Source organism: Eggerthella sp. BIOML-A4 (assembly GCF_009875575.1).
Taxonomy (GTDB): Bacteria; Actinomycetota; Coriobacteriia; order Coriobacteriales; family Eggerthellaceae; genus Eggerthella; species Eggerthella lenta.
Genome location: NZ_WWRX01000004.1, coordinates 264,244 through 308,793 on the forward strand (window position 1 = coordinate 264,244; position 44,550 = coordinate 308,793).

Consider the following 44,550-nt stretch of genomic DNA (forward strand, 5'->3'; position numbering starts at 1 on the left):
AGGTACCTGAACAGCGCGACGGCCTTGGCGTTGGCGCCGGCGCCCATGGGGCCTGAGTACCACTTCATGCACGCCAGCTCGAACTTGGCGGCATCCACCAGGCACCCGCCCTGGGACCAGGTTAAGAGCCGGCCGTCCAGGGAAACGCTCTCGATGCCCGGCACCTCGCTGGAGTCGATGAGCTTGAGCCTGGGCCCGCGGATTCGCTCGGCATTCGCCGACGCCTCGTCGTCGCTCGGTGCCGATTCCTCCATATGGTGCTCGTAGACGACCAGGTGTTGCCCGCCTTCGCCCTCCTCCCAAACGACGTCGAACTCCGTGAGGATGTTCGCCCTGCCGAACACGGCGCCGCCGGTGAGGCTGTTACTGTCGAAGCACTCGTGGTGGCCATCCGAGTACGTCATCTCTAGAATCATCTCGCTCTCCTGTTCCTGTCGCTTCGCTGCTGCTCCTGCTGGATCTGCCGCTGGCGAGCCGCCTGCTCGCCTGCGCGCGCGGAGGCGTCGGCGCGCTGTCTTTGCCGGGCGTACTGGTCCATGGCGGTTCGGGGCCTTGCCCTGGCCGCATCGGGCAGCAGCCTCAGCTCCTTGGCGGTCTCCTCTGCGTGGCGCAGCTCGCTCGTCGCCCCGTCGTCGCCCCTGCGCCCCATAGCTGCGATGCGGCTGCCGAAGTCGGCCATGCAGCGGATGCCGTACCTCGAGCAGAGCTCGAGCGCCGTCGCCATGCTCTCCAGCTGCGCATAGTCCTTTACCTCGACCGCCTTCGCTGCGATGGCCGCGATTTGGCCGGGGTCGATCGCCGCGTTGCCCTTCAGGGCGCCTTCGACGGCCTTGCGCCCGTAGGCGAGGCCGAGGTTCTCCCCGCGGATCCTTTTCGATGGGGTTTCAGCCATCGAGTAGAGCCAATCCGAGCGGCCGCCCTTCCTCGAGGCTTCGCTGACGTCGATGCCCATCAAGCCGAGGATCTGCAGGTACTCGCCCGGCGTCTCCGCCGCCCTCTTCGCGATCGTCACGCGATTGCGGATGTCGGCCACCCACGAGTAGCCGCCCTTCCCGGCTATCTCGCGCTCGGCCCTCCTGACGTAGACGGCCTGCCTGGTCTTCGGAGCGGCCCCGCCCTTCGTGGCCGACCGCCGCTTCTCTTCGTCTGAGACGTCGACGAAGAAGCTCAGCCCGCGCTCTTCGGCGAGCCGTTGGATCGAGGCCTGCATCTTCCGCGGGTCGGGATTCTGGAATCGGTTGCCCGTGGCGAGGTTGGTGTTGTTGACTACGACGTGGGCGTGCATGACCTCGTTGGCGTTGTCGTCGTGGAACACGGCGGCGCACTCGTAGTCGTCCCAGTTCTCGCGGACCCAGGCCCTCGTCAGCTCTCGCAGCTGCGAGAGCGTCACCTTGTCCTTCGGGTCGGGGGAGACGATGAAGTGCATGTAGGTCCGCGCGCGCTTGCCGCGCCATGGGGTGTCGTTGCCGTTGGCGATGCGGGTGAGGTCCATCTCGGCCGCCCAGTCGACGTCCTGCTTCAAATCGGGGTCGAGCTCCGCGTCTCGGTCCTCGTCCCACGAGAGGTTGTACAGGTCGACGGCCAGGGCGCGGCCATCCTTCTGGAGGTAGTCGGAGACGCCGCGAACGCTGGTGTGCCCGGCTATGGGTTTTATAACGGGCATGCTAGTCACCGCTTACGCTCGTGGAGCCGGCTATGTCCGCCAGCACGTACTCGATCACCTGGCGGCCCTGCTCGACTTCTTCGAGCTTCTCCTCGGCTTCTGACAGCATCTGGCCGAACGTGCCGTACTCAGGCGGGCTCCCCCTCCGGATAAACAGCGCGATGGTGTTCAGGGCGCGCACTGCCTGGTTGTAGTGGCGGCCCCAACGGATGAGCTCTGAGAGCATCTTGGCCATGGTCCGGCTGTCGATGACGTAGACGGCGCCCTTGCCGGAGGCGCTTGCCGGGATCCTGATGAGGGTCCGCAGGTATTCGGAGCGGGCCATGCCGGCGCGCTGCGCCGATGCGGTGAGCCGGTCGAGGTCGCCGGAGGTCATGCGGCAGCTGACCATCTCGGGGTAGTCCATGGACTTGCCTCCCTTCGTCGGTTTCGTGTCTCCAGGGGCGCGGGGGATCCCCCGCACGAGGACGGCCGGCCGCGGTCTCGGCGCGCCATGCCGTCCGTTGCGGCTGCGGCCCCGGCGGAATGCCGCGGGCGGGGAGGAGGTCGGAGACACCGCCGCGGCGCTCCGCCGGGGCCGCAGCCGCAAGCGCTATCCCGTATCCGTGATACGGGATAGGTAGCTTGCTAGCCCAAGGGGCCGGAACTCAGATTCCGGCCATTTGCCAGCGGGCTCAGAATGAGCCCGTGGCTCCGGTCCGTCTGCGGGCTCATTTTGAGCCCGCGATCGTGCGCAGGTCGCGCACGCAGCGCTCGATCTCGTCGAGCTGGGAGGCGTCGACGGCGGCACTCCCGTCGGCTGCACCCGCCGCTTTTCGCAGGGTCTTGAGGGCCTTGGCGACGAGCTTGCCGACCGCCTCTGCCCCGGGCCCGCCGGCTTCGCGGATCAGCTTGGAGGTGTCCGCCTTGCCGGCGTTCGCGGAGGATTTCTCCTTGTAGAGCCTCGCCTGGGCATCGGGGTCCATGGCGGCGAGCGTGGCGATGTCGGTGTCCGAGAGGTTTCCCTCTATCGCCTCGGACCTCCAGTCCTCGGTGAGGCCCTGTTCGACCCTTCGCGCGGTCTGCTCCTGGCGCTTGATGGTAGCGGGGCTGACGTTGCGGCCCGTCTGGTTGCGGATGATCGCCGCCTTCAGCTCCGCGGTGCGCACTCCCTTCAGCTCTGGGTTCTCGGCGCGCATCCGCTCTACCTGGATGCCGAGCGCCTGCGTGGCCTTGGCACGCTCGATGACGTTGAGCTCTCGGGTGAAGTAGTTCGCGGTGTGCAGGAGGGTGACCGCCTGGTCGTCGCTGACGCCCTCGACGATGCGGCAGGGCATGCGCCCGAACGCGGGGTCGTCCTTGGCAAGCAGCGCGTAGGCCGCCTTGCGCCTGTGTCCCGACAGCATCTGGAAGCCGCCGTCTGGCTTTCGGCGGACCATGGGGATGTCGGTGAGGCCGTCCTTCCTGATGGACTCCGCGAGGCTTTTTATGCCGTCCTCGTCCATGGAGTAGGCGACGTTTGCCGGATGGTCCTCGATGGCCGCCACCTCGATCTCCTCGACGGGGAACCTCTGCTTCGCCTGCCTGTCCTCGTCGAGCACGCCCGCCAGGCTGAAGCGCTTGGCGATGTCGTCTACTCGTCCCATAGCCCAAGCTCCCTCCCCAGGTTCCCGTAGTCGACGGCGGCGCGGTTGCCGGGCATGAACTCCACGATGGGCTTCCATTCCCAGCTGCCCTCCTTCACCTTGGCGGACTCGTGGATCACGGTGCGGAACTGCTGGTCGGGGAAGAAGCGGTCGAGGATCGCCTCGCCCACGGCCTCGGCGTTGGTCATCCTTCCGGGCACGCAGGTCCGCAGGATCCTCCAGCTGGGCACGGGTAGGCGCAGCTTGGTGGCCACGAGCCGCAGCGAGTCCACCACCGAGGCCGTGCCGCGCATGACGGTGGAGTCAAGCTTCACGGGGATGATGACGTCGCCGCGCCCGCTGGTGGCCACGTAGGCGCAGAGCACCAGCTGCTTTGCGCTGGGGGCGGTGTCGATGATCGCGACGTCGTATTCGCCCGCCACGTCGTCCAGCGCGAAGCGCAGCGACTGCTCGGCAAGCAGCAGCTCGTTCTGGTTGATGAGCGCCAGCGTGGCCGGGATGACGCGCAGGTTGTCGGTTCCGCTGTCGTAGGCCATCTCGTCGGCGGTCATGCCCTCGTAGAGCAGCCCGATGACGTTGGCGCCGTCCTCCGCCTGCTCGTAGAGGCCGAAGTAGTCCGTCGCCGACGCCTGGGGGTCCAGGTCGATCAGCAGCGTCCTCTTGTCGTGCCTCGCGCAGAGCGTGGCCAGGTTGACGGCGGTCGTGGTCTTGCCCACGCCGCCCTTGAAGTTGCTTACGGTGATTACCCTCACGGTCTTCCTCCTTAGTCGGTTTCGCGCCCGCTGTGATACGGGTCGGATGCTAGCAGCGGGGCGCGCGCCGCTGCCCGTCGGGTCGGCGGGCAGCGAAAGTGTCCAACGCGCCCCGGTTTCCCGGGTCCGTCACGCGCCGGCCTCGGCCAGGGCCGGGATCGCCCTCGAGTTCGCCCTGGCGGCCAGGTACTGGCTCACCGCCTCCTCGAGGCTGCACTCGCCCGCGTAGCTGACCCTGGTCTTGATGCCCTTCGCGCGCGGGGCGCCGCCTCGCGCCGCGACGGCGGTCGTTGCGGCCCTTGCGCCCGACGGCTGCGCGATCATCCCGACCCTGTTTCCTGTGGCTGCTGCCCTCATGCTGCGTCGTTCCCTTCTTTTCGCCCGATCCGGCCCTGCCCGGATGCAAGCCCGGCTTGCATCCGCTTGGATGCCGATCCGCGCGCGGCGGCCCCGGCGGAGCCGGCTTCACGAAGGCGAAAGCCGCCATCTCCGCCAAACCCGGTTTCCGCAGGGCCCTTCCCCGGGTTTTGCGGGGATGTCGTGTGGGCGGCGCAGCCGGGGTCCTCGCGCGCGACAGCCCCGCGGCGCCTGAGCGCTGCGAGCCCGTCCGGCTCGGAGGACGCGCATGGGATTCCCAAGGGGGCGTGCCCCTTGGGCGGGGGGCATGGGGCACGCAGCCCCATGCGCGATGCGGCACCTTTCGGCGGGCTTTCCCGGCGGAAGGGCCAGGCGGCATTGCGGAGCCGGCACAAGCGCGCCGGAAACCCGTGGCGGGAGGGGGGCAGGGGTCCGGGCTGCCCGGGAGCGCGAGGGCGGGTCCCTCGCAGCCGAGGTGCCGCGGCGAGTTGGGAGCACGGAGGGGGAGGAGCCGCCGGCTGCGGCCCCCCCGTGCGCCGGGGGCCGGCCGCTACGCGATGGACTCCGCGAACGAGCCCAGCTTGTTGATGTGGTGCCTGAGCGGGGCCCTGCCGGCGTTGACGACGATCATGTCGATGCCGTCGAAGCGGACCGGGACGTCGCCCTCGGGGGTGTAGCCCTCCAGCCAAGTGGCTGCCAGCAGCTCGAACTGCTCGCGGGTGAGGTTTCCCTCGCTGAAGCCGCCCTCTTCGCGGTTGGCCGCGGTGACGTCGATGAAGACGATGGCGTCCTCGTCCATGGCCACCAGGTCCAGGCGGCCCGCCACGCTCTCGCAGCTCCAGTTCCGGTCCAAGACCTCGTAGCCCTTGCGCTCCACGAATCGGATGGCTGCTTCGACCGCGCGCTCGTGCAAGTTCTTCATAAGTGACCTCCTGAGTCGTTTCCGGCCCGCCCCTTTGGCGTGCCTCGCGGCGCGTGGGCCGCATGGGCCCGCTGCCGTGCAAGGGGGAAAGGAGAAGCCGACGGCAGGAGGCGCCGTTGTCCGAAGCCCGCAGGGCGGTTTGTTTTCCCCGGCGTCCCAGGGGCGCTGGGGAAAAGAAATCGGAGAACGTCGACGGCCCTTGCGCGGTATGAGCGGGGGCGTGCGAGCGTGCGTGTTCGAGAGCACGGTGGCGGGTCGACGGCGACGGCGCGGGGTCGCGGGGCTTGCGTGCGCGGTTTCGGGGCGCGTTCGCGGTGCGCGGGGGCGTGGGGCTTAGAATGTACGCGAGCGGAAGGAGCGCGAATGAGGGTCGGTTACTGCAGGCCGCCAGCTGGCCATGGTCCGAATAAGCAACGGGAGGCGCTGGAGGCGGCTGGCTGCGAGCTCGTGGTGGACAGCGGCATCGCATCGCTGCTGGGGTCGGTCGATGCCGGCGACGTTGTTGTGGTCGCGTCGCTCGGGGCTCTGGGCTCCACCTCCGCGTCCGCGGTGAGGGCGGCGCTCGAGATCGGGGCGAAGGCCGCCGAGCTGGTCGTCCTCGACCAGGGTATCGACACGTCAAAGGAGGAGCACGGGGCGTTCTTCCGGCATGCCGCCGCCATCATGGGGGTCGACGAGGGCCGGAAGGGTCCTCGGGCGAAGCCCGGGCATTCGGGCGGCAAGTCGAAGGTCGATCCCAGCGCCCTGGCCAACGCCATCGGCATGTACCAGAGCGGCGATTACAAGCTGTCCGAGATCACCTCGGCCACCGGCATCAGCCGCAGCACGCTGTACCGCAACCTGCCGAAGGGCGGCGACGGCGACGGTTAGCTGCTCGGGGGCGTGAAGGCGAAGGCTCCCGCAAGCCTCCAACCGAATAGCGGCAAGATCGTGAGCGCCCAGGGATGCCGGCGCTTCTGCGCCCTGCCAAACTACGATTACTTCGCCAAGCGCATGGGCGACCAGCGCGGATGGCGGCTGCAGTACGCATACTCCGAGTACGTGTCCGCATGCCGCGAAGCCGGCGAGAGGCCGTACGCGTACTCGAGCTTCTGCACGGGCTTGCGAGGGTGGCGGCGTGAGATGGGGGCCGCCGGGATTCCCGAGTGGTACCCGGGCGAGTACATGAGAACCTACTGGTCAAAGGGGTCGGCGCTGATCGCCGGCGAGCAGGCGGCGTTCCCGGTGTTCGTGGCCGCGATGGCCTACAGCGACGCCACGTTCCTATGCAGGGCGGACGATATGGGAACCAAGAGCTGGATGGCCTGTTGCCAGCGGGCCTTCAGGTCGCTCGGCGGCGTGCCGTACGTGACCGACTGCGCGCAGTGCAAGGTCTCGGTCACGGCTCGCAGCACGATCGAGGCGTTCGCCCGGCACTACCGGACGGTGCTCTACGGCGCCAGGCCGAAGACCGCGAAGGGGGCGGAGGGCGCCGGGAAGCCGCTGGACGCGAGGACCGTCTCGTACGTCGCAAGGAAGGTGATCGCGGATGTAGCGGGCATGGACTTCGCGAGCTTGGAGGACCTCGATGCCTACGTCGAGGGGAAGCTGGAGGCGTACAACGCCATAGGGTCGGAGGACGGGCCGGCCCGCTGGACGCTGTTCAAGGAGCGGGAGCTTCCGCAGATGCTGGAGCTTCCGGCGGAGGACGCCGATTTCGCTACGTGGTCGACGCGACTCGTTCGGGACGACTACCACTTCGTTGTCGACGGCGTGCGCTATTCGGTGCCATGGCGCTGCTCGAACGAGGAAGTGCGCGTCAGCTGGACCGACGGCGAGGTTCGCTCATACCTCAACGGAGAGCTGGTCGCCCGGCACGAGCGCATGACCGAGATGCGGGGGCGGTGCACGGTGACCGACCCCGCGCACAGGCCGCCCGGGCACCGTTGGTTCGCAAAAAGGATGGACGACAGGTTCCTGGCGCTCGCTAGTGAGGAGGGCCCCAATGTGGTGCGCGTCATGAAGCGCGTGCTCTCCGCCTGCAAGAAGGAAGGCAAGGGGTTCCGCGCCTGCAAGGAGTTGATCGACTTGAGGAAGACGCCGTCGGCTGCCGGGGTCACTTTGGACGAGGCGTGCCGCGCGGTCTTGGACGGCGGCGGGGAAATCGGCGTTGCCGAGGTCATGGAGAAGCTGGCCGGTGATGCCGAATGAGCGCGCTGCCCTACAGGGAGATCATCGAGCTGCGCTCGGTGGGGCTCAGCTTCGAGAAAGTCGCCTTCCTCTGCGGCTGCAGCGCCACGAAGGCGTCCGCCGTCTCGAGGCGAGCCGCCGAGCTGGGCCTGGGCTGGCCCGTGCCGGTGGAGCTCAGCGACGACGAGCTGGCCAGGCTGGTGGATCCCCGCGACGCGGCGCGCTGCAACCCCGTCGACCTGGAGGATATCCAAGGCCGTGCCGGGCGCAGGCTGGATGCGGACGACGTCGAGGAGGCGTATGCGGCGTACGTCGCCCTTTCCGTGGACAGGCCGCCTTATGTCTTCGCGACGTTTCGCGAGAGGTTCGTGCAGCTGGTCAAAGCCCGGGCGAGGGGCGCGAAGATGCTCGTCAATTGGCATCCCGGCGAGGAGGTGCAGGTGGATTGGGCCGGCAGGAAGCTCAGCCTGTACGGCGCCGGCGAGGAGGTGACGCCGGTGTCGCTGTTCGTGGCCACGCTGCCTTACAGCGACAAGACCTTCGTGCGCGCGAGCCTGGAGATGGGCATGCAGTCGTGGCTTGAGCACCATAAGGCGATGTTCTCGTACTTCGGCGGCGCGCCGCTCTTCGTCGCGCCGGACAACCTCGCAACGGGAGTGGTGTTCGACGAGAATCGCGAGCGCTCGATCCACCCGCGTTACCAGGAGCTGGCGGATCACTACGGCGCCATGGTCCTGCCCGCACGGGTCCGTACGCCCACCGACAAGGCGGCTGTGGAGAGCCATGTGCGCATCATGGCCAACAGCATCGCCGGCGTGCTTGAGCAGATGCGGTTCACGAGCCTCGGCCAGCTCAATCTGGCCATCGCCGAGCTGCTGGAGGTCTACAACGACCGGCCAGTCGTGGCATTCAAGGGGCGCAGCAGGAACGAGATTTTCGAGTCAGAGGAGCGCGAATGCCTGCAGCCGCTGCCGGAGGCCGAGTTCGCGCCTGTCACCTGGAGAAAGGTCGGCGTCTCCTTCGACGGCGTGGTGAGGGTGCGCGGCAACTTCTACGGCGTGCCGCCGCGCTATGCCGACCGCAAGGTCGCCGTGCGCATCGCCGAGGACGCCATCGAGGTCTACACCGCCGACAGGCGGCAGTGCATCGCGAGGCATCCGCGCAGGGAGGACGGCGCCGAGACGTTCGAGGGGCTGCCGGGCGTGCACCCCGACCGGTTCAAGCCGCTTGACGTCTGGTGCGAGGAGCATCGCCGCACGCGGATTCTGGAGCAATGGGACTACGATGCCAACGGCGGCCAGGGCCCGCACGACTGCGTTTGCCGCTCTGGCAGGCCGGTCCATTGGAGATGCCCCGACTGCGGGTTCGAGTGGGTGGAGGCGCCCGCCAGGAGAACGGGCCGCTCCTTCGACGACTGCCTGGCCTGCGCGGACGTCGCGTTGGTCCCGGGCAAGAACGATCTGGCCGCGGTGAGGCCGGACATCGCCGAGGAGTGGCATCCGACGAGGAACCCGCTGCCCGCGAGCGCGGTCTTCCCCGATTTCAAGCAGCAGGTGTGGTGGCTCGGCAGGTGCGGTCACGAGTGGCGGGCGCCGATTGCCAAAAGGGTCAACAGCCGAGACGGCGCCCTCTGCCCGTACTGCTCCGGCAGGAAGGCCCTCAAGGGATTCAACGACGTCGCGACGCTGTGCCCCGAGCTCGCCGCGCTCTGGCATCCCGTGAAGAACCGGAACCTGACGCCCGACGCGGTGAGCATCGCGAGCCACCGCGAGGTTTACCTGTGGGACGGCGTGATGACGCGCATCTGGAGGCAGAATCCCCGAAAGTGGCTGGAAGAGCACGGCCGGGCCGAACTGCTGGCCCCCTTTGATTCGTTGGTGGAGGAGGCCCGGGCGCTGGACGCCGCCGATGGGCGCGCGGGCTACGCCCTCGGGCACGGCAAGTCCAGCGTCAAGTGGTCGCGCTTTCTGAAGGAGGCGGAGCTCAACGTCAGCTTCGAGGAGTGGTGCCTGCGGTTCGGGCATGCGGATTTGCTGGCGCAATGGGACGGGGAGCGGAACGGGTCCCTCAAGCCGTCCGACGTCTCGCGCTGCGATCCTGCCCGAGTGTGGTGGCGCGGCGAGTGCGGCCACAGTTGGCGGCTGTCCGTGAGGACGAGGGCGTTCAGCGATGCCGGATGCCCGTACTGCGGCAGGAGGCTGACGCTGGAGGGCTTCAATAGCGCCGAGTGCCTGGACGCGGGCATCTTGCACCTTTGGCACCCCACCAAGAACGGCGACCTGAAGCCTTCGCAGGTCTCCGACCGTACGGCCAAGAGGATCTGGCTGCAATGCCCGACGTGCGGGTACGAATGGCGCGAGAGCCTGCGGGGGACTCGCAAAGGGAGCCGCAAGTGCCCGTCGTGCCATGGGGGAAGGGGACACTATCTCGCCAAGGGCAGCAACGACCTCGGGTCAAAGAGGCCGGACGTCGCCAGACAGCTCGACCCCGAGCTGAACGGCGGCCTGCGCGCCGAGGACCTCCACGCCCACGCAGGCGCCATGGTGTGGTGGCGCGGATCGTGCGGCCACGTCTGGCGCGAGAAGGTGAGCATGCGCTCCATGCGCATCGACGACAGCTGCCCGTACTGCAAGAACCGCAAGCTGCTGCGCGGCTTCAACGACCTGGTCACCGTGCATCCCGAGCTCGCGGCTGAATGGGATTTCGGGCGCAACGGCGACCTGAGGCCCGACGGCGTGAGGTTCAATTCGATCAAGCAGGTCTGGTGGAGGGGAGGCTGCGGCCATGAATGGCAGATGTCCCCGCGCCAGCGGGCCGCCGAGGGGCTGGGCTGCCCGTACTGCTCGGGCCATCGCGTGCTCGCCGGCTTCAACGACCTCGCGAGCCAGCACCCCGAGCTTCTGGCCGAGTGGGATTGGGGGCTGAACGGCGACCTGAGGCCCGACGGCATCGTCTCCGGCAGCGCGAGGAGGGTCTGGTGGAGATGCGGGCATGGGCACGCATGGCAGATATCCGCCTACAACAGAACCGGCGGCGCCGACCGAGGTTGCCCCTACTGCGGCGACCGCAAGGTGCTGAAAGGCTACAACGACCTGAGGACGACGCATCCCAAGATCGCGAGGGAGTGGAACAAGGAGCGCAACGGCGACCTGAAGCCGACCGACGCGATCGCCAACTCCAACAAGCGCGTCTGGTGGAAGTGCGAGGAGGGCCACGAGTGGTCCGGCCTCATAGCGAACCGGGCGCGCAAGGGCAAGGCGGACCCGGGCTGCCCGTACTGCTCGGGTCGCAAGGTGCTCGCCGGCTACAACGACCTGGCCACCACGCACCCCGGCATAGCGGCGATGTGGCACCCGCGCATGAACAAGCGCTTGAAGCCCACCGGCGTGCAGGCCGTAAGCCGCAAGCTCGCATGGTGGCGCGGCGAGTGCGGCCACGTCTACCAGATGTCCGTCCGCGACAGGGTGGGGGCCAAGCCGGGCTACTGCCCGTACTGCTCGGGGAGGAAGAGGCCCGAGAGGCCGATAAGGCTCGACTAGCCCTCGGCCCCTCGGCGAGGAAGGAACGGGGGAGGCGTCGACGCCTCCTGCCTATAGGCGTGATTTTGCGAATATTGGACTGGGCGGCTATGCGTGGCTTTTGCGTTCCCGTGTCGTCTTCTGTTCGCTGGCGAATGCGAAGTGCTGCACTATAGGATTAGATGCGACGAATTGCCTGAAGCCATTGAGGGCGAGCTGCGATCGTTCGATAGCGAAAGAGAAAAGTGAGAGATGCCCGGTTGAGACGGCCTTAGTATTAAAGTCCACCTTGAGGTGCTCGCAGGGCGACAGGCGCTACCATTCTGGCTCAATATGCTTCGCCCTGACGTTATTACGCGAGAGGGAACTAAATGACGAATGATGAAAAGGGGAATGTTCTCGTGTCAAAATCGAGCACACAATTGCGCGGGTGCGATGAATCGGATTCTGCTGATCGGAATATGCAGGCAATAGAGTGGTCGGTCAATTCTGACGGTGGGGAAATATCGCATAAAGCGCTTGAGTCCGCAAAGGAATTCTATCGAGACGTCAAGGACTGCATTGGGGATTCGCCTAATCTTTCGTCGTTGGCCTCTGCTTCTGGCTGGCTTGATTGCTGCCAGTCAGTGCCCGATTCCGTCAAGGCGAGCATTGCAGCAATAGAAGAGACCAGCGAGGCGCTCAAGACGGCATATCAAGACCTCCAGCCAAAGCTGTTCGATGCTGCGAGGGCTTTTACGAAAACATGGTCGGAGAGCTTCGATTTTATGCCGAAGGTCGACTTGAGCGGAATCAAGGCCGCGCTTTTGCCGTTTCATCGTCGGACGAAGTTATTGAATGTGCTTGAGAGGTCGAACTGGCCGCTTTACCTCGCTGACAATAACGATCTATTTTGTGAATTGGAAGGCTTGGATATTGAGCGGACTGATTTGGATTCAGCGGTTTACGAAATAGCTCGCATCCATTTAGACGAACGATGGCTGGCGTCGGTCGCTGACCGCTGGTCGGAGCACGACGAACTCCCCGATGGTAAGCGAGCGATGCTGAAAAGGGCCATTGATTTCCATATTGGCCGCCAATACGATGCATGCGTGTCTATTTTGATGTGCATGGTTGAAGGAATAATTGTCGAGTATTTTGGGCCATCTTTCGAATATTCGTCCGAAGAGGAGGCTGCTCTTTTTGACGATTTCGCAGTTGAGCATAATCTCAATCCTCTAGGGGAGAGGAAAAGCACCAAGCTGAAGGCCCCGAAGGACCTTGTGTTGGCGATGTCTCTCCAAACCGATAAAGGCTGGCATATATGGCAGTTGATAAGCGGCTACGTGATTGATGTCCTGCTCACTAATAATTACGACGAAGCCATCGCCGCCCACAATCCTCTAAGAAATAAGATCTGCCACGGCGTTCAAACAAACTACGGCACCGAAGAGCATTCGCTCAAAGCGATTCTTGTGATCGATTTGATTACTCGCCTTGGCTGCGCCGCCCAGCAAGGCATGAGGTTGAAGGCGGAGGCAAGCGAGTCTGGCGGGCGAAAGGCCGAAGCATCGGAGGCATATCATGGGTAGGGCGGAACGTCGCAAAGAAGAGCGTAACATAAATCATGCAAAGTCGACGGGCGCCGATGCCTGCTCCATTCTGACTTTCGTCGAAGACGGAAGGATGTTCTACAAACTGCTCGATCATAGGGACAGATATCCCGAATCAACGCCTGATTTAATGCTGACGATTCTCCCGTTTTGCGCTCTTGCTGCGCATGACTCCGTTAGATTTGTAAAGAAGTATTTTGATCATGACTTCGAGCTTGATTCGGCTGTGGTCAATCGTTTGCGCAATGCATCAAAATCGCTTTCTGCCAAGGGATCGACGGTTGAAGACTATACGTTTATGACGAATTCGGTGACGCGGGGACTATCGTCGTCCACGAAAAAGGCGACGGGGCTATTTGGGCCGCTCATTAACTCCCTTACGCCCGATATGGGAATCTGTACGCATGGAGACCGTCCGGTATGCACGACGTTTATAACCGCCCGTTATATCTCTCAGGCGTACGGCGGGGCGCTTGATCCTGTTTGGAGTGAAGAATGCGAAAAACAGCTCGGCTTTGATTTGGGTGTTGCTGCATCAGCGGCATTCTATACAGTAAAGCTGTTGACCCCTGAATTGCATACGCTTACAGCGAAAGAATTCGAGACCTGCCATGTGGATTGCCATTATTCGGATATGTTTCTACCTCTAAAGAAGCAGGGCATTGACAACGCCGCATGTTTCTTCATGCTTGCGGAGTTTCTGGTGCAGCTTAACGCTGTTTTCGCTTTGAGCGAGAACGAAATGTTTGACGACGTTCTCAGAATGAAATATGGCACTGCTGTTTTGCTGGCCCTTGACGGAAGCATTTCGCGTTTCGCGAATTGCGTGATGCCCAAACCGTCTGAGTATGGATTTACCGCAGACGGGGCGCTCGTGCTGTCGACCCTTGTGCCAAAGGAGGTCAGGAAACGCGTCAGGGCCTCGAAGGATTTGAGGAATGCATTTGTCCACTATGATTTTTCTGGACTTCTAGGTATGCAGGCTTGCAAGGGAAAGAGTGCAGACGAGCTGCTTATTGAGGCCACTCGCAAAACGGTGAAGATGGATCCGGGAGATTATTTGTGTTGGCTCGACGAATCTATGACAATGATGGCGAAGCGGATTGATGATCTCATTTCGCTTCCAGTTGCGAACAAAGGATAAGCTGTGGCTAAACGTAGCGAAGACGATTACGAGCTGTATCTCTACACTATTGATGTCTACATAAGGCTGGTTGGAGCGCTCCCGTTGGACAAATCCCTGGCGCAATTTGGGGTTCAGAATTTCTCCGAAATCGGAAACCTCGATATCGATGATAGGGATTTTGCCGCAGTTGCCATGCGGCTCATGCTGCAACGGAAATATTTCGTGCGCGGCAAGGATTTGTTTTTCAAGGGGCTGCTCAAATCCGCTGAGCAGGATTTCGATTCCGGCAAAGAGGTAATCGGCCTCCTATTGGCCGACCTGGAATCGTTCAACGCCCAAGATATCGAGTTCGCTTTCGGGAATGGGGACGTTGTAAGTGGGCTCTTCTCTAATTCCGAGGACGCCATGTACGGAGCGTTGCTCCACGCCGACCGGCGCCGCATAGAGAAACTCATCGATGTTCCCGAATATATGAGGATTTTGGCCCTTGCCCCGTATGTGGCCGAAAGGGAACGCCTTTTGCTGCGATTTTCTGACTTCCTTCGCGCTGCCGGCGTAAAGCCTTTGTCGAGGTGCGGAGAGGAGGCGGCTGTTGTCTCGTACGGATCAAAGGGATTCGAGCGGTCGATAAAGGGGTCGCCCTCTTGGCGCAACCTTCAAGGCAGGGATTTAGGTCCCGCCGATATCGAGCAAATCGCCCAAGCCACTTCCATCGGGGACGCCTGCATACTCGACGTAGTGTGCCGTTTCGCGGAAGCGCTGTCCTCTAAGCCATTCGACCATGCTGCGCTGAAATCGCTTGTCGCGCCTGAAATATTTGCACAGTGGGGTGATTTCACTCAAGCGGCCATGATTTTCGAAGACGATTGCGGCGTGAGCAGCCGGGTTCGGCATCTGAAAGACGGGGCGGTGCTGGTGAAACTTCTGCCCAATGTGCGAGAGGCGTTCACGATCGAGGGGCCGCAGATTATCGAGGGCGGACACGAGGTTGTCCTCGTAAAGAGAAATGGCACCTGGAAGATATGGGCCGCGAGGTGAAACGAATGCGGAGCGAGATGTTTGAGGGATGCATAATGATGGTTTTCGGTTGACGTGGCGGTCGCTCCTGTTCGGCGTCGCGCGCTCTAACGAAATTAATGGCGCACAAAAGGAAAGTCCCGGCCGGGGAGGACAGTCGGGACTGAAAAGGGCAGCGCTTAAAATCTATCGCGTGCTACGCTTTCGGCAGGTCGTCGAGCGTCTTGCCGAGCGCAGAGGCGGCCGCCAGCGGCCCGCCGACCAATGCGTGGCTCACGCCCGCGGCCGAGAATCCGGAAACGGGGCAGTAGTAGCCGAAGAACGACCCGCCCGCGTTGCCGGCCGCGTACAGGCCCTCGATGGGGTTGTCGTCACCGTCTAGCACCTGGTTGCTATCGTCGCAGACCAGGCTCGCGCAGATCGTGTACACGTTGGGCCAATACGCCACGGCGTTCCAGGCGAAGAGCTTCGGGTCGACGCCGTAATGTTAGCGTCAATGCAGTTTTCACCATTTGGGACTGCGGCGGAAATCCTGGACCGTTTGGGATCAGGCGATTTGGAGTGGGAAGGATAAACTGGACTTTCTTTTAAGGACCCTCAAGCGTATTGCCGCTCGTATTCCACCGGAGACATGTAGCCCAAGGTGGAATGCATGCGCACCCTATTGCTGCAATAGAGCTCTATGTGCTTGAAGATGTCCTGCTCGGCCTCGTCCCTCGTCCCATAGCCCCTCCCTTCTGCCGATTCCCTTTTCAGCGTCTTGAAGAACGACTCGGCCACCGCGTTGCCCAGCGGCGTGCCGGGCCTTGATACCGACCGGACCATGCCATGCGAGCCCAGGCATCGCCGGAAGGAGCGGGAGGCGTGCCGCGCGCCTTGGTCGTCATGGAAGACGAGGCCGCCGTCGTCTGGCGGACCCTCCCTGCCAACCGCCTGCCCTATCGCGTCGATCGCGACCTTCCCGGTGATGCGCTCGGACATCGACCAGCTCACGACCTTGCGGGAGAAGGCGCCTGTCACGGCCGCGAGATAGAGCCACCCTTCGCTTGCGGGCATGTAGGCGATGCCGCCCACCCAAGGCCTGTTGCGCTCGCCCACGGCGAAAGCGCGCTCTACCAGGTTCAACCGAGGGTCTCCCGGCTCGGCCTTCTTCTGAATGCGGTGCTTTCGGGTCGCGCCCTTTCCGGCAAGCCCGAGCTTCCGCATGATGCGGAGCGCGCGCTTCTCGCCCACGGCGATGCCGCTTTTTCGCAGCTCGCGGTCGATGCGCCGGTAGCCGTAACGGCCCTTGTGCCGCTCGAAGGCCTCGACGACGAACCCTTCGAGCGCCTCTCGCTCTATCTGGGCGTTGGACTTCTTCCGGCCGAGATACTCGTAGAAACCGGATTTCGAGACCTTCATCAGCCCGCATGCCTTCTTGATGGGGCCGATTTCGCCCCTATGCTCTTCGAGGAACCCGCGCCTCGCGCATGGTCTTGACTCAAGAAGGCCCGGAGATTTTTTAGTATCCCGTTCTCGCGCCCGGGCTCCTCGACCTTCTTCCTGAGCTTCACGATCTCGTAGTCCTTGTTGATCTTCGGAGAGCCGTTTCCGGGGAACGCGTCGTCTCCCATCTCCTCGTATTCGCGGGCCCATCTTCTCAGCGTCCAGTCCTTTATACCGAGCTCCTCCGATAGGTCTTTGACCGTCATTTCCCCGGACAGGACCACCTTTGCCGCTGAGACCTTGAACTGCCTGTCGTATCGCTTTCTTCTTTGGGTCATCTTGAACACCTTTCGCTCTTGACCTGGTGTCTAATTCATCATGCCCACTCCAGGGCTGGCCGCATAGCCGGTCCAAAGAAACGTCCGCATCCCCAACTGTCTAACAAAGTGTAGCAAATCCAACTGCTATCACCCGTGCAAGGGAGAGCCTGCGCATCTATTGGTCGCCCGAGTCGCAGGAAAAGGTTCTCTCGAGTTTCGAGCTGACGAGCATCCGAACAGATTCGCAGCTCTTGAGCAACGGGTGCGGGCTGAAGCTGCATCCGTAATCGTTGCAAATTGTCGTCAGCGTTCCTCCAATCGGATGCCTGCAGGTTTTCGAATACTACCAATGGTCCCGAGCGGCAAGCAACGTCGTTCGGGGCTTTCCGTATCGATAGGGCCTATCCGAATATGCCCCCTTCATCAAAGCCGCCCATTGCAGTCCGAAATAGGCCATCGAAATTTATCGATGGCCTATTTCGGACTGCAATGGGCCATCGTGGCTTGCTTTCGTTATGCCTGCCTGGACGGAAGGCATAGTGGGCAATTGCCCCAGAGGCGCAACGCTATACCAATTCGTATCGCAAGGCGCGGCCTGTGCCGAGCGTTGCGATTTGCCCCTTGTCCACCATCTCTTTCAATATGCGGCCGGCCGTGGATTGGCTGACCTCCAGCAGCGCCTGCGCCTCTTTTCGGGTGATTGAGGGGTGCTCTGCCAAGAACCGCAGAATCTCATCCTCTCGGGAATGGGAAGCAGAGGGCGCCTCTGTGCTATTTGCCGCAGGCTCTTTTGCTTTCGTTGCCGTGAAGTTCACGTTGGGCAGGACGATTTTGAATGCGTTATTCGTGGCTATGATTTGCGGCTGAGTGGCCGCGCCCGCGTAAGCTCCCATGATTTTCCTCATTCCCGTGCCGTATGCCTCGATGAGCTGCAGGCGGTAGAAGACGTTGGCGAGATGCGGGTTCCGGCAGGCGGAGACGCCCATCATCAGGTCTTCCAGCTCCAAGCCGGGCAAAAGGCCGCCGACGGACACGAACTCGATCCTGTCGTCGTAGATGCTGATCAGCGTGCTGGCGTGGAAGGAGTAGTCCCTGTGTACGAGCGAATTCAGCAAGGCCTCGCGCACGGCGACCTCCGGGTAGTCCCGGGTGTCGACGCGCAGCAGCTTTTGGAAAGTGGCATGGGTCTGGTTGTGGAGGTCGATGTAGTCGTAGGCCTCGCCGAGCTGCCGCATAAGGGACCCGGAGAACTCCCGGCGGTCCTTGAACACGCTCTGGTCCGTCCCCTCGAAAACGGCCGCCTTGATGGTGTGCGGGCACTGGTCGGACAGGAGCAGGCCGAGGTTCGTGTAGAGGCCGTCCGATGAGGTTATCTTCAGGGTCTGCATCTGCGGCGAGCCGAAGGGGATATTTCGGGCTTCGAATTCCCCTTTCGTCGACTCAAAGGTGAGCCCTTGGTCGAGGGAGCGCATGTCCTCGAAGCTGTCGCCGTCGGTCTCCTTGATCATCTGCCGGATGGCCGCATCGGTCGCCGGGACGGAGGAGTACCCCTGCCGAACGTAGACGCCCTCGGGGCGCAGGCCCTTCTTCGCCATGTAGTAGGGGCGGTTCGTGCCGCGCTGGACCTTGACGGCCACGACCGCCTTCCCGTCGCAGTTGAGCGTTTCGTAGCTGACGAACATGGTGACATCCGGTCTCACGGCGTCTCGCACCATGTTGGAGACCTGCAGGGCGCACCCGTCGGCGTCTTCGACGCCCAGTACGGTGCCGTCGTCGCCGACGCCCACGTAGACCGTTCCGCCGTTGCTGTTCGCAAAGGCGACAATCTCCTTCTTGATGCCGTCCTGCGCAACGGCCTTCAGCTCGACTGTCTCTGTTTCCTGGAATTTCATGCTGCCCGCCTTCCGATTCTATTCTACCCATATTCTAACCATTTTATTAACCATGGTGGTTAGAATGGTTAGAATCGAACTGAATCGAGGGGGTGGCCGGGGCTCGCTTGCGTGATTGAGGGGCGCTTCGTAGGGACTTCTCGTGGTCATGCGCTCCGTCATTTCGGTTTTTGTGCTGTCGACAACTTCCGTTTTGCCTCCTGAATCTACAGCGATTTCGTTGGCGTCGACTTTTGGGCCGCGTGGATTGGGTAATCAAAAGGCAGGGATTCCCATCATCGACTTTACGCTGTCTTTTGGTCGGCCTGCTTGAGGAGCTAACGTATGTGCAGTATAATATATCTGCACATACGTCGATAGGAGTATCATGTCTAGCTCTACTTTGACCATACGCATTGACGATGACTTGAAGCGCGGCGCTTCCGAGGTGGCGGATTACTACGGCCTTGACCTCTCATCGGTTACGCGCGCGTTTTACAAGCAGATGGTGAACACGCGCCGCATCCCCCTGACCTTCGCCCCCGACGAGCCCAGCATCGAGAGCCTCGAGGCTATCCGCGAGGGCGACGCCTTCCTGTCCTCTGGCGAGAAAGGCCGCTTTGACAACGCAGCCGATCTCATCGCGGCAGCGATGGCCTAATGAGCAGGCTCACGGCGGATTTCTCCGCTGCATTCTCTCGCGACCTCAAAAAGAAGGCGAAGCGGCGCAATTGGGATTTAGCTGAGCTGCAGAAGCTCATCGACCTGGTGCTGGAGAATACCCCCGAGTCGCTGGAGACTCTCAAGCGCCGCCACAACATGCACCGCCTGAGCGGTAGTTGGGCCGGGAGGAACGAGTGCCACGTGGCGAACTCCGGCGATTGGCTGGTGATATGGTCGGCCAACGACGAGGTCGCCTTCTTCGAGCGCACTGGCGGTCACGACGAGCTGTTCAGGTAGGAGGGATTGGCAAGTTGCGATAATGACGGACTTTCTCGTTAGAGGGATTGGCCCAACGGTTGGGGGCGTCTCGGTTCCCGGGAGCGCCGCTCATCCGGCAGCCGCCTATCCCCGGCAGGATTCCGTGGACGGCTAATCGCACAGCCTGGCGACCTCAGCTCCGCATTTCGCGCAGCAACCCTCGATGAGCACGCAGCCGTGGCGCATGCGCAGCGTGTATCCGGGCGCGAACTCCGTCGTGCCGCAGTTATGGCAAAACGCGTTGACGAGCAGCAGCTTGCGGATGCGCTCGGGGATCTTCCTCCACTCCCGCAACGCCTCGATCTCGGTGACGCCCTTGCCGCGGCTGAACCCGTCTTCCTCCATCTCCTCGGCGACGAACCTGGCGATCATCTCCTCGCTTACGCCGTCGGCCCTCATCTGCCGGGCCATCTCCTCGTATTTGTCGGCCATAGCGGCCTCCTGTCCGATTAGTGGTGCATCTGCTTGATCAGGAAAAGCCTCTTTGCATGGGCTTGGCTCGCTTCAGCGGCCTTGTGTCTTGGTGCTATGGGAAATGTTGTCGTCTGGCTCCAAGGCGTCGTTTCCTTCTGCTGCAGCCCAGACGAGCGACGAAGGGCTCCATGTTGAAGCTCCATGCTTCCAGTGCGTGCCCAGCGCCGGCTCATAGAGCTTCGCCGCCAGCTCTTCCGCACTTACCATGTCGGGCGCCACGTCGTCGACCTTCGCCTGCCTTGCCATCTTCGCGTAGGGTTTCCCGTACACTGCGGGCCAGGCATCGGGAATTTGGAAGCGCTCGGGCAGATTTCGGGCAAGCACGCTCTGACCGCCCTTCAGGACAAAGGGCGAATCCGGGTCGCTGAAGACGCGGCACAGCAGCCGGTGGAGGTAGAAGCCGGCGATGGCGCGGTTGGCGTCTAGCGGCGATTTCTTGGCCGCCTCTTTGACGGCCATCCCGTGCGCCGCGGGCGTCTTGTATCTCATGATCGGCCTTTCTGATCGGATGCGGAGAGGGCTCTTGCGAGGGGCTCGAGCAGGGCCGCTCGCCGTTTGTTTTCGCCGAGCTCGTCGAGCAGGCTGCCAAGCTTCGCAGAGTCGATGAGACCTTGGGCCGCGGCGTCGCGGAAGGCGCCTTCGACAAGCGACGGGTCCTCGCAGTCGAGGCACAGGTCGGCAAGCGTTCTCTCGGCGCGGGTGACAGGCAGGCCGCCCATCCAGGCCATGTCGCCTTCGTCGACGTTTCTCACCCCAAAACGCGCCGACTCGATTTTTGAGTTGATGCGCTCGGGCGCGTAGATGCGGTAGGGGGAGAGGTGGAAGTCCCCGATTCCCAGGAGCCATGCAGCCGTAGAGCCGCCGACGGCCACGCCGTCCCACTTAGCTTGCCGCTCCCATGAGAACGCTGTCGATGCCGTGAGCTTCCAGATCGCGGCCAGCTCGTCGGTCTCCGAGCTCGGCGCACCGGAGAGGCGATACGCGCCGTGGGCGACGCGCTCGAGGCGCCCGACCTTGCAGGCGTGGGAGAGGGCGTTCCTGCTGATGCCGAGGCGCTGTGCCTGGGCAGTGGTGAAGACGCCCTCCGATGCCGAGAGCTCGTCGATGGCTGCTATGTTGTTCGCATACTTCATGTTGCGATTGTACGAAAATTTCAGACATTTGCAACATCGAAGTGTCACACGCCGACTATGCGATTGAAGCAGGCCAATCGAAGGGGGCAACGCCGCGTTGATTCCGGCCTTATTGAAAATTTCGCCGCGCGATTCACTCAGATTTGCCGTTTCGCCAAATCGCTGGGTTTGTGTATGTGTCGACGTCGACGCGAAGAATCGTCTCATTGGGAATCTGTCCCAATGAGACGATTTGCTATCCGATTTGAAGGCAGCTTTTCGAAGCTGGTTCATCGCCGATGACGGTTGGAATGAGTTGCAAAAGTCTGGAGGTTCAAACTCTAGAAAACAGATAGTTCAGCTATCTAGTCGGAGCATTTCTGCAGGTAATCTTGTTTTTTCGTCTTGACAAAAGGGATGAGCGTGATCGGCCCGCGCCCTGTCGTCGAGGAGGAGCTCGCGGCCTACGGCGACGATGCGGGCGAGCTCCTCTCCGCGAAGCCCGGCATCACCGGCTGGTGGCAGGTGCAGGCCCGAAACGACGCGACCTACGGGGACGGCAGCCGCCAGGAGCTGGAGCTGTCGCGAGGAGGGGTTTCCGGCGCTCCGCGACGTTTCGCCCAACCGCTCCGCGGGGAGGGGCTACCAGCACCTCGCCTAGCGGGAGCCTCCGGCACCTCGCGGCGCCTCGCAGCTCCTCCGGCGCCCCGAACCCCCGTCTCCTCAATCCCCACCGCCTCCATGTGGATTTACCGCGCAATCGCTTCGATCGTCAAAGTTTTACTTGCGACGTCGTGAAGCTGGAGTATACTTACCCGCAACAAGTTCATAGACGAAATGCGTTGACGAGGACAGTAGGGACGAACCCATCTTCAGAGAGCCGGCGGATGCTGCGAGCCGGCGGTGGGCGGCCTGAACGCCACCTCCGAGCAGTTCGGCTCGAACGCGACGGCACGCAGCGGACGACCTCCGCGTGCAGCCGGGGCAAGTAGGCTGAACCGGCGACTCCGTTATCAGTCCGATCGAGAGCGACCGCGGCGCGCAGGGATGCGTGCAGCCGGGCGCATCTCCCTTCCTTCTGAGGTCCTGGTGCAGCTTGCTTGCAACGGGATTTTTTTATGCCACGAAACCGGCAACGCCAGGAAGGAAGGGATCGGACATGCAGCTACGCAGCGATGCCGTGCGGTGCGGCACGGCGCGCGCCCCGCACCGCAGCCTGCTCAAGGCCGACGGCATCACCGACGAGGAGATGGAGCGGCCGCTCGTCGCCGTCTTCAACTCCCGCAACGACATCATCCCCGGCCACAACAACCTCGACAAGATCGCCGAAGCCGTGAAGGCGGGCATCTACATGGCCGGCGGCGTGCCGTTCGAGATATCCGCCATCGGCGTGTGCGACGGCATCGCCATGAACCACGACGGCATGCACTACTCGCTCGTGTCGCGCGAAGCCATCGCCGACTCGCTGGAATGCGCGGTGCAGGGCCATGCCTTCGACGCGCTCGTGTGCATCCCGAACTGCGACAAGATCGTGCCGGGCATGCTGCTGGGCGCGCTGCGCGTGAACATCCCCACGGTGTTCGTGTCGGGCGGCCCCATGCTTCCCGGCAAGCAGCCGGGCGGGTGCGGGCCCACCACCGACCTCAACACGCTGTTCGACGGCGCGGCGCAGGTGATGAACGGCGACATGTCCGAGGCCGAGCTCAAGTACTACGAGGACACCGCGTGCCCCACCTGCGGCAGCTGTTCGGGCATGTTCACGGCGAACTCCATGAACTGCCTGTGCGAGGCCCTGGGCATCGCGCTTCCCGGCAACGGCACCGTGCCCGCGGTGTACTCCGAGCGCATCCGCTTGGCGAAGCATGCGGGCATGAAGGTGATGGAGCTGCTGGAGAAGGGCATCTGCGCGCGCGACATCGTGAGTGCTGCCGCCTTGCACAACGCCATGGAATGCGACATGGCCTTCGGCGGCTCCACGAACACGGTGCTGCACCTCACGGCCATCGCGCGCGAGGCGGGACACCCCATCACGATGGACGACTGGGACGCCGCGAGCGCGCGCACGCCGCACCTCGTGAAGCTGCAGCCCTCCGGCCCGCGCCCGCTGTCCGACCTGTACGAGGTCGGGGGCGTGCCCGTGGTCATGCACGAGCTGGCAGAGCTCGACCTGCTCGACCGCAGCGCCGTCACGTGCATGGGCACGCTCGACGAGTACCTGCAGGCCTGCACGAAACCGGCTGACGGCGAGGTGTGCCGCGCGCACGACAACCCCTTCTCCCCGTCAGGCGCGCTCAAGGTGCTGCACGGCAACATCGCGCCCGACGGCGCCATCGTGAAGAAGTCGGCCGTCGATCCGTCCATGCTCGTCCACACCGGCCCCGCGCGCTGCTTCGACAGCGAGGAGGAGGCCTGTGCGGCCATCAACGCCGGCAAGATCGCGGCGGGCGACGTGGTAGTCATCCGCTACGAGGGCCCCAAGGGCGGCCCGGGCATGCGCGAGATGCTGACGCCCACGTCCTCCATCGTGGGGATGGGTCTGTCCACCAGCGTGGCCCTGATCACCGACGGGCGCTTCTCGGGCGCCACGAAGGGCCCGGCTGTGGGGCACGTGAGCCCCGAGGCGGCGGCCGGCGGCCCCATCGCGCTCATCGAGGAAGGCGACCCGGTGACGGTCGATATCGAAGGCGGCGCGCTCACGCTGGGCGTGGACGACGCCGAACTGGAACGCCGTCGCGCGGCCTGGCGGCCGCCGGCGCCGAAGCACGACCACGGCGTGCTCGCGAAGTACGCGAAGCTCGTCTCGTCGGCAGACAAGGGGGCGTACGTATCATGACGAACGCACGGAGCACCGCAACCGACGGCCGCGCGCCGCGCCCGAACCAGGCGAACGCCACCGAGGCCGGCGCCCCGCGCGGCCTGGGCAGCAAGACGCCGAAGCAGGGCAAGACGATGAAGGGCGCCGAGGCCGTGGTGGCCTCGCTCGAAGCCGAGGGCGTCGACCTCGTGTTCGGCTATCCCGGCGGCCAAGCCATCAAAATATACGACGCGTTGTACGACTCGGACCAGATCAAGCACGTGCTGGCGCGCCACGAACAGGGCGCCGTGCACGAGGCCGACGGCTACGCGCGCGCCACGGGCAACGTGGGCGTGGCCATCGTCACCAGCGGCCCGGGCGCCACGAACACGGTGACGGGCATCGCGACGGCCTACATGGACAGCGTGCCGCTCGTGGTGATCACGGGCCAGGTGCCGCGCGGCGTCATCGGCACGGACTCGTTCCAGGAATCCGATATCGTGGGCATCACCATGCCGGTGGTGAAGCACAGCTACCTTTTGCAGTCCACCGACGAGCTGACGACTACGTTCCGCGAGGCGTTCCACATCGCCAAGACCGGCCGTCCCGGCCCCGTGCTCATCGACGTCCCGTCGGACCTGGCCAGCGAGCTCATGACGTTCGAGTACCCCGACGACGTGAACCTGCCGTCGTACAAGCCCACCTACCGCGGCAACGCCAAGCAGATCAAACAGGCCGTGTCCCGTATCAAGCAAGCAGAACGTCCCGTGCTGTACGTGGGCGGCGGCACCGTGTCCTCTGGCGCGTCCGAAGAGCTGAAGGCGCTGGCCGAGCTCATGCAGATTCCCGTGGTCACCACGCTCATGGGCAAGGGCGCGTTCCCCGCGTCCCACGAGCTGAACCTGGGGCCCGTCGGGATGCACGGCTCGAAGTACGCGAACCTCGCCATGACGGAAAGCGACCTTATCATCGCGGCGGGAGCGCGCTTCTCCGACCGCGTCACCGGCAAGCTGGACGAGTTCGCGCCGCACGCCGACGTCATCCACATCGACATCGACCCGGCCGAGATCGGCAAGGTGCGCGAGGTGCAGGTGCCCATCGTAGGCGACCTCAAGGGCGTGCTGGCCGGCATCGTGTCGACGTTGGAGAAGGAAGGCGCGCGCCCCGGCACGGGCACATGGGTGGAGCAGATCTCCGCCTGGCGCACGCGCTACCCGTTCTACCATCCCGGCGTGGGGGACGACCCCGACGAGATCGTCCCCGAGGTGGTGCTGAAGAAGCTGTCGGAGTCGCTCGATCCTCAGAACAGCGTCGTCGTGACCGAGGTGGGGCAGCACCAGATGTGGGCGGCCCAGAGCGTGGACCGTGAGGCGCCGCGCAGCTTCCTGTCGTCGGGCGGCCTGGGCACGATGGGCTTCGGCTTCCCGGCCGCCATCGGCGCGGCCATCGGCTGTCCGGAGAAGCAGGTGGTGTGCGTGGCGGGCGACGGGTCGTTCCAGATGAACAGCCAGGAGATGGCCACGGCCAGCATCCACCGCGTGCCGGTGAAGGTGCTCATCCTGGACAACCGCTGCCTCGGCATGGTGCACCAGTGGCAGAAGCTGTTCTACGACGAGCGCTACTCCTCGACGCTGCTGGACGCCAGCCCCGACTTCGTGAAGCTGGCCGAAGCGTACGGCTGGCAGGGCGAGCGGGTGGAGAAGCCCGCTGACGTGGACGCGGCGCTGGCGCGCATGCTGGCGAGCGACGGGCCGTACCTGCTGGACGTGGCCATCTCGCGCGATCAGAACGTGTATCCCATGGTGGCGCCGGGCCGCGCGCTCGACGAGGTGATCGGCGCCATCGACGTGGCCGTGGGCGCCGTGCGCACCGACGTGCCCGAAGGCGACGAAGCCGATGGAAGCGACGAGGAGGGGAGCGACCGATGAAGCACATCCTGTCCGTTCTGGTGGAGAACAAGCCCGGCGTGCTGTCGCGCGTCACCGGCCTCATCTCGCGGCGCGGCTTCAACATCGAGTCGCTGTCGGTGGGCCCCACCGAAGATCCCACCATGTCGCGCGTCACGGCCATCGTGAAGGCCGACGACGTGGCCTACGAGCAGATCACGAAGCAGCTGCACAAGCTGATCAGCGTGCACAAGATCACCGACCTCACCAACGACGCGGCCATCGAGCGCGAGCTGGTGCTGTTCAAGGTGAACGCCCAGCCCGACCGTCGCAACGAGATCATCGAGATCGCCAACGTGTTCCGTGCGAAGATCGTGGACGTGGGCCGCAGCTCGCTGACCATCGAGGCCACGGGCGACGAGAGCAAGCTCAAGGGCATGGAGGACCTCTTCCGCGCCTACGGCATCAAGGAGATCACCCGCACCGGCAAAATCGCCATGTCCCGCAATTCGAAGGACGTGTGAGGCTCGCGCGGCGCATCCCGAACACCAGGTAACCTCAGCCAATAGAAAGGAAAAACGAACATGGCTGTTACGATCTATCACGAGAAAGACGCGAACCCCCAGCTCATCCAGGACAAGAAGGTGGCCATCATCGGCTACGGCAGCCAGGGCCACGCCCATGCGCTCAACCTGCTGGACTCGGGCGTGGACGTGCGCGTGGGCCTGCGCGAGGACTCGCGCTCGCGGGCCAAGGCCGAGGAGGCGGGCCTCAAGGTGATGAGCGTCGCCGACGCTGCCGAGGAAGCCGACTTCATCATGATCCTCACGCCCGACGAGACCCAGGCCGCCACGTACGAAGCGGACATCGCCCCGCATCTCAAGGCCGGCGACACGCTGGCGTTCGCGCACGGCTTCAACATCCACTTCGGCTACATCGAGCCGCCCGCGGACGTCGATGTGGTCATGATCGCGCCGAAGGGCCCGGGCCACATGGTGCGCCGCGTGTTCACCGAAGGCGCGGGCGTGCCGTGCCTCATCTGCGTGAACCAGGACGCGTCGGGTGCGGCCAAGGATGTGGCGCTGTCGTACGCGTGGGGCATCGGCGGCGCACGCGCCGGCGTCATCGAGACCACGTTCAAGAACGAGACCGAAACCGACCTGTTCGGCGAGCAGGCCGTGCTGTGCGGCGGCGTGACGGCGCTCATCAACGCCGGCTTCGAGACGCTGGTGGAGGCGGGCTATCCGCCCGAGATGGCCTACTTCGAGTGCTTCCACGAGATGAAGCTCATCGTGGACCTCATGTACGAGGGCGGCATGTCGAACATGCGCTACTCCATCTCGAACACGGCCGAGTACGGCGACTACTACGCCGGCCCGCAGGTGATCACCGACGAGACGAAGGCCGCGATGAAGACCGTGCTGGCGCGCATCCAGGACGGCAGCTTCGCCCACGAGTTCATGGAGGACTCGAAGAACGGCCAGAAGTGGCTCAAAGAGCAGCGCATGGAGCACGGCAACGCCCAGATCGAGGAAGTGGGCGCCAACATCCGCTCGATGTTCAGCTTCGTGAGGAGGTAGGACTGCGGTCCGTCGCCCGCGCAGACGGAGAAGCGCGGGCAGACGGGTTCGATTCGCCGGAGACGGCTTCGCACAAAGAAGGGGCCCGACGTCGGGCCCCTTCTTTCACGTGCGGGAACGAAGCTGCGGGCCGCTACAGGTGGTTCTCCTTCTTGATGTTGTAGGCCAAAAGCACGCAGGCGAGGGGCAGGACGAGGCCGAAGAGGGCGCTGGCGATGTCGCCGCCGTCCGCGCTGCCGCCGAAGAAGGTGCCGAGCGCGCTCAGCACGGCGAACGCGAGCCCGATGATGGCCAGCACGTAGAACGCGCCGATCTTGCGCGGGTCGTTGGCGCCGCGCAGGCCGAAGATGCCGATGGCCAGGTTGATGGCGCCTCCGAGGAGGATGACGAAGCCGGCGACGGCAGCCACGCCTCCGACGAGGGCGGCGCTTCCGGCGTCGCCGCTGCCCGCGCCCAGGATGCCGAGGGCTCCGCCGGTGACGATGCCGCCGATGCCGAGGAGCAGCGTGAGCGCCGCGAACACGATCATGATGATGGAGATGACCTTGAGGGCTTTCTGCGAGGTGGTCTTCTGCATGGCGTTCCCTTCTCTTTTCGGTACGTCGGAATAGGATACCCGACGGGAGGTGCGAGAACGTCTACAATACCGCACCAAAGCAGCCGCGCGGTCGCTTTTCGCCGTGCTTGCCGAGTCGGACGCGCGTTTTCGCAATTCATCGGGAATTTCGCAGCCCGTGCATCTATCCATGGGGTTTTTCCGTATCATAAGGACGTTTGCTCGATCGGCGTGAACGCGTGCGGCCGGCGCCGGGCGGGACTGTTTCCCTGACATCCATAAGGCAAGAGGTGGTTTTCGTTATGACGAAGAAGGTGCTGGTTACCGAGAGGCTGGCCGAGGCGGGTCTCGCAGTGCTCCGCGACAAGGGGTGCGAGGTCGACGTCAAGCTGAAGATGACGCCCGAGGAGCTGATCGAGACCGTTCCCGGCTACGATGCGCTCATCGTGCGCTCGGCCACGAAGGTCACGGCCGAGGTCGTCGAAGCTGCCGATCGCCTGCGCATCATCGGGCGCGCCGGCGTGGGCGTGGACAACGTGGACGTCGAAGCGGCCACCGAGCACGGCATCATCGTGTGCAACGCGCCCACGTCCAACATCGTGTCCGCCGCCGAGCACGCCATCGGCCTCATGCTTGCCTGCGCGCGCAAGGTTCCGCAGGCGAACGCGTCCATGCACGAGGGCGTCTGGGAGCGCGGGAAGTACACCGGCGTGGAGCTGTACGAGAAGACGCTCGCCATCTTCGGCCTCGGCCGCATCGGCGGCCTCGTGGCCGAGCGGGCACGCGCCTTCGGCATGAAACTGATCGGCTACGACCCGTACTGCAGCCCCGAGCGCGCCGAGCAGCTGGGCGTGACGCTGTACGACGACGTGGACGCCCTTGTGCCGTTGGCCGACTTCATCACCGTCCACCTTCCCAAGACGAAGGAGACCATCGGGATGTTCGGGCCCGACCAGTACGCGCGAATGAAGGACGGCGTGATCCTGGTGAACGCCGCGCGCGGCGGCATCTTCGACGAGAAGTCGCTCGCCGACTTCCTGGCCGCCGGCAAGATCGGCGCGGTCGGCATCGACGTGCACGAAAGCGAGCCCTGCACGGACAGCCCCCTGCGCGAGTTCGACAACGCCATCCTCACGCCGCATATCGCGGCGTCCACGCAGGAGGCGCAGCTGCGAGCCGGCGTGCAGACGGCCGAGTACGTGGCGGCGGGTCTCGAGGGATCCATCGTGCCCACGGCCTTGAACATGGCGCCCGTGCCGCCCGAGGTGATGGACGCGGTGGGACCGTACGTGCCCGCTTGCCAGATGATGGGCAGCATGCTCGCGCAGATCGACGGCGAGATCCCCCAGTTTCTGAAGCTGACGACGGCCGGTGCGCTGGCGCACGCCGACGCGTCCATCCTCGTTGCCGGCACGCTCAAGGGCATCCTGTCCTACCAGAGCACGGCCACGGTGACGCCGGTGAACGCCGACGCGGTGGCGAAGCGCCACGGCATCAAGGTGGAGACGCTTTCGTCGCCCGACGCCGGGGGCTACGCTTCCACCGTGTCGGTGGTGGCCGACGGCACCGAAGTGGCCTGCACGCTGGCGGGCGAAGCGCAGGCTGCGCGTCTCGTGTCGCTGTTCGGCTACCAGCTGGACATCGCTCCGGCCGGTCAGTCGCTCGTGTTCGAGTACGTGGACGCGCCGGGGCGCGTGGGCACCATCGGCACCATCCTGGGGGAGGCGGGCATCAACATCACCACGATGCAGATCGCCACGTTGCCCGGCGAGCAATGCGCGCTCGTGTACATGAACGTGGAGGGCGACGTCGACGACGACGTGCTGTCCAAGCTGCGCGCGGGGCTGGGCGACCTCAAAAACCTCTGGTACGTGAAGCTGTAGCGGCGGCGCGATGTTCGGCCCGCTCATCGTCATCTACCTGTTCTTGGCGGGCGCGGGCTGCGGCACGTTCGTCGCGGCCGTGTACCTGTCGCAGCGGGCGCGCTCGTCCGCTGCGCTGAGGCGCTCGCTCGGGCGGGTGGCCTTGCCGTCGCTCGTCGTCTCGTGCGGCATGGTCGCAGTGGGCGCCGCGTGCCTCATGCTGGACCTGGGGCGGCCCGAGCTCGCGCTCGACGTGTTGGCGAACCCGGCTGGCAGCGTGCTGTCGGTCGGGGCGTGGGCGCTCGTAGCGTTCATGGCCGCCGTGGCGGCGCTCCTCGCGTGCAACCTGCGCGTGCTCGGGCTCGGCCGCGGTGCCGTGCTGGCCGTGAAGGCCCTCGGCTGCGCGAGCGCGCTCGTGGTGATGGTGTACTCGGGGCTGTTCCTCTCCACCATCTGGACGCTGCCGCTTCTGGCGTCGCCGCTCGTGCCGGTGCTGTTCACCTGCTCGTCGCTGTCGTGCGGCGCGGCGGTGATGCTCGTGCTGCCGCTTCCGTGCGACGCCGATCCGCAGCCGTTGTTCGCGCGGCTCTCCCGCATCGACGGCGCGCTGCTGGCGCTCGAGGCCGTCGTGCTGACGGCCTTCATGGTTGCGGCGGCCGGCGACGTGCTGTCGAGCGCGGCCGCGCAGCGCCTGCTGACGGGCGATATGGCGCCCGTGTTCTGGGGCGCGCTCGCGGCGGCGGGCATCGCGGCCCCCTTCGCGCTGGAGGCGGTGCTGCGGCGTCCCGACGCGCGCGCCTGCGCCTGCATCGGCGTGCTGGTGCTGATAGGCGGCTTCTTCCTGCGGTACTGCCTGTGCACGGCCCCCTTCATGGACATCGCGTCGTACCTGTGAGACGAAGGGACGGGGTCGGTGTCCCGCTTCGATCGCAGAATGAGGCAACAACCTCGTCCCCTCGTCTCGCTCCCTCGTCTCGTCGTCTCGCCCTGTCGTCGTTTCGTGCTTGCGAATGCGCGATTCTCGCCGGCGATGCCGACGAAGCGCGCTAGAATATACACGGTTGTATTTGGCTAGAGATGTAGGAAAATCCGCGCCAGCCGACGACGGCGCGAGGAAGCTCGGGGCATGGAGAATTTCAGCATAGACGAACGCAGCGGCGTGCCCATCTGGGTGCAGCTTCGCAACCGCCTCGTCTACCTTATCCAGACCGGGCGCTACCAGCCCGGCGACCAGCTTCCCACCGTGCACGAGATGGCCGTCAACCTCAACATCAACTACAACACCGTGAACAAGGTGTACCGCAGCATGGAGACGTCGGGTCTCATCATGTCGAAGCGCGGGCGCGGAACCTTCGTCGCCGAGAATCCCGCGTTCGACGACGAGGACTCCCTGGAGTCAACCATCGATGCGATGATGGGCGATTTCATCCGCCAGTGCGAGGAGCTGGGCATGACGCGCGAAGAGATAGCGGGTCGCCTTCAGGACAAGATCTCCCGGATGGGATAGGAGCGAGCTATGGTCAAGTTCGGCAAACGCGGCAACGAGCGTGCGAACGACGTGCTGTCAGGCGGGGAGGAGAGCGTCTCCGGCAGGCGCAAGGCATCGCGCCGCGGTGCGGTGGTGCTGGCCGTGACGCTGTTCCTCGTTGCGTTCGCCCTCGTCCTGGCTGCGACGTTCCCCTTCCGCTCGGCGTTCACCGTGGCGCTCGCCGTGGTCGCCGGCCTGGCGCTGGCAGGCAGCGTGCACATCGCCTACGAATGGGAGCGTGCCGTGGTGCTGCGCTTCGGCCGGTTCCACCGCCTCGCCGGGCCGGGTCTGTACGTCACCGTCCCCGTGGTGGATTCGGTGACCATCGTCATCGACCAGCGCATCTCGTCCATCTCGTGTTCGGCCGAGCAGGTGCTCACGGCCGATCTCGTGCCGGTGGATCTCGACGCCGTCGTGTTCTGGATGGTGTGGGATCCGAAGAAGGCGTGCCTGGCCGTGGAAGACTACGAGCACTCGGCGTCGCTCGTGGCGCAGACGGCGCTGCGCGACGCCATCGGCCAGGTGGAGATCGCCGAACTGTCCATGCAGCGCGCGCATATCGATCGCCAGCTGAAGAAAAACATCGAGGAGAAAACCGAGCAGTGGGGCGTCACGATCATCGACGTGGAGATCCGCGACATCCGCATGCCCCAGGAGCTGCAGAACGCCATGAGCGCCGAAGCCCAGGCACAGCAGGAGCGCAACGCCCGCGTCGTGCTGGCCGAGGTTGAGAAGGACATCTCCGACATGTTCATCGAGGCCGCGCACGCCTATCGCGAGGACGACCTGGCGCTGCAGCTGCGCATGATGAGCCTCGTGAACGAGAGCGTGAAGGAGGGCGGCAACATGGTGGTGGTGCCGAGCCCCTACGCCCAGGGCTTCACAGGCGACATAGCCTCCGCCCTCAAGGGGAAGAAGTAGCCCCTCCTGCGGCAAGCAAGGGCGCCATCCTCTCGGCAGTGCCCGTAAACGTACAAATGTTTCACGTGAAACAATCGTTCGCGCAAACAAATGTTTCACGTGAAACATCAGGGCCGTCGGATGCGGGTCGCCGGCTTGCTGACAGCCCGCCTCTGCCCGCCGCAGGCGCCGCCGTTCTCCTGAATCCGTATCTCGCCGATAGCCCGATCGGGCGCCTCCGCTTGTCCGACACCGTCGGCCGCTCGTTCGCGAACGATTGGTTGCGGGATCGGAAAGGCCAGCTACGCGGCGGCGGATTCTGCTATGGTGCGATAGGGGAGCGGACGCTTCCGATGACGGTGCGGCTGCGCTCGGTAAAACATTTGCCAAAACGTAATATATGATAACTGACATGGGCATACGATGTCGACAAGGCGTCGTTTTCGCAAGGCGAAGGTCGCAAGGGCATCCCGCTCTCGCGACCTTCGCCGCGTTTTCCGCACCGTTCGCAGACGTCTAAATTATTCTTGAAATGAACATATTCAATTTCCTATTTAACTATATTACTATGAAAACAGTTAATTAGAGGTCGAGGAAACGGTCATGAGTCACTGAGAAAGGGGATGCAATGACCACAGACGAGATGAGCGTGACGCGTCGGGGTTTCGTCAAGGGAACCGCCGTCGCGGGCGCCGGCCTGGCGATGTTGGGCGCGGCGGGGGCGATGACCTCCGCTGACGGATGGCTGGTTCCGGCGCATGCCGAGACCGCCGAGGAGTACACGGCGTTCACCTACCACCAGTCCCACTGCGGCGGCATGTGCCCGCTGGCGTGCACGGTGCGCGACGGGCGCATGGTGTCGGTTCAGCCGAACCACTGCTGCGACGACCGGTACGAAACCATCTGCGTGAAGGGCATTTCCGAGGTCCAGCACATCTACGGCGACCATCGCGTGCAGACCCCGCTTCGACGCACCGGAGAGCGCGGCGCGGGCGAGTTCGAGCCTATCTCGTGGGACGAAGCGCTCGACGAGGTGTGCGACAAGCTCAAGGAGCTCCAGGGCAAGTACGGAAACGACTGCGTGGTCATCTCGACGGGCGCCGAAGCGAACTTCCCGTGGCTGGCCGCCGTGCTGGGCGCGCAGGTGGATGCCAGCTCCGGCATCGACGTGGGCATCGGCAACGGTTTGGATCCTGCCATCGGTTTCGGCGGCGGCTACGCGATGGCCACCTGCGAGGCTCGCGACTGGGTGAATTCCAAGCTCGTGCTCAACGTGGGCAGCAACTTCCTGGAGTCCAGCCTGCCCAACGTGCGCCTGTTCTTCGAGGCGAAGGAAGCTGGCACCCGCATGGTGACGGTGGATCCCCACTTCTCCACGACGGCCGGCAAATCGGATCAGTGGGTGCCCATCACGCCGGGCACCGATGCCGCATTCTTCCTCGGCATGGCCAGCGTCATCCTCGACGAGCAGCTCTACGACGAGGACTTCGTGCTGAACCACACCTCGCTTCCGTTCCTCGTGGACGTCGCGACGGGCAAGCTCGTGCGCGACCACGCGGAGGATCCTGACGCCGAAGAGCCCGAGACCGGCGAGCAGAACCCCTTCTTCGTGTGGGACACGGCGACGAACGCGAAGGCGGCCTACGACGTCGCGGCCGTGAAGCCCGCTCTCGAGGGCACCTTCGACGTGGACGGCGCATCCTGCACCACGGTGTTCTCGCTCCTCAAGCAGAAGCAGGTCGAGTACACTCCCGAGTGGGCTGAAAGCGTAAGCGGCGTGCCCGCCGCCACCATCTGCCAACTTGCCCGCGAGTACGCCGAGGGTCCTGCCTGCCTGGCGCTGGGCTGGGGCGGCAACGACAAGATGGGCAACGCCGACATCGCCGGCCACGCTGCCGCAACGCTCGTGGCCCTCACGGGCAACGTGGGCAAGGTGGGCGCCGGCGTGGGCGTGTTCGTGGGCGGCAGCTACAACGGCCATGCGGGCACGCTGGGCGCCTGGGAGCTTCCCGAGGACATGACGGCCGGCACGCTGGAGATGCCGCTGTACGATGCCCGCGAGGGTAACGCCAAGGTGCGCGCCTGCATCTTCTGCGGCGATGTGCTCCAGCAGCACATCGGCAACATGAACAAGACCACCGAGTTCGCGCGCGGCCTCGACTTCATCGTCACCATCGACCCGTACTTCACCGAGGGCGCGAAGTGGGCCGACGTCATCCTGCCCGCCACCACGCGCTTCGAGAACGACGCGGAGGTGGGGAGCGTGAAGATCGGCTACAGCAACATCGTGCTGCAGAACAAGATCATCGAGCCGTTGTTCGAGGCTCGCACCGACTTCTGGATCGGCAAGGAAATCGCCAAGCGTTTCGGCAAAGACCAGTACCTGCCCGCCACGTCCGAGGAATGGGTGGCGAAGGTGCTGTCCTCCTCCGAGGACCCGTACGTCTCCGCGCTCACCATCGACAAGATCAACGCTGCGAACGGCGTGTATCCCCTCGAGGGCATCGAGGAGCCGCGCCGAGAGTTCATGGACCGCGTGTTCGCCACCCCCTCCACGCGCATGGACGTCTACTACGACGCTCTTGTGGAATACGGTCAGGCGCTTCCCGCCTACGAGCCGCCGCTTGAGGCGCACGCCGGCAACAAGCTGGCCGAAACCTACCCGCTGCAGCTGGCGAACGTGCGCACGCGCTACCGCATCCACAACCAGTTCAACGATGCCAAGTGGATCCAGCAGTTCGCCGAGCCGCGCATCGAGCTGAACCCCTCTGAAATGGAGAAGCGCGGCCTGGCCACGGGAGATGCGGTGGAAGTGTTCAACGACCGCGGCTCCTTCAAGTGCCGCGTGAAGGCCAACGAGTCCATCCGCCCCGGCAGCGCGCGCATGTTCGAGGGGCAGACGGCCGACTTCCTCATCGAAGGCAACGTCCAGAACGTCACGAACGACGGCTACGTCGAGCGAGGCGCCGAGCTCATGTGCGGCCCGGTCATCCCGTTCTCCGATACCCTCGTCGAAATCAAGAAAGCGTAGGTGAGCGATCATGACCAAGCTTGGCATCGCCATCAACCTTGAGCGTTGCGTCGGGTGCAACACCTGCGCGAACGCCTGCAAGATGCAGAACAACATACCCATGAACATGCTGTACATCCGCGTGGAGACCGACGGCGTGGATACCGCCGACGGCGCGCAGGGGACGTACCCCGACCTCAGCCGCACCTACATCCCCGTGGCGTGCCAGCACTGCGAAAACCCCGCCTGTCTGAAGGTGTGCCCCGTGGGCGCCACGTACAAAGACGATATGGGTCGCGTGGAAATCCACTACGACAAGTGCATCGGCTGCCGCATCTGCATGGCCGCTTGCCCCTACAACGCCCGCGTGTTCAACTGGAGCGAGCCCGAGCGCGATCCCAACTGGAACTACGGCGACAAGGACGTGCCGGTGCGCCCGAAGGGCGTGGCGGAGAAGTGCACGCTGTGCAAGGAGCGCACCGACCGCGGCGACATCCCCATGTGCGTGCGCGTGTGCCCGGGCCGCGCCCGCGTGTACGGCGACTTGGACGATCCCGAGTCCGAGATCTCGAAGGTCGTGCGCGAGAACCATGCCTATCAGCTGCTCGAGGAGTTCGGCACCCGCCCGCAGCTCCGTTACTACAACGCGTAAGGGGGCCCAGATGGAAACGAAGCGAATCTCCCGTCCGGTCATGGTGGTTCTGGCCGTGATCGCCGCCGCGGGGGCGGCCGCCTGGATCTACCAGACCATGTTCGGTTTGGGCGTGACCGGCATGAACAACGGCACCTCCTGGGGCCTGTACATCGCCGCGTTCATGTTCTTCGTCGGCTTGTCCGCCGGCGGTTTGATCGTGGCCTCATCGGCATCGATCTTCCACGTCACCGAGTTCAAGAAGGTGGCGCTGCCGGCCGTGTGCGTGTCCACGGTGTGCATCTGCTGCGCGGGCCTGCTGGTCATCCTCGACCTCGGCGGCGTGGCGCGCATCTTCAACCTGATCATTTCCCCGAACTTCATCTCGCCTCTGTTCTGGGACATCTGCGTCATCTCGTGCTACCTGGTCATCAACCTGGTCTACCTGTACTTCATGACCTCGAAGAGGGCCGACAAGTCCAAGATCGCCATCGTGTCGCGCTTCGCCCTGCCCATCGCCATCCTCGTGCACACGGTGACGGCGTGGATATTCGGCCTGCAGATCGCTCGCGAGGGCTGGCATTCGGCCATCATGGGCCCCTTGTTCGTGGCCTCGGCCATGGACTCCGGCCTGGCGCTTTTGCTCATCGCGCTGGCGTGGATGAACCGCCGCGGCATTTGGGAGACGTCGAAGAAGCTCATGGGCATGCTGGCGGGCCTTCTGGCCACCTGCATCGCGGTCGACGGCTACATGGTGGGCTGCGAGCTGCTGACCACGGGCTATCCCGGTTCCGAGGGCGGCTGGCACGTGCTGTCGCAGATGTTCTTCGGTGCCACGGCCCCGTACTTCTGGATCGAGATCATCGTGGGCGTGCTCATCCCGTTCACCATCCTCGTGTTCGCGAAGAACCGCCAGAAGACCGGCCTCATCGTGTTCTCCTCGGCGTGCGTGGTGGTGGGCGTGTTCTGCAAGCGCGTGTGGCTGCTGTTCAGCTCGTTCATCACGCCGAACACCTTCGGCGGCCCGGGTCTCATCGACGGCACGTCGGCCGCTACCTCCGGCATGGACGTGTGGGCGGCGACCAGCTGGTACGCGCCCTCCTGGGTGGAGTATGCGGTGCTTCTCGGCGTCATCGCGCTGGGCGCGCTGGCCTTCCTCATCCTCGTCGAGCGCTTCATCATGAAGGCGAAGCCGACCGACCTCATCGACGCCGACGCGGCTGCCCACGGCGCGGCCGACGCGAAAGCGAGCTCACCCTCCTGCTAGCGTGCGCGACCTCCTCTCCGAGCACGCTGCGGCATCACGGCCCGGCAAGCGATCCCCGCGCTTGCCGGGCCTTTTTCGCGTTCTCGACGCTCGTATTCGTTCGGGGTGGCGCGAATGGGGGCGTTTTGGCACGTAGGGTAAGGCGTTGCTTCCTCGTCGCGACGTAGAATAGTTGGAAACCGGTTGTTCGCGTGCGCTGCATCGCAAGACGATGCGCCGCATAGGAGCAACCAGGCGGTTCGGCGTGAACGGAGTGGTCGCATGAAAGCTATGGGGAAGCGCGCGTTCTCGATGACGATGGCGCTGGTTCTGGCGCTGGGGCTTGTGCCGCAAGCCGCTTTCGCCGAGGAGCCCGAGGCGATGGTTCCCGTCGGCGAGGCGCCGACCGGCGAGACCCCGTCAGGGGAGACGGAAGAGCCCGCAGCCGACGTCTCCGATCGACCCACGCCTGAAAACGCTGCGCTCGGCGAGTCTCCGTCGGAGTCCGAAGATACCGAAGGAGCCGCAGACGCTCCCGCGACCACAGCCGACGATGCCGAGAATGAGGCTGCCCGCGCCTCTTTCGCAAGCGCCCCTACGAAGAGCCTGCATGATTTCGGCGATGGAAGCGGCCCGCAGGAGGCTATCTTCATCGAAAACGACGCCGAGCTGGCGAAGGTCGGGAAAGACCCCGCGTATCCGGCCGACGGGAACTACTACCTCGCATCCACGATGTATCGGCCGAAGTCCGATTTCGCTCCCATTGACGCGACGTTCACCGGGCGCTTCGACGGCTGCAACGCGCAAATCGAGCTCGCGATGGACGTTCGCTTCGTGTACGGCTCGGCCGACGGCGGCGTCTCCTTCCTGTCGATGTTTCGAGAGAACGCCGGCCTGATCGAGAATCTGCGCATAACCGGAACGGTCGCCACGTCCAATTCCCTCGAACCCGCAGCGGTCATGTACGCGTCGGCGCTGGCGTACAGGAACAGCGGCACCGTTCGCAACGTGAAGCTCGACTGCTCCATCGGGCCGGTGGGTCTGGTGGGCGGCATCGCGTGCTTTAACGAGAGCGGCGGCGTCATTGAAAACTGCAGCGCGGACGGCGACTTGCAAGGGGCCGCCATCGGCGGCATCGCGCTGGTGTCATCGGGCCGTATCGCGTCCTGCGAGAGCCATCTCGACCTCGTGGGACAGGGTGCGGGCATCGCCAGCACGGCGGAGGACGATGCGGTTTTCGAGAACTGCGTCAATTACGGGAACGTCACGGGCACAACTGCCGATGCGGCCGGCTGCTTCCTCTACTTCAATGACAACGCGCGCGCGAGCGGCTGCGAGAACTACGGCGCCGTGGCGAACGTCAGCACCGGCGGCAACTCGCTGACAGGCGGCGTTCTGGCGCACCTGGACGGCAAGGGCGTTTTGGAGAACTGCGAGAACCACGGCACCGTGTCGGGCGACGGATCGGTCGGCGGCATCGTGGGCAGCATCAGTCCCGAGATCGATTACGACTGCTACATCACGGGGTGCGAGAACAACGGAGCCGTGTCGGGGACGGGCGACGGCGTGGGCGGCATCGTGGGCGCCAACAACGCCGGCGTCTTGCTGTGCGTGAACCGCGGCTCCGTGCAGGGTCGCTCGGAGGTCGGCGGCGTGATCGGCGACAACAAGACGTTCGGCATGGCCCAGTCGCTTTTGAATTACGGCGACGTGAGCGGGGTGGACAGCGTGGGCGGCATCGCGGGAGCCACGTCGGCCACGCGGGTGATCTTCAAGGTGCCCATCGGGTTGGACCACGCGCTCGGCTTAGGCGCCAACTACGGTACCGTGACGGGAACCGGAACGGGCTGCGGCGGCGTGGTGGGCTACTTGAGCGGCCACTATCTGGAGGATTGCTTCAGCGAGGGTTCCGTGCGCGGCAACCTGCGGGTGGGCGGCGTCGTGGGCGACGCGAGCGCGGATATCGCGTACTGCTATTCCACGGGTGACGTGGAAGGCGAAAGCGCGGTGGGCGGCATCGCGGGCGACATGACGGACACGCCCATGCCGCGCAGCTTGAGCTACTGCTACGTTGCGGGCGGCGTCTCAGGCTCGGACGATGTGGGAACGTTCGTCGGCGCGCGCAACAAGAGCACGGGAAGCTCCCGCTTGAGCCATCTGTACTACAACGCCGACCGCGTGGATCTCCCCCCGGTGGGCGACAGCTCGACAAATGGCAACGACGTCTACGTCGAGGGGCGCACGACCGACCAGATGCTGGAAGAGGGTTTGCGCGACGAGCTGGGCGACAGCCGCTGGTCGTACACGAGCGAGTGCTCGACATCGCAGGATGGCGCGTTCGAGTTGCGCTGCTACCCGATGCTGGCTCCCTTCGCGCCGGGCGGGGCGGCGGCTGCGCTCGGCATCGGCTACTCCGGCATCGCATCGCGGCACGATTTCGAAAGCCAGGAGCTGGACGGCGCGGCAGAGCCGGTGTTCGAGGAGTTCGCCTTCCTCTATACCGCAGACGATCTTCTTGAGGCTGCGAATCATCCCGATCGGAACTACGTGCTGGCAAACGACATCTCCGTGGGCACGGAGTTCGTCGGGTTGGGCGGCGCGCAGGGGTATCGCGGCAAATTCGACGGCAGGGGGCATACCGTCACGATGACGTACGCCGCGGCTGGATTGGCGGCCGTGCTCGACGGCGGCAGGATCATGAACGTGAAGGTGGGCGGCATTCTGCGTGCCGGCAGCGAACTGTGCGGCTCCCTTGCGGGCGAGGTTCGCAGCAACGCGATGCTGTACAACTGCATAGGCGCCGTGACGCTCGAAGACGGCACGGCCGGCGGCGTGGCGGGGCTCGTGTCGGGCGACGACGTGCTCATCCGCGCGTGCGCGTGCGAGGAAGACATCATGGTGCCGGATGCCGACGGCGCAGGCGGCCTGGTGGGCACGGTGACGGGCGATCGGCTGCACGTTCGGGATTGCCGTGTCGAAACGGACTTCCTGTGGGGCGGTGATCGCACGGGCGGCCTGGTGGGAAGGCTTGCGGGCGACGACGCGCGGATTTCCGATTGCACCGTGCGCGGCGAGGTTCAAGGCGAGGATATGACGGGCGGCCTGGTGGGCGAGCTGTCCGGTGCGAACGCGCAGATAACGAACTGCACGCACGCAGGCAAGACTTACGGCGCTTCGACAAGCGGAGGGCTCGTAGGCAGCTTGTCGGGCGCGAACGTGCGGGTGACAGGGGCTTCCCATGACGGACTCGTCTCTTGCTGGGGCGGCAAGATCGGCGGCGTCGTCGGGCGGCTGTCGGGCGCGGGCGCGCATCTGGAAAGCGTCTCATGCAGCGGAAGCGTTGTCGGACATGACGCGACCGGGGGTTTCGTCGGCGAGCTGGCGGCGGACGATTTCGCGCTTGCGTCGTACACGAACACGGTTCCCGTGCGCGGCGACAGCGGCGTGGGCGGCATCTACGGGCTCATGACGGGTGCGCGCGCGACTCTGTCCGGATGCGCCAACGACGCCGCCGTGAGTGTCAACGAGGACGCGAAGAAGCCTCAGGGGGTCGGCGGTCTGGTGGGCCGGGTCGAGGGCGAGGGCGCCGTGCTGGACGGGTGCTCGAACATCGGCGCAGTCAGCGGCGACAGATACACGGGCGGCATCGTGGGCAGCATGGCGGCTGCGAACGCCGTCGTGCGCTCTGCCGAAAACGACGGCAAGGTGACGGGCGGCTACTCGACCGGCGGCCTGGTCGGTCGCGCGGAGGGTGACGGCGTGCGGATCGAAGCCGGCTCGAACATGGCCAGCGTGACGGGCAGCGACTCCACCGGCGGCCTCGTTGGCTCCGTCTACCGTATCGATGGCGTGTCCGCTTCGTACACCATCGGCAAGGTGACGGGCGGCGAAGGAGTGGGAGGCGTCGCGGGATCCTTGGAAGGTTCGACTTCGGGTTCGACGAGGATCGAAGGATGCGCCAATCACGCTTCGGTGCTCGGAAGGAACGAGGCGGGCGGCGTCGTGGGCGAGATGAGCGATTCGTATTCCGCGAACGGCTCTGTTCGGGAATGCCTCAACATCGGCGAGGTTTCCGCCGAGGAGCAGAAGCACGCCTACGTGGGCGGCATCGTGGGCCGCTACTACGCTTACGGCACGATCAAGGATTGCTATAACGGCGGGCGGGTGACCGCGCCCGACATCGAATCGAGCTACGTGGGTGGCATCGCGTCCTACTCGTCGGGGCTGCCCGGCAAGGTGGAGAGCTGCTGGTACGCAACGGAGGCGAACGCGCAGATCAAAGGAGCGCTTCTGTCCAACAGCGGCTCTGTGAAAGACGACGAGTTCGACAACGTGGGCGGACTTTCCATCGTTGACATGACCGGCGACGGCGCGCTGTCCGCGCTCAAGTTCTCGGAGCCGGAGAAGTGGCGGACGCGGGCGAACGAGGGAACTGCCGCGCAAGAGGGCGCGACCGCGCAAGTCATGAACTACCCCGCGCCCGCCGTGCTGGCCGAGCGCGACGGCTATCCGTGGCCACGCATCGAGAGCCGTATCGTGGACATCACGCCCGACATGCTCGAGCAAACGAAGACGTACGAGGGCAAGCCGACGGCGTTCGATCTGGAGCTTCCCGGCAACCCTCACTACACGGTGAAATACTGGTACGGTTTCGGAGGGAGCTGGGATTGGACGGACGTGCCGCCGACGGTGCCGAGCGCCGAGCCTTATCTGGTCAGCATCAAGATAGACGAACCGTACTACACGGCAAACGGCGAAACCGACGACAACGGATGCTTCGAGGGCCATCTCACCATCGAAAAGGCCCCCTGCATCATCAAAGCCGACGACAAGACCATATTGAAGGGCGAGGAGGCCGTCTATACCTACACGGCTGAGGGGCTTGTGAACGGGGAGACGGCTGACGTGATCGAAGGTGTGGGCGATCCGATCGTGGACAGCCCATGGGAGCTCGGCACGCATACGATATCCTTCTACCTCTCTCAAGACGATTGCTACGATCTCACCTTGGTTCCCGGCACGCTGACGGTGACCCAGGACAGCGCGGAGGGGCGCTTCGTCGTCAGCGGCGAGAAGGGCGGAAACGGTCACGATGACTGGTACGTGGGTCCCGTCACCATCGCGCCGGACGGGCGTGACGGCTACGATCTCATACGCGATCAGAGAAGCGCGGCGTGGAAGAGCTCGCTCACCATCACGAGCGACACGCCGCAAGCCGTGCTCGAGACCATCGAGGTGAAGAAGTCGTCGACAGGGGCGTACACATCGAAGTTCGACGTGCCGCTCAACGTGTGCACCGCCCCGCTTGCGCTGACGCGACTCTCGGTCGTGCGCGGATCGGCTTCCTGCGACCCGGCGAGCTCGATGCTGGAGATGACCTTCAATCAGCTTGTGGAGAAGGGGACGGGGCTCGTCATATTGCGAAGCGAGCTGGGCGGCGAGCTCGCCCGCGTCGAGGCGCTCGGCGATCGCGTTCGGGTTTCCGATGACGGAATGACGATCAGGCTTCTTCTGCCCCGGGTGCTCGAAGCGGGACGGTCCTACCTCGTCACTCTCGACGAAAGCGTCTTGTACAGTCGGTGGGGCGCGCGGCTCGGCATAGGTGGAGGAACGTGGCGGTTCAGCGTGGCGGCCGATGGGTCGATCGACGAGTGGGCGCTCTTCGTGTCTCACGGTGGTCTGCCGGGCGATGCCGGCTCAGCGTCCGTAGCGCGCCCGCTTGCGCGCACGGGCGATCCGCTGGCTCCGTTCGGCGCGGGGGCGGCGGTCGCGGCGTTTGCAGCGGCGTCCGCGGTGCTGGCGTGCGTGATCGGACGGAGGCGCGCGATTCGGCGTCGTTGACGTACGCGAAAGCGAGCTCACCCTCCTGCTAGCGTGCGCGACCTCCTCTCCGAGCACGCTGCGGCATCACGGCCCGGCAAGCGATCCCCGCGCTTGCCGGGCCTTTTTCGCGCCAGGCATCTTCCCGTCGTTTTCCCGCTTTTGTTGGTGCGTTCGGGGCGAATTCCGAGAAGAGCGCTTGGGATATTTGCTATGATAGTCAAACTATATCGAGCCGAGAAGGAAGGAACACGCATATGACGCGCAAGATCAACATCTTCGATACGACGCTTCGCGACGGCGAGCAGTCGCCGGGCGCCTCCATGAACACCGAGGAGAAGCTGGTCGTGGCGCGTCAACTTCTCCGGCTCAACGTGGACGTCATCGAGGCGGGCTTCCCCATCTCGAGCCCCGGCGACTTCGAGTCCGTCCGCCGCATCGCGGAGCTCGCAGGCGACCAGGCAACGGTGTGCGGCCTCACGCGCGCGGTGGAGAAGGACATCGACGCCGCGGCCGACGCGCTCAAGTACGCCAAGCGTCCGCGCATCCATACCGGCATCGGCGTGAGCCCGAGCCACCTGCGCGACAAGCTGCGCATTACCGAGGACGAGTGCGTCGAGCGTGCGGTCAAGTGCGTGAAGTACGCCCGCAACTTCGTCGAGGACGTACAGTTCTACGCCGAGGACGCGGGCCGCTCCGACTACGACTTCCTCGTGCGCGTCATCGAAGCCGTCATCAAGGCCGGCGCCACGGTGGTGAACATCCCCGACACCACGGGCTACTCGCTGCCCGAGGAGTTCGGCGCGCGCATCAAGTACCTCATGGACCATGTGGACGGCATCGAGAAGGCCACGGTGTCGGTGCACTGCCACAACGACCTCGGCATGGCCACCGCGCTGTCGCTGGCGGGCGTGAAGAACGGTGCAACCCAGGTGGAATGCACCATCAACGGCTTGGGCGAGCGCGCGGGCAACACGGCCATGGAGGAAGTGGTCATGGGCATCAAGATGCACGGCGACGAGCTGGACGCCTGCACCGAGATCAACACGCGCGAGTTCATCAAGGCGAGCCGCCTCGTGTCGTCCATCACCGGCATGAACGTGCAGGCCAACAAGGCCATCGTGGGCGCGAACGCCTTCGCGCACTCCTCCGGCATCCACCAGGACGGCGTGCTGAAGAAGCGCGACACCTACGAGATCATCGACCCGGCCGACGTGGGCGCGGGCACGAGCCAGATCGTGCTCACGGCGCGCTCGGGGCATGCGGCCTTGAAGCACCGTCTGGAGGAGCTGGGCTACGAGCTGGAGGGCGAGGCGCTCGACCAGGTGTACGAGGCGTTCCTCAACCTGGCCGACAAGAAGAAGGAAGTGTACGACGAGGACCTCGAGAGCCTCGTGAACGAGCGCGACCGCAACGAGAGCGCCCTCTACGCGCTTGAGGGCGTGCAGGTGAGCACGGGCTTCCCGCTGACCCCGACGGCCACGGTCACGCTGCGCAACGCGGCCGACCAGGTGGTCACGGCCTGCGAGTACGGCACGGGCCCGATCGACGCGGTGTACAAGGCCGTGAACAAGATCGTGCAGGTGGACAACGAGCTGACCGAGTTCTCGGTGCAGTCCGTCACGCGCGGCATCGACGCGCTGGGCGAGGTGACCATCCGCGTGACCGCGCCCGACGGCGGCGTGTACACGGGCCGCGGCGCGGACAACGACATCATCGTCTCGTCCACGAAGGCCTACCTCAACGCGCTGAACCGCCTGCTCAACGACAAGCAGGAGCATCGTCGCTAGCGCGCGAAGCGAACCGGCAGCGG

Annotated in this window: 36 protein-coding genes and 1 pseudogene (1 of these 37 only partly in view); 22 read left to right on the forward strand and 15 right to left on the reverse strand. The window is 64.6% G+C overall.

The genetic code is table 11. The annotated features are described in order from the left end of the window. From GT613_RS05180 to GT613_RS05210, 7 genes are all read right to left on the reverse strand, one after another. Positions 1–416, reverse strand: partial view of a hypothetical protein gene (locus GT613_RS05180; RefSeq protein ID WP_161172534.1) — the 5' portion only. 154 nt of this gene lie to the left of the window's left edge; the window shows 416 of its 570 coding nt (coding positions 1–416); its start codon is at positions 414–416; its stop codon lies off the left edge, out of view. Beyond that, positions 413–1,663, reverse strand: a complete 1,251-nt coding sequence (locus GT613_RS05185; protein WP_161172535.1) for a relaxase/mobilization nuclease domain-containing protein — start codon at positions 1,661–1,663, stop codon at positions 413–415. The genes GT613_RS05180 and GT613_RS05185 overlap by 4 nt, the downstream gene beginning before the upstream one ends. 1 nt (position 1,664) lies before the next feature. Next, a complete protein-coding gene (locus tag GT613_RS05190; RefSeq protein ID WP_114513223.1) occupies positions 1,665–2,069 on the reverse strand; it encodes a hypothetical protein in 405 nt (134 codons plus the stop codon). A 304-nt stretch (positions 2,070–2,373) separates the two neighbouring features. After that, a complete protein-coding gene (locus tag GT613_RS05195) occupies positions 2,374–3,288 on the reverse strand; it encodes a ParB N-terminal domain-containing protein (RefSeq protein WP_161172536.1) in 915 nt (304 codons plus the stop codon). After that, a complete protein-coding gene (locus GT613_RS05200) occupies positions 3,276–4,040 on the reverse strand; it encodes a ParA family protein (RefSeq protein WP_161172537.1) in 765 nt (254 codons plus the stop codon). The genes GT613_RS05195 and GT613_RS05200 overlap by 13 nt, the downstream gene beginning before the upstream one ends. A 129-nt stretch (positions 4,041–4,169) precedes the next feature. Then, entirely contained in the window at positions 4,170–4,397 is a 228-nt protein-coding gene (locus tag GT613_RS05205; protein WP_114519834.1) for a hypothetical protein, read from the reverse strand. A gap of 550 nt (positions 4,398–4,947) precedes the next feature. After that, the gene (locus GT613_RS05210) at positions 4,948–5,319 is read right to left on the reverse strand and encodes a YraN family protein (protein ID WP_161172538.1); all 372 of its coding nucleotides are present in this window, start codon (positions 5,317–5,319) and stop codon (positions 4,948–4,950) included. A gap of 363 nt (positions 5,320–5,682) precedes the next feature. Between GT613_RS05210 and GT613_RS05215 the strand changes: the two genes are divergently transcribed. From GT613_RS05215 to GT613_RS05240, 6 genes are all read left to right on the forward strand, one after another. Then, entirely contained in the window at positions 5,683–6,189 is a 507-nt protein-coding gene (locus tag GT613_RS05215) for a helix-turn-helix domain-containing protein (RefSeq protein WP_114550322.1), read from the forward strand. Between the two features lie 60 nt (positions 6,190–6,249). Then, positions 6,250–7,509 (forward strand): transposase, encoded by a 1,260-nt coding sequence (locus tag GT613_RS05220; RefSeq protein ID WP_161172539.1) that lies wholly within the window; start codon positions 6,250–6,252, stop codon positions 7,507–7,509. Next, the gene (gene istA / locus GT613_RS05225) at positions 7,506–11,027 is read left to right on the forward strand and encodes an IS21 family transposase (RefSeq protein WP_161172540.1); all 3,522 of its coding nucleotides are present in this window, start codon (positions 7,506–7,508) and stop codon (positions 11,025–11,027) included. Before GT613_RS05220 ends, istA begins: the two co-directional genes overlap by 4 nt. A 350-nt stretch (positions 11,028–11,377) precedes the next feature. Beyond that, positions 11,378–12,577 (forward strand): hypothetical protein, encoded by a 1,200-nt coding sequence (locus GT613_RS05230; protein ID WP_114513215.1) that lies wholly within the window; start codon positions 11,378–11,380, stop codon positions 12,575–12,577. Continuing rightward, positions 12,570–13,742 carry a hypothetical protein gene (locus tag GT613_RS05235; protein ID WP_114513214.1) on the forward strand — a complete coding sequence of 391 codons (1,173 nt, stop codon included), beginning with the start codon at positions 12,570–12,572 and terminating at the stop codon, positions 13,740–13,742. The genes GT613_RS05230 and GT613_RS05235 overlap by 8 nt, the downstream gene beginning before the upstream one ends. Before the next feature lie 3 nt (positions 13,743–13,745). Beyond that, the gene (locus tag GT613_RS05240) at positions 13,746–14,762 is read left to right on the forward strand and encodes a hypothetical protein (RefSeq protein ID WP_161172541.1); all 1,017 of its coding nucleotides are present in this window, start codon (positions 13,746–13,748) and stop codon (positions 14,760–14,762) included. 175 nt (positions 14,763–14,937) lie between these two features. On the opposite strand, the gene GT613_RS05245 is transcribed toward GT613_RS05240, so the two are convergent. The 4 genes and pseudogenes from GT613_RS05245 to GT613_RS05260 form a co-directional block, all read right to left on the reverse strand. Then, positions 14,938–15,189 (reverse strand): FAD-binding protein, encoded by a 252-nt coding sequence (locus GT613_RS05245; RefSeq protein ID WP_114513212.1) that lies wholly within the window; start codon positions 15,187–15,189, stop codon positions 14,938–14,940. A gap of 149 nt (positions 15,190–15,338) precedes the next feature. After that, positions 15,339–16,376, reverse strand: a complete 1,038-nt coding sequence (locus GT613_RS05250) for an IS3 family transposase (protein WP_114513211.1) — start codon at positions 16,374–16,376, stop codon at positions 15,339–15,341. After that, a pseudogene (locus GT613_RS15445) lies at positions 16,292–16,504 on the reverse strand (transposase); the annotation flags it as partial. The pseudogene GT613_RS15445 and the gene GT613_RS05250, both read right to left, overlap by 85 nt. A 548-nt stretch (positions 16,505–17,052) precedes the next feature. After that, positions 17,053–18,378, reverse strand: a complete 1,326-nt coding sequence (locus tag GT613_RS05260) for an RNA-binding domain-containing protein (RefSeq protein ID WP_114513209.1) — start codon at positions 18,376–18,378, stop codon at positions 17,053–17,055. A 367-nt stretch (positions 18,379–18,745) separates the two neighbouring features. Here GT613_RS05260 and GT613_RS05265 point away from each other — a divergent pair, with 367 nt between their 5' ends. Next, positions 18,746–19,018, forward strand: a complete 273-nt coding sequence (locus GT613_RS05265) for a type II toxin-antitoxin system RelB/DinJ family antitoxin (RefSeq protein WP_114513208.1) — start codon at positions 18,746–18,748, stop codon at positions 19,016–19,018. Then, complete coding sequence (locus GT613_RS05270) at positions 19,018–19,317, forward strand: type II toxin-antitoxin system YafQ family toxin (protein ID WP_114513207.1); 300 nt, start codon at positions 19,018–19,020, stop codon at positions 19,315–19,317. Before GT613_RS05265 ends, GT613_RS05270 begins: the two co-directional genes overlap by 1 nt. Before the next feature lie 132 nt (positions 19,318–19,449). On the opposite strand, the gene GT613_RS05275 is transcribed toward GT613_RS05270, so the two are convergent. The 3 genes from GT613_RS05275 to GT613_RS05285 all read right to left on the reverse strand — a co-directional run bounded on the left by GT613_RS05275 (position 19,450) and on the right by GT613_RS05285 (position 20,945). Beyond that, positions 19,450–19,770: a hypothetical protein gene (locus GT613_RS05275; protein ID WP_114513206.1), complete on the reverse strand. Its 321-nt coding sequence runs from the start codon at positions 19,768–19,770 to the stop codon at positions 19,450–19,452. A 72-nt stretch (positions 19,771–19,842) separates the two neighbouring features. Next, the gene (locus GT613_RS15355; RefSeq protein ID WP_198165980.1) at positions 19,843–20,301 is read right to left on the reverse strand and encodes a hypothetical protein; all 459 of its coding nucleotides are present in this window, start codon (positions 20,299–20,301) and stop codon (positions 19,843–19,845) included. Next, a complete protein-coding gene (locus tag GT613_RS05285) occupies positions 20,298–20,945 on the reverse strand; it encodes a type IV toxin-antitoxin system AbiEi family antitoxin domain-containing protein (RefSeq protein ID WP_114513205.1) in 648 nt (215 codons plus the stop codon). Before GT613_RS05285 ends, GT613_RS15355 begins: the two co-directional genes overlap by 4 nt. A 396-nt stretch (positions 20,946–21,341) precedes the next feature. Here GT613_RS05285 and GT613_RS05290 point away from each other — a divergent pair, with 396 nt between their 5' ends. From GT613_RS05290 to ilvC, 5 genes are all read left to right on the forward strand, one after another. Continuing rightward, entirely contained in the window at positions 21,342–21,722 is a 381-nt protein-coding gene (locus tag GT613_RS05290; protein ID WP_227111450.1) for a sugar transferase, read from the forward strand. A 361-nt stretch (positions 21,723–22,083) separates the two neighbouring features. Further along, the gene (gene ilvD / locus GT613_RS05295; RefSeq protein WP_161172542.1) at positions 22,084–23,757 is read left to right on the forward strand and encodes a dihydroxy-acid dehydratase; all 1,674 of its coding nucleotides are present in this window, start codon (positions 22,084–22,086) and stop codon (positions 23,755–23,757) included. Next, a complete protein-coding gene (gene ilvB / locus GT613_RS05300; RefSeq protein ID WP_161172543.1) occupies positions 23,754–25,646 on the forward strand; it encodes a biosynthetic-type acetolactate synthase large subunit in 1,893 nt (630 codons plus the stop codon). The genes ilvD and ilvB overlap by 4 nt, the downstream gene beginning before the upstream one ends. Continuing rightward, positions 25,643–26,128 carry an acetolactate synthase small subunit gene (ilvN, locus tag GT613_RS05305; protein ID WP_009304310.1) on the forward strand — a complete coding sequence of 162 codons (486 nt, stop codon included), beginning with the start codon at positions 25,643–25,645 and terminating at the stop codon, positions 26,126–26,128. Before ilvB ends, ilvN begins: the two co-directional genes overlap by 4 nt. Positions 26,129–26,188: 60 nt before the next feature. Continuing rightward, positions 26,189–27,184 carry a ketol-acid reductoisomerase gene (ilvC, locus tag GT613_RS05310; protein ID WP_009304311.1) on the forward strand — a complete coding sequence of 332 codons (996 nt, stop codon included), beginning with the start codon at positions 26,189–26,191 and terminating at the stop codon, positions 27,182–27,184. Between the two features lie 133 nt (positions 27,185–27,317). Here ilvC and GT613_RS05315 read toward each other — a convergent pair whose 3' ends face one another. Next, complete coding sequence (locus tag GT613_RS05315; RefSeq protein ID WP_009304312.1) at positions 27,318–27,761, reverse strand: hypothetical protein; 444 nt, start codon at positions 27,759–27,761, stop codon at positions 27,318–27,320. A gap of 281 nt (positions 27,762–28,042) precedes the next feature. On the opposite strand from GT613_RS05315, the gene serA reads away from it, so the two are divergent. The 9 genes from serA to GT613_RS05360 all read left to right on the forward strand — a co-directional run bounded on the left by serA (position 28,043) and on the right by GT613_RS05360 (position 44,527). Next, the gene (gene serA, locus GT613_RS05320) at positions 28,043–29,623 is read left to right on the forward strand and encodes a phosphoglycerate dehydrogenase (protein WP_009304313.1); all 1,581 of its coding nucleotides are present in this window, start codon (positions 28,043–28,045) and stop codon (positions 29,621–29,623) included. 10 nt (positions 29,624–29,633) lie between these two features. After that, positions 29,634–30,497 (forward strand): NrfD/PsrC family molybdoenzyme membrane anchor subunit, encoded by an 864-nt coding sequence (gene nrfD, locus GT613_RS05325; protein WP_086414520.1) that lies wholly within the window; start codon positions 29,634–29,636, stop codon positions 30,495–30,497. 231 nt (positions 30,498–30,728) lie between these two features. Beyond that, complete coding sequence (locus tag GT613_RS05330; protein ID WP_009304315.1) at positions 30,729–31,109, forward strand: GntR family transcriptional regulator; 381 nt, start codon at positions 30,729–30,731, stop codon at positions 31,107–31,109. A gap of 9 nt (positions 31,110–31,118) precedes the next feature. Continuing rightward, entirely contained in the window at positions 31,119–32,051 is a 933-nt protein-coding gene (locus GT613_RS05335) for a slipin family protein (protein WP_009609294.1), read from the forward strand. 607 nt (positions 32,052–32,658) lie between these two features. Continuing rightward, on the forward strand, positions 32,659–35,061 hold the full coding sequence (locus GT613_RS05340; protein ID WP_114519830.1) for a molybdopterin-dependent oxidoreductase: 2,403 nt from the start codon (positions 32,659–32,661) through the stop codon (positions 35,059–35,061). Positions 35,062–35,071: 10 nt separating this feature from the next. Beyond that, positions 35,072–35,692, forward strand: a complete 621-nt coding sequence (locus tag GT613_RS05345; RefSeq protein ID WP_009304318.1) for a 4Fe-4S dicluster domain-containing protein — start codon at positions 35,072–35,074, stop codon at positions 35,690–35,692. Between the two features lie 10 nt (positions 35,693–35,702). After that, on the forward strand, positions 35,703–36,938 hold the full coding sequence (gene nrfD / locus GT613_RS05350) for an NrfD/PsrC family molybdoenzyme membrane anchor subunit (RefSeq protein WP_144300898.1): 1,236 nt from the start codon (positions 35,703–35,705) through the stop codon (positions 36,936–36,938). Positions 36,939–37,199: 261 nt separating this feature from the next. Next, positions 37,200–42,758: a GLUG motif-containing protein gene (locus tag GT613_RS05355; protein ID WP_161172544.1), complete on the forward strand. Its 5,559-nt coding sequence runs from the start codon at positions 37,200–37,202 to the stop codon at positions 42,756–42,758. 236 nt (positions 42,759–42,994) lie between these two features. After that, positions 42,995–44,527 (forward strand): 2-isopropylmalate synthase, encoded by a 1,533-nt coding sequence (locus GT613_RS05360; RefSeq protein WP_009304320.1) that lies wholly within the window; start codon positions 42,995–42,997, stop codon positions 44,525–44,527. Positions 44,528–44,550 lie beyond the last annotated feature (23 nt).

Coding starts and splice junctions, on each gene's coding strand:
- GT613_RS05185 (WP_161172535.1), bottom strand. CDS start 1,663: ATGCCCGTTATAAAACCCATAGCCGGGCACACCAGCGTTCGCGGCGTC.
- GT613_RS05275 (WP_114513206.1), bottom strand. CDS start 19,770: ATGGCCGACAAATACGAGGAGATGGCCCGGCAGATGAGGGCCGACGGC.
- GT613_RS05265 (WP_114513208.1), top strand. CDS start 18,746: ATGTCTAGCTCTACTTTGACCATACGCATTGACGATGACTTGAAGCGC.
- GT613_RS05315 (WP_009304312.1), bottom strand. CDS start 27,761: ATGCAGAAGACCACCTCGCAGAAAGCCCTCAAGGTCATCTCCATCATC.
- GT613_RS05360 (WP_009304320.1), top strand. CDS start 42,995: ATGACGCGCAAGATCAACATCTTCGATACGACGCTTCGCGACGGCGAG.
- GT613_RS05190 (WP_114513223.1), bottom strand. CDS start 2,069: ATGGACTACCCCGAGATGGTCAGCTGCCGCATGACCTCCGGCGACCTC.
- GT613_RS05235 (WP_114513214.1), top strand. CDS start 12,570: ATGGGTAGGGCGGAACGTCGCAAAGAAGAGCGTAACATAAATCATGCA.
- istA (WP_161172540.1), top strand. CDS start 7,506: ATGAGCGCGCTGCCCTACAGGGAGATCATCGAGCTGCGCTCGGTGGGG.
- GT613_RS05345 (WP_009304318.1), top strand. CDS start 35,072: ATGACCAAGCTTGGCATCGCCATCAACCTTGAGCGTTGCGTCGGGTGC.
- GT613_RS05210 (WP_161172538.1), bottom strand. CDS start 5,319: ATGAAGAACTTGCACGAGCGCGCGGTCGAAGCAGCCATCCGATTCGTG.
- GT613_RS15355 (WP_198165980.1), bottom strand. CDS start 20,301: ATGAGATACAAGACGCCCGCGGCGCACGGGATGGCCGTCAAAGAGGCG.
- GT613_RS05285 (WP_114513205.1), bottom strand. CDS start 20,945: ATGAAGTATGCGAACAACATAGCAGCCATCGACGAGCTCTCGGCATCG.
- nrfD (WP_144300898.1), top strand. CDS start 35,703: ATGGAAACGAAGCGAATCTCCCGTCCGGTCATGGTGGTTCTGGCCGTG.
- GT613_RS05215 (WP_114550322.1), top strand. CDS start 5,683: ATGAGGGTCGGTTACTGCAGGCCGCCAGCTGGCCATGGTCCGAATAAG.
- serA (WP_009304313.1), top strand. CDS start 28,043: ATGACGAAGAAGGTGCTGGTTACCGAGAGGCTGGCCGAGGCGGGTCTC.
- GT613_RS05340 (WP_114519830.1), top strand. CDS start 32,659: ATGACCACAGACGAGATGAGCGTGACGCGTCGGGGTTTCGTCAAGGGA.
- ilvN (WP_009304310.1), top strand. CDS start 25,643: ATGAAGCACATCCTGTCCGTTCTGGTGGAGAACAAGCCCGGCGTGCTG.
- GT613_RS05290 (WP_227111450.1), top strand. CDS start 21,342: ATGAGCGTGATCGGCCCGCGCCCTGTCGTCGAGGAGGAGCTCGCGGCC.
- GT613_RS05260 (WP_114513209.1), bottom strand. CDS start 18,378: ATGAAATTCCAGGAAACAGAGACAGTCGAGCTGAAGGCCGTTGCGCAG.
- GT613_RS05270 (WP_114513207.1), top strand. CDS start 19,018: ATGAGCAGGCTCACGGCGGATTTCTCCGCTGCATTCTCTCGCGACCTC.
- GT613_RS05330 (WP_009304315.1), top strand. CDS start 30,729: ATGGAGAATTTCAGCATAGACGAACGCAGCGGCGTGCCCATCTGGGTG.
- GT613_RS05205 (WP_114519834.1), bottom strand. CDS start 4,397: ATGAGGGCAGCAGCCACAGGAAACAGGGTCGGGATGATCGCGCAGCCG.
- GT613_RS05195 (WP_161172536.1), bottom strand. CDS start 3,288: ATGGGACGAGTAGACGACATCGCCAAGCGCTTCAGCCTGGCGGGCGTG.
- nrfD (WP_086414520.1), top strand. CDS start 29,634: ATGTTCGGCCCGCTCATCGTCATCTACCTGTTCTTGGCGGGCGCGGGC.
- GT613_RS05355 (WP_161172544.1), top strand. CDS start 37,200: ATGAAAGCTATGGGGAAGCGCGCGTTCTCGATGACGATGGCGCTGGTT.
- ilvC (WP_009304311.1), top strand. CDS start 26,189: ATGGCTGTTACGATCTATCACGAGAAAGACGCGAACCCCCAGCTCATC.
- ilvD (WP_161172542.1), top strand. CDS start 22,084: ATGCAGCTACGCAGCGATGCCGTGCGGTGCGGCACGGCGCGCGCCCCG.
- GT613_RS05230 (WP_114513215.1), top strand. CDS start 11,378: ATGACGAATGATGAAAAGGGGAATGTTCTCGTGTCAAAATCGAGCACA.
- ilvB (WP_161172543.1), top strand. CDS start 23,754: ATGACGAACGCACGGAGCACCGCAACCGACGGCCGCGCGCCGCGCCCG.
- GT613_RS05335 (WP_009609294.1), top strand. CDS start 31,119: ATGGTCAAGTTCGGCAAACGCGGCAACGAGCGTGCGAACGACGTGCTG.
- GT613_RS05250 (WP_114513211.1), bottom strand. CDS start 16,376: ATGGGCCCGCGAATACGAGGAGATGGGAGACGACGCGTTCCCCGGAAA.